Origin of the sequence: Prevotella sp. P4-67, assembly GCF_002251325.1 — a bacterium.
Taxonomy (GTDB): domain Bacteria; phylum Bacteroidota; class Bacteroidia; order Bacteroidales; family Bacteroidaceae; genus Prevotella.
This window is the reverse complement of record NZ_NPJL01000068.1, coordinates 57,672-115,342: the sequence shown is the minus strand read 5'-3', so window position 1 is coordinate 115,342 and position 57,671 is coordinate 57,672. Positions and strand designations below refer to the sequence as shown.

Genomic DNA, 57,671 nt, shown 5'->3' with positions numbered 1-57,671 from the left:
GACCTCCCAGTTGCTGCCGTCGTAGACCTGGATGCCACCAGGCAGATGCAGGTCCTGGCTCACGGTGTAGCCTCCCCCCACGGTGTAGAGACGGCCGTCATAGAAGCGCAGACAGCCGAAGTTGTTGTACTTGAGTCCGCCACGGTTCAGGTCTTTCACCATGTCGAGCAGCTTGCTGTCGGGCGTCTCCCAGATATCGCTGTAAGCCCGGGCGTAGGTCCAGTTGGCTGGGTCCATCATGTTGGTACCGAGTGCGGCGCGGTAGATGCCCTTACCGCGCTGGGCAGCATAGAGATAGCCGCCTTCTACATAGCTGTATGCCACGGGGGTATGCAGATTGTAGGTCTCGCTGACCTCGGCGTTCTTCACATTGACCTTGACGATGCCGAAACCGGTGGAGAGATAGGCGTAGACGCCGTCGATACATACGTGGTTGATGGTCTTGTCCTCGGTCATGGCCTTGCGGTAGTAGTCGGGCAGATTGGTGATGTCGTCGTTGTTGCGCCCGCTCATCAGGTCGATGTTCTGGTTGCTGTAGACGATGACCAGCCTTGCTGCCTGCTGGCACCAGGCGATATGGCTGATGGCGCAGTCGCTCAGTCCGTTGCACTTGTCAAAGGTGCGCACCTCGCCGTCGGCGGTATTGTAGGTGAAGAGATTGCCCGAGGCAAGCACATAGAGTCTCTTGCCGCCCTGCTCTATCCGGGTGATGTCGTGATAGGCCATATATGCCTTCCACAGACTGTTGTCGGCATGGGCGAAGACTGCCGCGATGGCAAGGAGCATGGTGAGGATATAGCGTTTCATAACCGAGAGTGTCGAGGGTGAGTTACTGTTTGAGATAATCGGCGAGTTTGGCCACGGCTCTGGCGCGGTGTGATATGCGGTTCTTGACCTCGTCGCCCAGGGCGGCAAAGCTCTCGTCGTAGCCTTCGGGGACGAAGATGGGGTCGTAGCCGAAACCGCTGCTGCCCTGCTTCTCCTTGGCGATGGTGCCGCGCACGATGCCTTCGAAGAGGGTGTAGTCGGCTATGTCGCTCTTGCGGGCCAGACAGATGACGGTGCGGAACTGCGCCCTGCGGTCGTCTTTGTCCTTGAGTCGGGCGAGCAGCTTCTGCATGTTGGCCTCTGAGTCGTGGTCGGTGCCGTCGGCATAGCGCGCCGAGTGTACGCCGGGTTCGCCGCCGAGGGCAGTGACCTCCAGACCGGTATCGTCGGCAAAGCAGTCGTAGTCGTAGTGCTCGGCTATGTAGCGTGCCTTCTGGATGGCGTTGCCCTCCAGGGTATTGGCGGTCTCGGGTATGTCTACGTGGCAGTCGATGTCCCGGAGCGACAGTACCTTGAACCTGTCGCCGAGGATGGCACGTATCTCGTCGAGCTTGTGTGAGTTGTTGGTGGCAAAGACTATCGCCCTGCCCTGCTGCTCCACCTCGGCAGCGCTGTGGGCGGTGTGTGATGATGGGTTCATATCATTCATTTTCTTGTTGCTGCTGTTGCAGTTCTTGCTCGTGTTCCTTATTCTTCTTGATCTTGACCTTGATGGGGTCAAAGCCCTCGCCATAGACACCGATGACGCTGCTCTGGCTGACGAAGGCGCGTGGGTCTATCATCTTGATGAGTCGGAAGATGAGCACACTCTCGCGCTTCTTGGCCAGGAGACAGATGACCTTCATCTCCTTGCCCGTATACCATCCGTGACCGTCGAGGATGGTCAGCGTGTGGTCGGTCTTGCGCGTGATGGCTTCGGCTATCTTCTTGTAGTCCTTGGAGAAAATCATAAACTGTACCGACTGGCGCTGTACGTTCATCACGTAGTCTATCATAGTACACTCGATGACCATCGTGCATAGACCGAAGACCACCATCTGGCATCGCTGTGGAAACTCACCAAAGGTATCGATGGCAAGACAGCTGCTGATGATGACGAGGTCGACCATGATGAGTCCCTTGCCGAGCGAGACATTGAAGTGCTTGTTGACTACAGCGGCAATGATGTCGGTGCCGCCGGTGCTGCCGTTGTTCAGGAAGACTATGGCAAGTGCCGTACCGGTGAGCATACAGCCGATGATGAGCGACATGAAATCGTTGCCTTCGCCCATGAGCTTGTAGAACGTGCCGTCGGGCTGTTCCACTACCTTCTGAGCCAGGTCGAGCATCACGGTTATCACCACCGTGGCATAGATGGTCTTGGTGAGAAACTTGATGCCCAGCTCCTTCAGTGCCGCCACGATGAGCAGGGCGTTGATGATGAAGAATGTCCACTGCACTGGGAACTTGGTGGCATAGAAGATGATGGCTCCGATACCCGCGATGCCTCCGGTCACGATTTGATAGGGAAGCAGGAATACGGTGAAACCGAAGGTGTAGAGCATGAGTCCGAGGGTGATGTTGAAGTAGTCCTTCGTCTCCTGCCAGATCATATTACGGTCGATTGTCATAGGAGTTATAGTTGCATTGTTGTTTACTGTTTGTCTCTAAGCAAAAGAAGTCGTCGTCTTGCACACGCCGGGTTGTGGTGTGTGCAAGCGGCAACTTCCTCTGATGTAGTATTCTTGGTGTGCGTTGCCGCCCGATTACTTCACGACGACATTCACAATCTTCTTGGGCACTACGATTACCTTCACCACCTGCTTGCCGTCGATATACTTCTGGCTCAGCTCGTCGGCGAGCACTGCCTGCTGTATGGCATCGTTGGTGGCATCGGCGGCAAACTTCTTCTGGAAGCGGGCCTTGCCGTTGAAGGAGATGGTGAGCTGCACCTCGCTCTCTACCAGGTATTGCTCGTTGCATACGGGCCACTGGGCGTCGCATACGCTGCCCTTCATGTTGAGCCGGCTCCACAGTTCTTCGGCGATATGGGGCGCGAAGGGAGCGATGAGCACGGTCAGGATGGTGAGCAGCTCGCGGTTGTAGCACTTCTGCTGTCCCAGCTCGTTGACGCAAATCATAAAGGCAGAGATGGCAGTGTTGTATGAGAAGTTTTCGATGTCGGCGGTCACCTTCTTGATGAGCTTGTGCACACTTTTAAGGCTCTCTTTCGAGGGCTCGTCGTCGTTGACGCGGAACTCGTCGGTGCGGGGGTCGAAGTAGAGGTTCCACAGCTTCTTGAGGAAGCGGTGGCAGCCGTCGATACCATTGGTATCCCAGGGCTTGCTCTGCTCTACAGGACCGAGGAACATCTCGTAGAGACGCAGTGTGTCGGCGCCGTACTGCTCGACGATCATGTCGGGGTTGACCACATTGAACATGGACTTCGACATCTTCTCTATGGCCCATCCGCAGACGTACTTGCCGTCTTCGAGCACAAACTCGGCGTTGGCAAACTCGGGGCGCCATGCCTTGAAGGCTTCGGTGTCGAGCACGTCGCCATGCACGATGTTGACATCGACGTGGATAGGTGTGACGTCATACTGGTCCTTCAGACCGAGCGACACAAAGCGCGGAGCGGCACTGTGGTCGTCGCTGTTGATGCGGTATACGAAGTTGGAGCGACCCTGTATCATACCCTGGTTGATGAGTTTCTGATAGGGCTCTTCCTTGCAGGTCACATTGTAGTCGTGCAGGAACTTGTTCCAGAAGCGCGAGTAGATGAGGTGGCCTGTGGCGTGCTCGGTACCACCCACATAGAGGTCCACATTCTGCCAGTAGTCGTTGGCTTCACGGCTTACCAGCTCGTGGTCGTTGTGGGGGTCCATGTAGCGCAGATAGTAGGCGCTCGAACCGGCAAATCCGGGCATGGTGTAGAGCTCGATGGGGAATACGGTCTTGCCGTCGATGAGCTCCTTGTCTACCACCTGGTTGTTCTGGGTGTCCCAAGCCCATTTTCTGGCGCGGCCCAATGGAGGCTCGCCGCTCTCGGTGGGCTCGTACTTGTCTATCTCGGGCAGCTCGATGGGCAGATACTGCTCGGGTATCATGTAGGGAATGTCGTCCTTATAGTACACGGGGAAGGGTTCGCCCCAGTAGCGCTGGCGAGAGAAGATGGCGTCGCGCAGACGGTAGTTGACCTTGACGCGGCCCAGACCCTTTTCGGTCACATAGCGCTTGGTGGCAGCGATGGCCTCCTTGACGGTGAGTCCGTTGAGCGAGAACTCGGTCTGCTTGCCCTCTACGGGCGAGTTGCACACGATGCCCTCCTTGGCGTCGTAGCTCTGCTCGCTCACGTCGGCACCCTCTATCAGCGGGATGATGGGCAGCGAGAAGTGCTTGGCAAAGGCGTAGTCGCGAGAGTCGTGGGCGGGAACTGCCATGATGGCGCCGGTGCCATAGCCCGCCAGCACATACTCAGAAACCCAGATGGGCAGAGCGTCGCCTGTCAATGGGTTGATGGCATACGAACCGGTAAACACGCCAGTGACCTTGCGGTCTGACATACGCTCCAGTTCGGTGCGCTTCTTCACATAGGCGAGATACTCCTCGACCTCGGCCTGCTGCTCGGGGGTGGTCACCTGGGCCACATATTCGCTCTCGGGAGCAAGCACCATAAAGGTGACGCCAAACATGGTGTCGGCACGGGTGGTGAAGATGGTGAAGCGTACATTGCTGTCCTTGACGCTGAACTGGACTTCGGTTCCTTCCGAACGGCCTATCCAGTTGCGCTGCGTTTCCTTCATCGAGTCGGTCCAGTCTACAGTCTCCAGACCGTCGAGCAGACGCTGGGCGTAGGCCGACACGCGCAGACACCACTGGCGCATCTTCTTCTGTACCACGGGATAGCCGCCGCGCACGCTCACACCCTCTACCACCTCGTCGTTGGCCAGCACGGTGCCCAGTCCGGCACACCAGTTGACCATAGTCTCGCCCAGGTAGGCTATGCGGTAGTTCATGAGCGTCTTCTGCTGCTCGTGCTCGTTCATGCTCTTCCAGTCGCGGGCAGAGAAGACAAGCTCTTCAGAGCAGGCCACATCCATGCCCAGTGTGCCGTTGTCCTCGAAGTGCTCGATGAGCTTGCTGATGGGCTGGGCCTTCTGCAGGGTGTTGGAGTAGTAAGAGTTGAACATCTTCTCAAAGGCCCACTGGGTCCAGTGGTAATATCCGGGGTCGCAGGTGCGCACCTCGCGGTCCCAGTCGAAGCAGAAACCTATCTTGTCGAGCTGCTGGCGGTAGCGGGCAATATTGTTGACGGTCGTGATGGCAGGATGCTGACCCGTCTGGATGGCATACTGCTCGGCGGGCAGACCGTAGGCGTCGTAGCCCATAGGGTTGAGCACGTTGAAGCCTTGCAGACGCTTGTAGCGGGCAAAGATGTCTGACGCGATATAGCCCAAGGGATGGCCCACGTGGAGTCCGGCGCCCGAGGGATAGGGGAACATGTTGAGCACATAGAACTTCTTGCGGTTCTCGTCCTCAGTTACCTTGTAGGTGTTCATCTCCACCCAGTTTTTCTGCCACTTCTGCTCTATTTCTCTGAAGTTATATTCCATGTCGTTATCCAGTTTGTGTTACTTGTTCAGTTTCCAGGTCACACCGTCTTTGGTGTCTTTGATTTCAAAACCGTCGGCGGCAAGCTCGTCGCGTATTTTGTCGCTCGTGGCCCAGTCCTTATCGGCCTTGGCCTTGGCGCGCAGCTCGAGCACCATGTCGACCACCTTGCCATAGGCTTCCTCGCGGGCATCGTTGTTCATACCCTTCTCGCTCTTCAGACCCAGCAGGTCGAAGGCAAACAGCTGCATCGTAGACGAGAGCTCGGCGAGGTCGTCGGCAGAGATGGTAGCCTTGTGGTCGATGAGGGTATTGATGACGTGGCAAGCCTCGAAGAGATAGCTTATCACGAGGGGAGTCATGAAGTCGTCGTTCATGGCGTCGTAGCACTTCTGGCGCAGCGCAGCCACAAACTTGTGGGTCTCGGCGTCGCTCTCCTTGCCAGCCTGGATGCGCTCCATATCGGTAATGCCGTTGATGAGTCGCTCCAGACCCTTCTCCGAAGCCTTCAGAGCCTCGTTGGAGAAGTCTACAGTGCCACGATAGTGGGCAGAGAGGATAAAGAAGCGGATGGTCATCGGCGAGTAGGCCTGGTCGAGCGAAGCGTGGTCGCCGGTGAAGAACTGCTCGAGGGTGATGAAGTTGCCGAGCGACTTGCCCATCTTCTGGCCATTGATGGTAATCATGTTGTTGTGCATCCAGTAGTGCACCATCTGGTCGCCCTGACTGGCCACAGCCTGGGCTATCTCACACTCGTGGTGGGGGAAGATGAGGTCCATGCCGCCACCGTGGATGTCGAAGTGGTCACCCAGATACTTGCGGCCCATGGCGGTACACTCGCAGTGCCAGCCGGGGAAACCGTCGCTCCAGGGACTGGGCCAGCGCATGATGTGCTCGGGCTGGGCCTTCTTCCACAGGGCAAAGTCCACCTGGTTGTGCTTCTCGTCGGTGCCGGCGAGGTCGCGCGAGTGGTTGATGACATCCTCCAGATTGCGGCCCGAAAGGATGCCGTATTTATGGTCTTTGTTGTATTTCTCTACATCGAAGTACACAGAGCCGTTGCTCACGTAGGCATAGCCGTTGTCAAGAATCTGCTGCACCAGCTGCTCCTGCTCGATGATATGGCCCGTGGCGTGGGGCTCGATCGAGGGAGGAAGCACGTTGAGCATATCCATAGCCTGGTGGTAGCGGTTGGTATAGTGCTGGGCTATCTCCATAGGCTCGAGCTGCTCCAGTCGGGCCTTCTTCTCTATCTTGTCGTCGCCCTCATCGGCGTCGTGCTCCAGATGGCCCACGTCGGTGATGTTGCGCACATAGCGCACCTTGTAGCCCAGATGCTTCAGGTATCTGAAGAGGATATCAAACGTGATGGCGGGGCGGGCGTGGCCCAGATGGGGGTCGCCATATACGGTGGGGCCGCACACATACATGCCCACGTTGGGGGCATGCAGAGGCTTGAAGGCCTCCTTCTTGCGCGTCAGCGTGTTATAAATCAATAATGTTTGTTCCATTTTAGCTAAAATATTGTTGACTGCAAAGTTACTGATAAATGCCGATAAATACGAATAAACTCCCCTTTAATTTAATAAGGTGTACCGCATAAGCGCAATTCCCCTACCCCACAGCCGCCCTCATAGCCATCCCGCTGCGCACACCATCCCTCACGCCTGCCGTGCCCACCACTCCGCTGCGCACCACATATCTCTCGCTGCGCATCCACATATCTCTCGTTGCGCATCCCCATCGTGCCCCTGTCGTGCCCATCCGCTCTGCTTGCCATACTCTTCATTCAACTTACTGTGCCAATCATCCAGCTGCGCACCTCTTTAATCTTGTTTCCGCGCTTTATTTTCACTAATTCAGGGCATGATATTATCATAGCGAACACAGATATCCATATTTCGCGTCCCGATTTCCCCACCAAGCTGCTCTCCACCTCTCCCGAAACAAGGGAAAAAACGAAAAAAGTGGCGATAACGTGCGAAAATGGTACTTTTCAGCTGCCTTTTCGCACACTATCGCCACTTTTTAGACCATTTCAGTCGTTGTCAAACAACTCGTTCATATCCAGTTTCACCGTCATTTGATCGCTGTAAGCTCCTTGCGTCATGCCAAACGTGGTTATCATAGTGGGTATAATCGACTTGTGGGTTTCGGTCTCTGCACGGAAAGTGTCGCGGCGGTGCATGATTCGCAGATATTCGTCCTTGTCCAGGGTGTATAGTGCCTCACTGTATTTGACTTCACACAGATTAATCATACTGTCGGACCTATCGATGATGATATCTATCTGTGCCGCATCTTTACTCTTCCTGCTGCGCCATGAGTAGTATTCGGTGGCAACGCTCGCGATGCCCAGTGCCCTCTTTATCTGTGGTATATGGGCTTTGCATATACGCTCATAGGCGAGCCCGTACCATGTATTCACTTCGGGCGTGCCCACATGCTGGCTCCAGTAGTGCTGGTTGGTGTGGCCTTTAGTCACAAAAGTATTGTAGAAGATGGTGTAGAAGTCTGTGAGCTGATAGAGGGCCGAGTTGGTGTTGATCTTCTTCTCTCTGACATTGTTTTTGGAAATGAAGTCACAGTACACCAGGTCGTTGAGCATATCCCCTAACCTTCCGTTGTTGCTTTGCTTCAGTTCTTTGGCCATCTGAGCGCGCGTCATGCCCTGCGGATGCTTGGCGAGGATATTGATGATTTCCACATAGGGTGTGCTGTTGCGAAACAACGAGGCAAAGAGGCGTCTGTATTCTTTGGCCAGCTCTGCATTCTCCCCGAAGAAGAGTCTGTCGATGCCTATTGCCGGACTCTCGTTCTTCTCAAAGAGGCTCATGTAGTAAGGCACACCGCCCACAGCCATGTAAGCCTGCATGATGCTCAGTCGCTGCCATGGAAATCCATTGGTATGGAAGTATTCTTCGGTTTCGGCGAGGGTAAAGGGATGCAAGGGTATCTCATGGGTAATCCGGTCGTGCAGGCCGCCATGATTGTCTATCACATTGCGCACCATCCACGACGTGGCGCTGCCACATATAATCAGCATAATCTCTGATTGCCAGTTGGCCCAACTGTTCCAGAAATGCCCGAGGGCATTTACAAAACCGGCTTTGGGCGTGTCGAGACACGGGAGTTCGTCGATAAATATCAGGCAGCGCCTTCCGGGCGTTATCTTCTCGGCAAGCAGCTGGCGCAGAGCCACAAAGGCATCCATCCAGTTGGTGTTCTTCCTTCCTTTATATCCATTCAACTTCATTGCAGCATGAAAAGCGGTCATCTGTTCGGCCTTGCTGCCTTCCAGCACGCCCGTCATGTCAAAGTCAAACTGTCCATTGAAGCGCTGACGGATAAGAAAAGTCTTTCCCACACGTCTTCTGCCATAGAGAGCCACAAACTCGGCTTTGCCCGAATGGTAGTATCTATCCAGCAGGGCAAGCTCCTTTTTTCTACCGATAATCTTGACTGTCGCCATATTACTCGTTTTAGGTTAAAACTATGTTTCTGACGGTGCTAAGTTACGTAAAAAAAACGGAAAAAGTGGCGATAGTGTGCGAAAATGGTACTTTTCAGCTGCCTTTTCGCACACTATCGCCACTTTTTTGCCATTTCCATCCTATTTTGGGCATATTCCCCACCCCCCTCCTTTAGCTTTGCGTTGAGCCGGGAAGCAGAGGGCTTGCGCCAGAGAAAGGTCGGGATAATTCGGGCTGACCATATCAACTCCGGGGGTGACAAAAGAGAAGAGGTGTATCTGCCTGATAGTTGCAGATACACCTCCAATATCGATGAGAGATGGCTCTTACTTCACAGTGACAAGATAGTAATTCTTCTTGCCGCGCTGTACGAGGAGGTACTTGCCGTCAATGACCTAATGAGGGAAAATCAATAATATTCAGCATCAAATCATAGCTGTCTCTCATACCATGATAATTAATGTAATTGCCACATATTTCTCCTAAAAAAGCCTCCAAAAATGTTATGTTTCTATCTAAAAGACAAGAAATCGTTGTTGGAAAGTTTTTTTCTCGACTTAATGCTTGCACAATTCATATTATCTTTCTATATTTGCAGTGCTAGAACCCGCCAAGCCTCTCAACGATGCTCAAATGTGCGGGTCGTTTTTTTTATTAACCATATGTCAAATACTATACCGTTCACCAAGGGCTATTCATCGCCACATGACCTCGTCTCGTTGCTGCAATCAAGAGGTCTTTCCATTTCCGACACATCGAAGGCGGAACATTACTTGGAGCATATCGGCTATTACCGTCTCTCTGCTTATATGTATCCATTGCTCAAGATGCCGAAAGAGCGTCATATATATAAACCCGATGCGACATTCAGCAAGGTAATGATGTTGTATCGATTTGATAAAAAGCTGCGTCTATTATTGTTTAATGATCTTGAGAAGATTGAAATTGCTGTGCGTAGTGCGATAGTCAACATCGGTAGTTCAATGACAGGTGCCCCCTTCTGGATAACAGATTCCGCTAACTTTGTCAGCTCCACAAAGTTTCAAAAGACAATAGATTTGATAGACCATGAGCTTCGCAAATCAAAAGAGGAATTCATTATCCATTTCAAGGAGACATATTCTGACCCATATCCACCAGCATGGATTGTTTCAGAAATACTTCCTTTCGGTATCATCACAAACATATACAGCAACATCAAGGATAAGAAGATAAAGAAAAGAATCTCTCAATCATTTGGGCTGCAAATAGCGCCATTTGAATCTTGGCTGACTATTGTGACACTGACAAGGAATGCATGTTGCCATCACTCGAGAGTTTGGAACAAGCACAATACTATCCGTCCAATGGTACCTAATAGGATGGTCTATCCTTGGATTACGCTTCAGACGGATTCGCTTCGCATCTACTATAATATATGTATCATTAAGTATTTCTTGGATGTCATATCTCCAAACAATGATATGCTTCAGAAGATGAAGACGTTATTTGCAGATTATCCAGAGGTAGATTTGAATGCACTTGGTTTCCCTCAAGGATGGGAAAATGAGCCACTCTGGAGATAACAATATTAGGATAAAGCCTGCTGTCTGTGATGTCTTCACCGTCAGTAGGCTTTACTTTTCATAGATTCGGCATTTACTCATCAAAAAAGCGTGGCTCGGAGACTCCGGACCACGCTTTGGGCTATCTATATTTATGTTCTTACTTCACAGTGACAAGATAGTAGTTCTTCTTGCCGCGCTGTACGAGGAGGTACTTGCCGTCGATGAGGTCGTCGGTGGTGATGACCTGGTCAAAGGCTGTGAGTTTCTCCTTGTTGAGCGATACGCCGCCACCCTGTACGAGCTTGCGCATCTCGCCCTTGCTGGCGAAAATCTTGACATCGTCGCGGGTGAAGAGCTCTACGGCGGGCTGACCCAACTGGTCCTTGGCGAGGGTGAAGTGGGGCACTCCGGCGAAGACATCGAGCAGTGTGGCCTCGTCGAGTTTCTGCAGGTTCTCCTTGGTGGCTTTGCCGAAGAGGATGTTGCTGGCCTCGATAGCCATCTGCAGGTCTTCCTCTGAGTGTACCATTACGGTAACCTCTTCTGCCAGACGACGCTGCAGCACGCGGCGGCCTGGGTCCTGACGGTGCTCGTCGATGAGCGCCTCGATGGTCTCGCGGTCGAGCGAGGTGAATATCTTGATGTACTTCTCGGCTTCCTCGTCGCCCACGTTGAGCCAGAACTGGTAGAAGGCGTAAGGCGTGGTGCGGTTGCGGTCGAGCCAGATGTTGCCGCTCTCGGTCTTGCCAAACTTCTTGCCGTCGGCCTTGGTGATAAGCGGACAGGTGAGGCAGTAGGCTTCGGCCTCAGAGCCCAGGGTGCGACGTATGAGTTCGGTACCTGTGGTCATGTTGCCCCACTGGTCGTTACCGCCGAGCTGGAGCTGCACTCCGTGTCTCTGGTAGAGGTAGAGGAAGTCGTAGCCCTGGAGCAGCTGGTAGGTGAACTCGGTGAATGAGAGTCCGTCGCGGGCCTCTCCGTTGAGTCGCTTCTGCACGCTGTCCTTGGCCATCATATAGTTTACGGTGATGTGCTTGCCCACCTCGCGTGCGAAGTCGAGGAAGGTGAAGTCCTTCATCCAGTCGTAGTTGTTGACCATCTCTGCCTTGTTGGGCTCGTTGCCGTCGAAGTCGAGGAATTTGGATACCTGGTTCTTGATGGCTTCCTGGTTGTGGTAGAGGGTGTCGGCGTCGAGCAGATTGCGCTCCTGGCTCTTGCCCGATGGGTCTCCAATCATACCCGTGGCACCTCCCACGAGCAGGTAAGGCTTGTGGCCGCAGCGCTGCAGGTGTCGCAGCATCATGATGCCACAGAGGTGGCCTATATGGAGTGAGTCGGCGGTGGGGTCGGTGCCCAGGTATGCCGATACCATCTGCTTCTGCAGAAACTCTTCGGTACCTGGCATTATCTGCGCCAGCATACCGCGCCATTTCAGTTCTTCTACAAAGTTTTTCATTCTGTTTATGTTTTTGTTCGTTGTTTCTGTCTTGGTCTCTAAGGCACGGGGTCGTAGCCCGAACCGCCCCAGGGATGGCATCTCAGTATGCGACGCACGGCGAGCCAGAGTCCGCGTATGGGCCCGTGCTTGACGATGGCTTGTCGCGCATATTCAGAGCATGTGGGGGTAAATCGGCATGATGCCGGAGTGAATGGGGTGATACATTTCTGGTAGAAAAGTATGGGTAAAAGCAAGAGCCATGTCAGCGCCTTTACCATCCAGCGGCCTATAGACTTGATGGCGTTCATAGACATTCGCTGATACGGGTCAGGAGTCTGACCATACGGTTTTCTACCTCAGAGGAGGGGTATTTCTCATTGGTGAGCCACACGAAGGCCATGGCTACGGATTCGTGGTCGTCGGTGAGGTTCTGGGTAATCATCGACTTGTGGCGTCGGAAAGCCTCGCGCACCTGTCTCTTCACCCTGTTGCGGTCTACGGCATGCTTGAAGTAGCGCTTGGGAACGCTCACGAGCATCGCGGCACGGGGCTGGTCGTCGACGATGGTGCGCTTCATAAACACAACTCTCAGCGGAAACGCCGTCATCGAACGTCCGTTTCCTGTAAAGAGCTCGTTTATCAGCTTCTTGCTGCATATACGCTCTTCCTTGGATAGCGTGAATCTTTCAGCAGCCGACATGGGTATGGTTGTGCTTATTTGCTGTTGCTGAGATATGCCTTGAGGGCGCTGGTCATTGACGGATGTTCCTTGCTGGGGGCTGCCAGATCGAGGCGCAGACCCTCATCGGTGATGGTCTTGGCGGTGGCAGGACCGAAGGCGGCTATCTTGATGTCGCCCTGCTCGAAGTCGGGGAAATTGCTCTTGAGCGCCTTGACGCCGGTAGGACTGAAGAACACCAGCATGTCAAAGTCAAACTTCTTCTTCTCCTCCTCGCTGAAGTCGTTGCTCACGGTGCGATACATCACACACTCCTGGTGGTGCAGCTTCTTCTCGTTGAGCATCTTCTCGACGTCGTCGTTGTGTACGTCGCTCATCGGCACGAGATACTTTTCGGTCTTGTGCTTTACCATGAGAGGGATGAGGTCCTTGATTTTACCAGTATTGGTGAAGAATACCTTGCGCTTGCGATACTGCACATATTTCTGTATGTACAGGGCTATAGTCTCGAGCACGCAGAAGTACTTCATGTCCTCGGGGATGGTGATGCGCATCTCCTTGGCCAGCTTGAAATAGTTGTCTATGGCATGGCGCGAGGTGAAGACCACAGCTGTATAATCGAGGAGGTTTATTTTCTGCTGACGAAACTCTTTTGCGGTTAATCCCTCAACCTTGAAGAATGGGCGAAAGACACACTCTACTCCATAGTCTTTCTCTATGTCGTAATAAGGGGATTTTTCACTGGATGGTTTTGGCTGTGAGATTAAAATTTTCTTCATTATTTTGTCCTAAAAATTTATTTTCAAATACCCGTTGATTATCGTCAGTCCTCCCCAAAGCATCAGTAGAGGTACTATTTCAAGGGCACAAAAGTACAAAATTATTTGGAAACTAAGGGAATTCTTACTGAAAAAAATGATAAACTGCTTGCAAAGAGTCAGTATTTTGGCAGATGCGATGGTCAAGCCTACATAAAAGAGCGTGAAATAGACGGGCATTTCAAAGAAAGTCTGCAGCATGACTACAGGGAATAACACCACGCCTTCGGTGGCTGCCACGAAGAGGTTGGACTTCTGAATCTGTAAATTTTCTTTACTGCCGAAGAACGTCCAGTTGACCACCCACGACAGGGCGGTTTTGACCAGAAAATAGGCCATGATTACTGCCACATAAATGGCTATCACCTGATAGGTTTCTATCATGAATGTTTCGCCTATTCGGGTGCGGGTGTAGAAGAAGAAGCTCAGTGCCAGCATCAGGCAGGTCTGTATCATCAGCGCCACCTGGAATCTTATCTCGCTGGAGGTCTCGGGGATGACGGTGGTGTTGTCGCTGTGATTGGTGTAGAAGAATTTCTTTACCTGGCGCATAAAGAAACCCTTGCTCTGGGTGAAGGCTACCATGATGAGTACGAATCCACCCAGGAGGATGCTCACGAAGAAGTCGTCGTTGGCGATGGTGTAGGGCACAGGCGTGCCTGCCACTCCCAGTCGGCCCCCCCGCAGCTCGGGATGAAAAAGGGAATCCTTCGCGAAGAAGGATTCCTTATAATATTGTGGCAGACTGAACTTCTTGTAGCTCTTCCCCGCAGGCCAGCCAGGCAGATGGAGCGTGTCGGGACACTGGCTCCATGTGATTTTGCATGGCTTGATGTTGGCCCTGATGGCAGAGTCCATCTGGGCGGGCGTAGCCGTGCGCGGCAGCCAGCTCAGCACCTCGGCGGGGGTGAGCTCGTGATGGGCCGCGGGCTGCTGTGTGGCAGCCGTGTCCATCGTGTGGGTCAGCGTATCAGTCTGCTGTTGCATCATTTCAGGTCGAACGCTTTACGGATGTTGTCCACGCTGTCGAGCTTTTCCCATGTGAAGAGCTCCACATCGATGGTACGTGTCTCGTGATAGTGGCTGGTGAAGGTCTTGGTCACCACCTCGTTCTTGCGACCCATGTGTCCGTAGGCTGCAGTCTCCAGATACATGGGCTGGCGCAGCTTGAACTTGCGCTCGATGGCCTTGGGGCGCAGGTCAAACATCTCCTTGATTTTGGCGGCTATCTCGCCGTCGCTCATAGCCACGTGGCTGCGTCCGTAGGTGTTTACATATACGCTCACGGGCTCTGCCACGCCGATGGCGTAAGCCAGCTGCACGAGCATCTCATCGGCCACTCCGGCAGCCACCATGTTCTTGGCGATGTAGCGGGCGGCATAGGCAGCCGAGCGGTCTACCTTGCTCGAGTCTTTGCCAGAGAATGCGCCACCGCCGTGGCCGCCCTTGCCACCATAGGTGTCGACGATAATCTTGCGGCCGGTAAGACCGGTGTCGCCGTGGGGACCGCCGATGACAAACTTGCCGGTGGGGTTGACGTAGTACTTGATGTCGTCGCCGAAGAGCGCCAGCACCTTCTCGCTGTGTATCTGGGCTTTGACGCGGGGCATGAGTATGTTGAGCACATCTTCCTTGATGCGGGCCAGCATGCGGTCGTCGTCATCGTCGAACTCGTCGTGCTGGGTGCTCACCACGATGGTATCGATGCGCTGGGGCACGTTGTCGTCGCTGTATTCCACGGTGACCTGACTCTTGGAGTCGGGGCGCAGATAGGTCATCTCCTTGCCTTCCTTGCGTATGTCGGCGAGAGTGGTCATGATGAGGTGGGCCAGGTCGAGCGAAACGGGCATGTAGTTTTCGGTCTCGTTGCAAGCGTAGCCGAACATCATGCCCTGGTCGCCGGCACCCTGGTTGTCTTCCTCCTCACGGCTCACGCCGCGGTTGATGTCGGCGCTCTGCTCGTGGATGGCGCTCAGTATGCCGCATGAGTTGCCGTCAAACTGGTATTCGGCTTTGGTGTAGCCGATATTCTTGATGGTCTTGCGGGCGATGGCCTGCAGGTCGATGTAAGCCTCAGAGGTCACCTCGCCCATGATGACCACCTGTCCGGTGGTCACAAAGGTCTCGATGGCGCAGTGTGCCTTGTCGTCGTAAGCCAGGAACTGGTCGAGCAAAGCGTCTGATATCTGGTCGGAAACCTTGTCGGGATGTCCTTCGGATACCGACTCAGATGAAAATAGATATGACATGTCTTTTTTCTTTGTATTTAGTTTATTCCTTAAAGTCGGCAGGGAGCATAACCACCTCGATGCGGTTGCCCTGCTTTACAAATTCCTTCATGAAGTTGCAGATGTCCTCGGGCTTGATGCTCTTGAGCACATCGGCATAGCGTGTGTGCCATTCCACACCATACTTGTTGTAGGTGTTGATGGTGTTCATCCAGTAGCCATTGGTCTTGACGGCGAGCTCAAACTGCTTGCCCATCTGCTCCTTGACCTTGTTCAGCTTCTCGGCGTCGCAGGTCTTGGTCAGAGCCTCTACCTCGCCCAGCAGGATGGTGCGGGCGGTGTCGGCCTTGGCGGGCTTCACGGGGCACTGAGCCATAATCTGTGCCAGGGTATAGCCGTCTTCTTCGTGGCTCTGTCCGCCGTAGGCACCTACAGAGTAGGCAGCGCTGGCTTCCTCGCGTATCTTCTCCAGATAAATCATGGAGAGCACCTGACCTACCACCTGGCTGTTGATGCTGTTTTCGAGTGTCCAGGGCATCTGGTCGTTGTACCACATGGTGACGTTCATGGCCTTGGGAGTCTCCATCTTGCGTGTGAAGTTGTTGACTACCTCGCCCTTGACCAGCTGGCCCAGACGGTGCCCCTTCTTGGCTTTCTTCTTAGAGGGCAGCGAGCCGAGATACTGGCACACCAGCTGGCGCAGAGCCGCCTCGTCGAAGTTGCCCACGAAGGTGAAGGTGAAGTTGCCTGTGTTGGCGGTCATCTCTTTGGCTATCTGCAGGATGCGGTCATAGTTCACGTGCTGCAGGTCGCTCTCCTTGACGGCGCGATGGCGTGGGTTGTGGCCATAGAGTGTGGCGGTGAGCGAGTCAGAGTATGCCGACATGGGGTCCGAGGCGCGGTTCTTGAGCGTCAGAGCCATGGTGGTCATCAGGTTCTGGTATGCGTCCTGGTCCTTGTTGATGTGGGTGAGATAGAGGTATGTGAGCTGCAGCATGGTCTCCACGTCCTGAGGTGTGGAGCTGCCGGTCACGTTGACCGAGGTCTGTCCCAGACTCAGGTCAGCATTGGCTATCTTGCCTGCCAGAGCCTTGTCGAGCTCGGTACTGCTGAAGTTGCCCAGTCCGCTCACGCCGATGACCTCGTCGAAGAGCTGCAGATTGGCCCAGTCGTCCATGCCGTAGAGCGAGCTGCCGCCTGCACATTCGCCGGTCATGCGTACCTCGTCCTTCTTGTAGTCGGTCTTCTTCAGCACCACCTTGATGCCGTTGCTCAGCGTGAGTTCCTTGAAGCCCAGAGTCTTGTTTTCGGTCTCTTTCTTTATCTTTCCTGCCTTGGGGAGCTTCTGGATGAGAGGCTCGTTCTTCACGTTGTCCACGTAGGCAGTCACTTCAGCCTTGCGGGCAGCCTCGACGGCGGCGAGCAGAGACTCCTGGGTGGGATAGGCAGCGCCTTCCTTCTCCACGTTGAAGTTCATGATGACCATATTGCTGTCGTTCATGGTGATATACTCCTTGAACATGGCGTTGATCATGTCTACGTTGAGTGTGGGCAGCACCTGCTTCATCACCGCATAGCTGAAGTCGATAGAGGGCAGACAGTCGTTGTTGAGGAAGTTGCCCAGTATCTGGTTGAAGAGTTGGGTGTTGGTGCGCTTGTCGCGGTTGGTATACTGCTTTTCGAGCATGCTCAGCGCGTCTTTGCGTGCGCGGTCAAACTCGGAGGCTGTAAATCCGAACTCTGCCACGCGTCGTGCCTCTACGAGAGCGGCTGTCAGAGCGGCTTCTGTCTGTCCCTCCTTGGGAATGATGCCAATGGTGAAGGCGTCCTTGGTCTTGGCAAAGATGTAGTTGCCATCGTTGCCCGAAGCGGCCACGTAGGGGCAGTCGGCCTTCTGCACCGCCTCGTTGTAGCGGGTTGCCAGCATGGCCTCTCCCAGAGCCTGGGCCTCGCGGCTTATCATGTACATGAGTGTAGAGCGCAGACTGTCGGGGGTGGCGTCGTGCTTGAACATCACCTGGACCACGTTGCTGTTCTGTTCCTTGTCCTTGTCTATCACTACGATTGGTTTCGCGTTGTCGGGCACGGGCTCCTCTGTCACCTTACCGGCTTCGGGGCTGGCCTGGATGCCGCTGAAGAGCTTCTTGATGAGCGCTTCGGTGTGGGCCACATCCACGTCGCCCACCACGATGATGCCCTGGTTCTCGGGGTTGTACCACTTCTCATAGTAGTCGCGCAGCTCCTGATACTTGAAATTGTCTATCACGCTCATCAGACCGATGGGCATGCGCTGGCCATACTTGCTGCCGGGATAGAGGGCAGGCAGGGCGCGCTCAAACATGCGCTGCGAAGCGCTCGAGCGCAGTCGCCACTCCTCGTGTATCACTCCGCGCTCCTTGTCTATCTCCTTGGGAGCCAGAGTCAGGGCGTTGGCCCAGTCGTAGAGTATCAGCATGCACGAGTCGAGTGCAGACTGGCGCGCGGTGGGCACGTTGTCGATGTTGTACACCGTCTGGTCAATGCTGGTATAGGCGTTGAGGTCGGCTCCGAATCTTACACCCAGAGTCTCCAGATAGCGTATCAGTCCATTGTCGGGGAAGTGCTCGGTGCCGTTGAAGCACATGTGCTCGAGAAAGTGGGCCAGACCGCGCTGGCTCTCGTTCTCCTGCAGCGAGCCTACCTTCTGGGCGATGTAGAAGTTGGCGCGATGTTCGGGCCATCCGTTGTGGCGGATGTAGTAAGTCAGACCGTTATCCAGCTTACCCATGCGTACTGCGGTATCCATAGGTACCGTCATGTTCATTTGGGCTTGCGCCATCACTACTGTCAAGAGTAGCAGCGCCAGCGTAAGAGACTTTTTCATCATAGTCGTGTTATTGTTATAATTACGTGTTATCTATATAAATAATGTGCAAAGTTACGTATTATTTCCGACACGAGGCTTATCCCGAGGTTAAAATCTCTTGTAAAAGAGAGAAATTAGCCTTTCCCGCCATCACTTCAGCCACTCTCGGGGCGCAGCTCGCCTGGCGCCCTACCCTCTCCACGACCGCTGCGATGACTTCCGGCGGTCGTGGAGAGCCATTAGCATCAGTGGGATGGACCTCGGCTGGCTCGTGCCTTCCGATACGTGGTCACGTGCCTTATGATACGCGGTCACGTAACTTACGATACGAGCCCTCGTGACTATTGATACGAGCCAGCAAGGGCGGTCACGGTGTGGCTGTAGCTGTCTTCCTGTGCGCTTGGGTTAGACTGTGGGCTGACGAGGATGGTCGGGGGATGGCGTATAAAAAAACATAAGTTTTTCCTTTGCATTGTCTTCGACTTGCACTACCTCTACGGCTGTCGCCGTGAAGGTAGGCGGCGGTTCGGAAATAAAAATAAAAGATTTTATTTTGTATTTCTCTCACCTTGCACTACCTTTGCAGCATGAAAGAAATGATGTGTGTATGTGTGGGAAGCTGCTTCGGCGGCTGTCTGCGTTATCTCGTGGGCCGATGGATGGAACTCTGGGTGCCGGCAGCGTCGTTTCCCTATGCCACATTGGCGGTCAATGTGGTGGGGTGCTTCCTGATAGGCGTGCTGGCGGCGATGGCCAATGTCGGCGGAATATCGCCTATGGCCAAGCTCCTGCTGGTGACGGGGTTCTGTGGAGCCTTCACCACCTTCTCTACATTCATGAACGACAACCTGCTGATGGCCCGCGACGGACAGATGCTGGCGGCGCTGCTCTACACCGTGCTGAGCATGGTGCTGGGCATGGCGGCGGTGGTGGCTGGCTATCAGGTGGTAAAATAATGAACTATAACGCGCCCCAGGGCGACAACAATCGACAGGTATGAACCAAATCTGCTGTATAGGACATATCACTCACGACCGTATCATCACTCCCCAGCGCACCATGGAGATGGCGGGAGGTACGGCACTTTACTTCTCATGGGCGCTCCACGCCATAGACCCTACATTCGACTTCAGTCTGGTCACCAAGGTGGGCGACGAGTCGATGGACGAGGTACGGAGGCTCCGCGAGGCTGGTGTCGATGTGACCCGATACGGCTGCCCCCACTCCGTGTTCTTCGAGAATGTCTACGGCTCCAACCTCGACGACCGCCGGCAGCGCGTGCTCGCCAAGGCAGAGCCATTCACCATCGACGAGCTGATGCACACCTCTGCCCGTGTCTATCATCTCGGCACGCTGCTTCCCGATGATTTCTCGCTCGACACCATTGCCTGGCTCCGCCAACGTGGCATCGTGTCTATCGACGTCCAGGGCTATCTGCGCCAGGTGGTGGGCGAGGACGTGGTGCCCATAGACTGGGACCAGAGCCGCTCGCTGCTTTCTCAGGTCGATGTGGTGAAGCTCAACGAGATGGAGATGCAGGTGGTGACGGGCATGACAGATGCCCACGAGGCGGCCCGCTACATCGCATCGATGGGCGTAAGCGAGGTGGTGCTCACCTTTGGCAGCATGGGCTCTATGATTTATGCCGGCGGCAGCTTCTACGATGTTCCGGCTTACGCTCCACGAGAGGTGGTCGATGTCACGGGCTGTGGCGACACCTACTCGGCGGGTTATCTCTATGGTCGCTCTATGGGCATGGATTATGGCGAGGCTGGCCGTCTGGCTGCCGCCATGTGCACACTCAAGATAGAGCGTGCCGGAGTCTTCACGGGCAGTCGTGAAGATGTAGACAGAATATTGCAGGGTTAGCCGCGCAACAGCCGTCCGATGATGCGGCTCACCTCATCGGCGGTGATTTTTTGGGTATGCTTGTTCTCTATTTTCATCAGTTCGTCGCCCAGTTGTGCGGCGAGCTCCAGGTCGTGTGTGCTCATGAGTATGGTCTTGCCCTCGTCGTGGGCGAGTCGGGCAAGAGTCTTCATTACGGCCACCTTGCTGGGATAATCGAGAAAGGCGGTAGGCTCGTCGAGCACGATGACGGGTGTATGCTGTGCCAGGGCTTTGGCTATCATCACCTTCTGGCGCTCGCCGTCGCTCAGTCTGCCCATGCGTCGGGTGGCGAGCGAGTCTATGCCTACTGTCTGCATTGCCTCGCTAACGAGGCGGCGGTCGTCGTCGCTCAGCCTGCCCCAGAACCCCGTGTAGGGGGCTCGGCCCATGCCCACCATCTCTGCGGCGGTGAGCGAAGAGGTGAGCGGACGGTCGGTGAGCACCACGCTCACGAGGCGTGCCACCTCGGCGGCGCTCATGGTGGTGATGTCGCTTCCGGAGATGGTCACCGTGCCCTCTATGGGTGGCTGGAAACCGCACAGCGTGCGCAGCAGGGTCGACTTGCCTGCACCATTGGGACCGAGCAGACATACCAAACGGCCACAGGGCAGCGAGAGACTGATGTCCTCGACTACTCTGTGGCCGCGATATCCTACGGTGAGACGGTTGGTCGTGATGGCTGTCATGGCGGGGGTCACTTCCGGTGGCGTATGTCGCGCTCGGCGTTTCTCGACTCTATCACCTTGGCGATGGTGATAAACCGATAATAGGCGTCGAGCGACGCATTGATGAAACCGGGCACGCCTTTGCATATCTGTCCTTTGAAGAAATAGGCCTTGACGAAGCGGAACAGGGGGTCAAAGACCAGCTTGAAGGCGCCATAGTGCTTGCCGCGCTTCTTCTCGACCTCGTTGTCGGTATACTCATTGGTCTTGTAGACTCGTGTGCGTATCGAGTCGTCGGCCAGATGTATCAACGCCAGTTCGCGGCGACGCCTCGGGATATATTCTATGCGGCCCTGGACGGTGGGGAATGTGTGTACATAAGGCGGCCAGACGGTTCCCTCGCGGATGAAGAAGCGCAACTGGTAGTCGGGATAGGCAAAGAGGCGGTGCATGAAGTATCCCTTTCGCGGTATATACAGTCCTTGCGGGCAGTCGGGTTGGCTGATGCGCTGGTAGAGATAGTCGCGCAACTCGGCGGTGATAATCTCGTCGGCATCGACGACCAGCACCCAAGGACATAGAGCTGACTGTATGGCAAAGGTTCGGGCTGGTTCGGCACTCTTATGGTCAGCTTTAGGGAATGTAACCACGCGTGCTCCCAGTCGCTCGGCTATGGCCACGGTGTCGTCGGTACTCTCCATGTCGCATACCAGCACCTCGTCAAATCCCTCGGCGGCTCGGATGACCTCTTCGAGCATGGCGGCGGCATTGTAGGTATTGATGACCACCGAAATCTTGTGTTCGTTATTCTCCATGACGTGCTATGTTATTTTCGGGTGATACGGCGCCACAGTTTCTGCAGCTTCTCCTTGACCGAGGGATGCCAGCTGTGGGCGCAGTAGTGTATGCAGTAAGATGCGGGGGTGACCTCGTGGCGGTTGCCGGCGAATATCTCTGAGCGGTAGATCATGATGTTGTCGCTGAGCTGCTGGTCGCGGTCGGCATAGATAAATCCGTATTTCTCGGCGACACGGGCATAGATCTGCGGCGACACCACGTCGGTGGCGAGGGTACCGTCGGGCTTGATGAATGGCTTGTCCTTATACCAGTCGAGCACATCCTTGATGAAGGGAGAGCCTGGCTCGGCGCCCATCACGGCTGCCTGTATCTGGATGCCCGATACAAATCCCTCCTTGATGCGCTTGCCCTCGCTGTCTATCATCGCCATCGCGCCATCGCGCTCTATCTGGATGGGGTGATACTCCAATGACGACATGAAAGAGTGGTTGAGCAGGTCGTCGAAGGGCTTCAGAACCAGCACATCGGAGTCAAGATAGATGCCACCCTCATGGTAGAGGGCGTACATGCGTATGTAGTCGGCGGCGAAGGCCCACTTGCGCTGGCGGATGGCCTCGCGCACATAGTCGGGAGCACCCTCGACATCAAAGTTCTGGGCGTTCCATAGCTTTATCTCGTAGTCGGGCATCACCCGACGCCATGTCTTCATGCACCGTTTAATCTTGGCTGGGTACGGGTCGCCGCTCATCCAGCAGAAATGTATCTTCTTAGGTATCATAGTAATACAGTATGTGTCTATATATAAACTTGGTAATTACAAAGTTAAGCCAAATAATCAATTCCCACAAGCATTTTGATGCTTATTTTCATGAGAGTTGTCTTTATTCTCATTCCAGATTTCTTCAGCCAGGTATTTGTCACTGCGGCAGTGCAAATCGGCAACTCCATCTTCAAGGAGCGACAGCATATCAGAGTCATAAAACATATCCATCGCCTCCTTCAGCGTGATGTCGTGCATCTCGCTTATCTCCTTGATGATTCGCGCATACTTCGCCTCAAGTATAGCATGAAAGGAATCGTCGTGTACGTTCATAATCGGATACTGCTTTTATAAGTAAGACATCTGTCAATAACTTCTTGGTTACTGATGCAAATCTGGTGATTGACTTTTTCAAAGACAAGTCGCTTCAGGGCTGTTTCTTTGGTAATGTCTCCAGCGAAGAACAGGTCTATGGTGCGGAACACCTTGTCGTTGGCAATTCCACCCATAATGATGTCATAGTTCTCGACATCTCTGCCGGTTCTGCATTGGGCTACAAAGTCAAGCCACTCCTCATTATATTTGGTAAAGGTCTTTACGCGATAAGCGAGGTAAGCCTCGTCCAACTCGTAGATGTTGAGCCAAGCCTCCTTGTTGCGCCGCAGGAAGCGCAGAGCGTATTTCTCGGCCTGCTCTCTGATGGTGGTCATGTAGAAGCCTTTCCCAAAATCCAGAAAAGCCCTTGAGTGAACCACATCCGGCCTGTCTACAATAACGCTTGACGCATGATATACTTCCATTAGCCAATTACTCCTTTTTCTTTCATATAGTCAATCAGGTCTTCGACAAGGTAATCTTTGCCGAAGGTATGGAGGACGTCGTAACTTGGAATGATGTAACCGCTCAATATGCCAGAAGACTTCAGTCGATGATAGACTTCTTTGGGGCATAGGTTCAGCTTGCGCGAGAGGTTACCTATGCAGTAAGTGATAAAGTCTACGGTGTCGATATTCATACTCTTGCTGTTTATTTCCAGTTCCAAAGTTAAGCCATTATTTTCTATTAGCCAAGCAATTTCCATGATTATTTCGCTGCTTATGTTGTATTTATTGTGTAACTTTGTTCCTATATTTATTAATAATGTATATACGAATAACGCATTTAGTCTTGGCGGCGCTGGTGATGATGGCCTGTGAGAGGCCAGCCAACCCGGCAGCCGACAGTGAATTCACCGACGAGCTGCGGCTTGCCACCACACCTGTCAAGAACCAGGGGGCGAGCAGCGTGTGCTGGATGTATGCCATGCTCTCGACCATTGAGACCGACCGGCTCAGCCAGGGCGACTCCGTCAATCTCTCTGTGGCGTTCCCGTTGCGCCGCTATATAGAGGAAGGGGCTGCCGAGGCCATGCTCGGTGGCAGGCGCCACGCCATCACGATGCGCGGCACAGCCTGTATGGCTCTGAGTCTGCTCGACACCTATGGCGCCGCGCCCTACGACAGCTATCCCGCCGAGGGAGTGAACTATGACGCCTTGGCACGTGGTGTCAACGCGATGGCACGCCGTTCACAGTCTCTCAGCCACTTGCGCCGGCAGGTGGGCGATATGCTCGACAGCCGTATGGGTGCTCTCCCCCAGCGTGTCTATATGCTCCATGCCCAATACAGCTTCGGCGAGTTTGCCCGAAGCGTATATGCACAAGACTACCAGGCTCTCACCAGCTTCACCCATCATCCCTTCGGACGCAGGGTGGTGCTCGAGCTGCCCGACAACCACCGCCGCGACAGCTTCCTCAATGTGCCCCTCGACACGCTGATGCACGCCATAGACCGGGCGCTCGACCAGGGCTACGCCGTGTGCTGGGAGGGCGACATCTCTGAGCCCGGTTTCTCCTTCAGCCGTGGTGTTGCCACCCTACCCCACTCTTCCCGCTACGACCAGCAGTTGCGACAGCGCTGGTTTGAGCGCCGACAGACCACCGACGACCACTGCATGTGCATCATAGGCCGTGCCCACGACCGCCAGGGCCGTCCCTACTACATCGCCAAGAACTCCTGGGGCACGGACAATCCGTTCGGAGGCATGATGTACATCTCCCGCGACTATATCAGAATGAAAACCATAGCAATAGTAATCAACAATGAAACTTGTCATATTCGACTTTGACGGCACCTTAGCCGACACCGAGGCACTCATCACCCAGACGATGATGAAGACCATTGAGGCCATGCACCTCGAGCCCCGCAGCCGCGAGGAGATAAGGGCCATGATAGGGCTGCCGCTCAAGGAAACCTTCACGCGGCTTATTCCTATGACCGACGCCACCGGAGATGCCTGCGCCCGACTCTACCAGGAGATATTCGCACGCGACAACCAGCCCGGAGTGGTCCAGCTCTTCCCCCACGTGAGGGAGACGCTGCAGAAGCTCTATGACGCCGGACTCACGCTGACCATCGCCACCTCGCGCCAGCGCTTCTCGCTCATGGTCTTCCTTAGAGATATGCAGATAGAGCATCTCTTCAGCCACATCGTCACCGTCAACGATGTGGAGCATGCCAAGCCCGCACCCGACATGGTCGTCCAGACTATGGAGCGCATGGGAGCGACGCCCGACGAGACCATGATGGTGGGCGACGCCGTCTACGACATACAGATGGGCGTCAACGCCGGAGTACACACCACCGCCGTGACCTACGGCAACGGTTCGCGCGAGGAGATGGAGGCGTGCGGTGCGCAGCATGTCATCGACGACTTCGCCGACCTGTATCAAGTAATCGTATAAATGTAGCAAGATATGAGAAAACTCTTAGTTATCGTAGCGCTGCTGTCGCTGACAGTGTGCGCAGAGGCGCAGAACGCGCGTCAGGAAATCAAGAAGAACCCCCGCGTATCGGCCAGTGGCTATCTGGCTTACCCCGGTCCGCAACGCCGGCTTACCCCCGCGCCCAAGGGATACAAGCCTTTCTATCTGAGTCATTATGGACGCCACGGTTCGCGTTACCTTATCGGTACTGCCGACTACGACCGTGCCTATCTTACCCTCATGCGCGCCGACAGCCTGGGCCAGCTTACTGCCAAGGGACGTGAGGTGCTCGACAAGGTGGCACGCATACGTCAGGAAGCCATGCACCGCGATGCCGAGCTCACCCAGCGCGGAGCCGAGCAGCACCGCCAGATAGCCCGAAGGATGTGGGAGAGATTTCCCGAAGTCTTTGAGGGCAAGACCAATGTAGACGCCAAGAGCACCGTGGTGATACGCTGCATCCTGTCGATGGAAAACGCACTGCAGGAACTCGTGAGACTCAATCCCCAGCTCAACATCACCCACGACGCCAGCCAGCACGACATGTACTACATGAACCAGGACGATAAGGTGCTCTACAAGCAGAAGATGGCGGGTGGCACCAAGGAGCTGCTCGACAGCTTCAAGCGCCGCCACCGTGACGACAGCCATATGCTGAGTCTGCTCTTCCGCGACCCCAACTGGCTCGGCAAGGCTAAAGCTGACAAACTGGCCGACCGACTCTTCAAGCTGGCAAGCAATGTACAGAGTACCGAGCTGCGCCACCAACTCTCGCTCTACGACATCTTCACCGACGAGGAACTCTACCAGCACTGGCTCTGCAACAATGCCTTCTGGTATCTCACCTATGGCCCCAGCACCATCAATGGCGGCAACCAGCCCTTCTCTCAGCGCAATCTGCTCCACAAGATTATATCCCAGGCCGACAGCTGCATAGCTCTGCCCCACCCCGGTGCCACACTGCGCTACGGCCACGACACGATGGTGATGCCGCTGGTATGTCTGCTCGACCTCAATGGCTACGGACGACCCGTGAGCGACATCGAGCAGCTGCCCGCAGTGGGATGGTGCGACTACCGCATATTCCCCATGGCATGCAATGTGCAGTGGATATTCTACCGACGCTCTGTAGACGACAAGGACGTGCTGGTCAAGATACTGCTCAATGAAGACGAGGCGCGCCTGCCTATCTCTACCGACTGCGCGCCTTATTACCACTGGAGAGATGTGCGCCGCTACTATCTCGACAAGCTCGCTTCCTACAAGCCGCAGCCACTCCAGAAGTAATCCCCGACCCCACCCCGATAACGCCAATCGCCGCTATGTCTCTGCTGACATGGCGGCGATTGCTGTCTATGGCTCCGTCCTACTGCGCCTTTGGCTCGGCGGTCCACGCCGTGGGACTTATGCCCGTCACCGTGCGGAACACCTTGGCAAAGTGTGAGTAGTCGGTGAAGCCGCATGCCAGCGCCACGCTCTTGAGTGGCATCTCGGGCTTGGCAGCCATGATGGTCTTGGCGCAGTTGATGCGCGTGATGCGTATGAGTGCCGCCGGCGACTGGTTGATGAGCCCCGTCACCTTGCGGTGCAGCTGTCGGGCGGTGATGTTGAGGTCGTCGGCCACCATGGTCACGGTGATGTCTTCGCCCTTGTTGATATGGGCCACTATGACCTGCTCCACGCGGGCGAGGAAGTGGTCTTCGATGGCGTCGTCGCTCACGGGAGCCTGGGTGATGGTCTGCGCATACTTGTCTCTGAGCATGATGCGCTGTTCGAGCAGCTTGGCCACGCGGGTGAGCAGCTCTTCGGTGTTGAAGGGCTTGACCAGATAGGCGTCGGCACCTGCCTTGATACCCTCGATGCGGTCTTGCTCGGTCACGCGGGCAGTCACCATGATGATGGGTATGTGGGCGGTGAGGTCGTTGGCGCGTATGGCGCGCGCGAGGGCCATGCCGTCCATGTTGGGCATCATCACGTCGGTGATTACGAGGTCGGGAATTATCTCTCCGGCGCGCTTGAGTGCCTCGACGCCGTCGCGCGCAGCCACCACTTCATAGAAGGGTTCGAGCTGGCTGCAGAGCAGGTCGGCCACATCGGCATTGTCTTCGGCCACCACGATGATGGGCTTGCCCGAGTTGCCTATCTCGGTCTCGGTCACCGGGTCGGCAGAGCGGTTCTGTATCGGCATGACGATGTGGAACGTGGTGCCCTTGCCCACCTGGCTCTCGGCGGTGATGGTACCGTTGAGGTGGGATATTATCTCTTGTGTCAGCGCCAGTCCTATGCCCGTTCCCTTGGCTTCGCCCGTGTCTCCGGTGGTGTAGAACGGCTCGAAGATATGGGCGAGCTTGTCGCTGCTGATGCCATGACCCGTGTCGCTCACGTCGATGTGCAGCCGGTCGCCGCGCTGATAGAGGTTGACGCTGATAGTGCCCCCGTTGGGTGTGAATTTCAGTGCATTCGACACCAGGTTGCTCATCACCTTGTTCACGTAATCGGGCACAAAGTCCATCTCGATGGCCTGGTCGTAATGATACTTGAGCGTCACGCCGCGGTTGGCGGCATAGTCTATATAGGTCTCGAGCAGCATGGCGACCTGGGCGCAGATATTGCCGTGCTGCCAGTTGGGCTCGCCGATTACCGACTTGACCTTGCTGATGTCCAGCAGTTGGGTGACGAGCGTGAGCAGGCGGTTGCCCTGCCGCTCTATGGTCGACGCCTTGTCGCTGACCGACTGTGGCACCTCCGTGTTTTCCCTGATTTTGCGGCTCAGTCCGAGTATCACCGTCAGAGGCGTCCGGAACTCATGGGTGATGTTGGTAAAGAAGTCTTCGCGCAGCCTGCTGGCCTCTCTCATCATCTCCATGCTGCGGTGGCGCATGCGCTGCACGTAGAGCAGTGCGCTGATGACCGCCAGGAGCAGTATCACCGTGAGTCCGAAGAGCCATGCGCTCTGCTGGCGTATGCGCTTCTCGGTCTGCAGTTCGTTCTGCGCCATGTCGACCATCTTCTGCTGTCGCGTGCGCTCGATGTTGATGCCGATATTGTGTATGCGGTCCAGCTTCTCGTTGTCCAGGATGCTGTCCTGATAGGCGGTGGCGATGAGATGGTGGTCGAGCGCCTCGTGGTAGCGGCCCTGGCGCTGCATGAGCTGGAAGTAGAGATGGTGTACCTCGACGATATGCTCCCACGAGTTGATTTGGCGAGCCGTGGCGTCGGCCCTGTCGAGCAGCGCCTGTGCCTTGGCGTCCTCGTGGGTGTGATAATAGACCGAAGCCAGTGCCAGACGCGGCTCGAGAGCGTGCCAGAGGTCTTTCAGGTCGGTCATCATGCGGTCTGACTGTTCGTATTCGCGCAGCGCGAGGTCGTACTGCTGGCGTCTCTCATAGATATTGCCGAAGTAGAGGTGGCAGAGAGCCATGCCCAGCAGATTGCTGTCCTTCTTGTTGTAGAACATGGACTGGCGGTAGTAGTCGAGAGCCTTCTCGTCATCGCCGCGGGCACTGTAGATGGAGCCCAGGTTGGCATAGTTGATGGCCTGGCCCGTGGCGCTGCCCAGCTGGTGCTCGCCCTCGAGCGCCTGGCGGAACACGCTGTCGGCGTCGTCGTAACTGTAGATAGAGAGGTAGATATTGCCCAGTCCGTTGAGCGCCTTCACGCGGTTCTTGCGCATCTGGTAGGTAGTGTCGGACGACTCGTCGCAGAGTGTGAGCGCCTGGTAGTGGTAGCTCTGCGCCACGTCGAGCATGCCCATGCGGCGGTAGTCGGTGGCAATGTTGTTGAGCGCCTGTATCCACTCGCTGCTGTCGCCCACAGCGCGGGCCATGTCGAGTCCGCGTATGTGGAGTCTGAGAGCCTCGTCGTAGCGGCTGGCGTCGCGCTCCTTCTTGCCCTGCTGGCGCAGCGTGGCAAGGCTGTCGCGTATACTTTGGGTCTCGCTCTCGCTCGGGCTGCCGTGTTGGCAGCAAGTCAGGATAAAGGCGAGTGCCGTGGCCCATAGCAGTCTGGTCAGAGTGTGTAGCATATAGGTCATGGAGTTATCAGATGACAGTATTCTCTTCCTTGCTGCAATATTCGGAAAAAATCGTGAAATGACCAAGCATTTCGTTAGATTTTTCGCAAATTGACACCGAAAAGGTGCAGATTTATTATAAATGTCCGATACATACCACTTATTGTCCGAAATATACCAGTGGTTTGGTTAATAATTGTCGACCTTTGCAGCAGAGTAATGACAGTGGTCATAGAGGTAATTGATAATCTCTTTCCTTATGTGGTTTCAACATCCGTAAATTTTTGCAGGCAATCGTGAGATAACCCTATACAAAATCCATCAGATGACGCAAAGGCCCTCTTTACCTTCGACCGAAGGTAAGGGGGGCTGATTTTTTTGCCCATCAAGGTTGGGGGAGTTGAGCTACCCTTTGCTCGCATGGGTCTACCCTTCTGTTCGCACCGAGCATCACCCCAACAGCATGGAAATTCCCCTTGCGCGCACCGAGGGTGCCTTGATAGAGCAAGAGCTACCCTTTGAGCGCACCGAGGGTGCCTTGATAGAGCAAGAACTACCCTTTGCGCGCACCGATGGTCACCCCAACAGCATGGAAATTCCCATTTGCTCGCACCGAGGGTGCCTTGATAGAGCATAGAGCTACCCTTTTGCTCGCACCGAGGGCGTCTTGGCTGGCTCGTAACATACGATACGTGAGCTCGTGCCTTATGGTACGCAGCCTCGTGACATAAGAAACGTGGTCACGTGACTTCCGTTACGAGCCGCCCGATGCCCTCTCTCCGCTTGCCTGGCGTCTCTCCGGCTGCAGCAGCTGCTCTGCCTACACGCTGAGCGTCACTCCCGCTTTGCGGGTCGACCTTCTCCGCTTGCCTGAGCATCTCTCCGGCTTTGCCGACCGACCCTTTCCTACACGCCGGGCGTCACTCCCACCCCACCCCGCCCGTTGCGGGCGCGCGTATATATAATAAGGTGTTGTCCGGCGAGGCACCCAGACGCAACAAGCCCCTGCATGCCGTGTCGGATGGATGCAGGGGCTTGTCTTATGTCTTGTTGCTTGAGTCTACAGTAGCTCTACCGGCGCTCTGCGGTCGCCACGATGCGCGCCACGATGGTTTCGGGCTCTATCTGCTTCATGCAGGGATAGTTGCCGTGTATGCAGGGCTTGTTGCCGTAGATGCTGCACGGACGGCAGTCCATGTCGAACTGCACGGCGTTGTCCTCGCTCTGCCTCCAGCCCATGAAGCCGGCGTAGGGATGGGTGGCGCCCCAAACGCTCACCACGGGGGTGGCTACGAGCGAAGCCAGGTGCATGTTGGCAGAGTCCATCGAAACCATCACATCGAGCATGCTCATCAGCGCGAGCTCCTGGCGGAGTCCCTTGACCACGGCCGATGCCACGGTGCAGCCGGGGGTCTGCTCGGCGATGTGGTTGAGCTGTTCGGTCTCCGTCTTTCCGCCTCCGAAGAGGAATATGCGGTAGTCGGGGTGCTGCTCGGTGAGCAGGGCGACCACCTGCTTCATCTGTCCCAGTGGATATACCTTGCCCTGATGGGCTGCAAAGGGCGCTATGCCTATCCAGCGCTGGTTCTCGGGCTTGTCGCCTACCCTCTCTGAACGGTCTGCCGCCGGCGCTTTGCCGTCGGGATAGATGGAGGTGAAGTCGGGCTTGATGGGATAGCCCAACTCGGCGAGCACATCGGCGTAGTTCTGGAATGATGTGGGCTGCTGCACGCGCTGTTTCCCCTCCTGCTGAGTGAGCAGACGCTTGCCGCGGCGGTGCTTGTCTATATGCGCCACGTGGAAACGCCCCATGCAGAAGCGCAGACGCAGATACTTGGTGCGCAAGACGTCGTGGAAATCGGCGACAGCGGTGAAGTGCTTGGCTACAAGTCGGCGGTAGAGGCCGTTGAGGCCATGCAGATTGTGCAGCTCTTCGGTCGAGGCTTCCATGAACCCGACATTGGGCGCGAGGTCGTCAAAGAAGGCGCGCGCGAAAGGTCGGCTCAGCACCGTGATGTGGGTGTGAGGGTACTGGGTGGCGAGCGAATAGACTATAGGCACGGTCATCGCCACGTCGCCCATCGCTGAGAGACGTATGATGAGTATGTGGTCGGTCTTCACTTCTTGCCGTAGAGTATCGGATTGGTTGATGGGTCGTTGTACATCTTCATCTGGCGATATACCTTCATATACTTGCGGCCGGCGGCGATGTCGTCGAGCAGCTGGTTGATGGCAGTGCCGAGGTCTACCTGCTGTTCGAGCAGCACGTTGAGCTTGGCCTGACACTTGGCGCGGTGCTCGGCGTCGGCGTCGGTACGCTCGGCCTGCTCGCGCATATGGTAAATTTTGAGGGCGAGGATGCTCAGACGGTCGATGGCCCATGCAGGGCTCTCGGTGTTGATGGTAGCGTCGGGGGCTATGGTCACGTCGGAGTACTGCTGACGGAAATAAGAGTCAATCTGCTCTACCAGGTCCGTGCGGTCCTGGTTGCTGCGGTCAATGCGGCGCTTCAGCTGCAGGGCTTCCATCGGGTCAATGTGGGGGTCACGGATAATGTCTTCCAGATGCCACTGTACTGTGTCTATCCAGCACTTCAGATAGAGCCGGTTGTCGATAGACTCGCGGTCGTAAGGGTTATTAATGGGTGTATCTACATCGTTCTTAATGTGGTAATCACTAATCGCTTGATTGAAGATGTGATTGCACTGCTCAGTAAATGATGCCATGTTTTTAGTTGTTTATGTTATTATACTTGTATCGTTGTTTAGGGGCGTAAACCTTAATTTTGCAAAGATAATGTAAAATGAAGACAGCGCCAAGCAAAACCCCGACTTTTTATATTTTTCCCCCGTTTTTGCCCAAGCCCCCACCTCAATGCTGGCGTCCATCACGCCATAAGTATCGCTATATATGCTTTATGTGTCAATGGATATCTGCCGTCTGTCCACCCATGATGCGCTGCCCGACAGCCCATCTACTATGTCCGTCTGCCTTTATATTCTATCCATGCACCTATATATTATTTCCACAGCCATATATATTCTATCCATGCACCTATATATTATTTCCATAGCCATATATATTTCATCCATGCACCTATATATTATTTCCACAGCCATAAATATTCCATCCATCCACCTATATAATATATATAAGGTGTAATAGTCTGCCGCCCAGGGTAAGGCCGGTTGGGGTAGGGGTGCTTCCGCCCCACGCGAAGGCCTTAGATATTGGTTATAAAGGGCTATGGCTTGGTAATGAAGATGAAAGTTGCCGTTTTGGAACTTGTCTGCGTTCTTCTGGAGGTCATCTCCCCGCGTTTTTAACAAATTCATTTTGCCCGATTTGTGTCATCAAAAGGTGGTTAATTATCAAAAGAATAGCCATTTTATTGCACAAACATAGGGGTAGTGTGCATGCGAATGTCGTTTTTATACGAAAAAATTTGCCAGAATGCTAAAAAATGTGTTCCTTTGCAGCCAGAATTTTTAATAATACGTATTTTTAACAATTTAAATTTTACAATTATGTCAGAAATTGAAAGCAAAGTTAAAGAGATTATCGTTGACAAACTCGGTGTTGAGGAAGAGAATGTAACTCCAGAAGCAAGCTTCACCAACGACCTGGGTGCCGACTCTCTGGATACCGTTGAGTTGATTATGGAATTTGAAAAGGAGTTCGGTATCAATATCCCCGACGACAAGGCTGAGACCATCCAGACTGTAGGCGACGCCATCAAGTACATCGAGGAGAACGCAAAATAAATGGAGCTTAAGAGAGTAGTAGTAACAGGTCTTGGTGCCGTTACCCCATTGGGCAACACCCCCGAAGAGACATGGGCTGCCATGCTCGAGGGTAAAAGCGGCGCCGCACCTATTACACAGTTTGACGCGTCTCTGTTCAAAACCCAGTTTGCTTGCGAGGTAAAGAACCTTAACGTCAATGATTGGATTGACCGCAAGGAGGCCCGCAAGCTCGACCGTTACACCCAGCTGGCACTTATCGCCGCCATGCAGGGTGTAAAGGACTGTGGTCTTGACCTTGAGACTGCCAACAAGAACCGCATCGGAGTAGTATTTGGTGTGGGTATCGGTGGTATCAAGACTTTTGAAGAAGAGGTGACTTACTATGGTAAGCACCCTGAGAATGGACCTAAGTTCAATCCTTTCTTCATCCCCAAGATGATAGCCGATATCGCATCAGGACATATCTCTATCCACTTCGGTTTCCACGGTCCCAACTACACCACAACATCAGCGTGCGCTTCTTCGACCAACGCGTTGGCTGATGCGTTCAACCTTATCCGTCTGGGTAAGGCCGATATGATAGTAAGCGGCGGCGCCGAGAGCGCCATCTGCGCTTGCGGTGTAGGCGGTTTCAACGCCATGAAGGCGCTGTCAACCCGCAACGACGACCCTGAGCACGCTTCGCGTCCGTTCAGCGCCAGCCGTGATGGATTTGTGATGGGCGAGGGCGCCGGCTGTCTCATACTCGAGGAGCTGGAGCATGCCAAGGCCCGTGGTGCCAAGATATATGCTGAGATGGTAGGCGAGGGCGAAAGCGCCGACGCATATCATATCACCGCATCGCACCCCGAGGGACTGGGCGCCAAGCTCGTTATGGAAGCCGCTCTTGAAGATGCGGGTCTGAAGCCCGAGGATATCGACTACATCAATGTACACGGTACATCGACCCACGTGGGAGATATCTCTGAAGCCAAAGCCATCAAGGAAGTGTTCGGCGATGCAGCCTTCAAGCTCAACATCTCATCGACCAAGTCGATGACGGGTCACTTGCTGGGTGCTGCCGGTGCTGTAGAGGCTATGGCATGTGTACTGAGTGTCATGAACGACATCGTGCCTCCTACCATCAATCACGAGGAGGGCGACGAAGATCCTGAACTCGATTATTCGCTGAACTTTACGTTCAACAAGGCACAGAAGCGTGAGGTACGTGCTGCTCTGAGCAATACGTTCGGATTTGGCGGCCACAACGCTTGTGTTATCTTCAAGAAATATGCTGAATAATTTAATTGACCGAATAAAGCTCTCTTTCCGCAAGGACAAGGAGCTTTATTCGTCTTTATACGCCATTCTCGGCTTTTATCCCCGCCACATCGACAACTACAAGATGGCGCTCATGCACAAGAGCATCATGCACCGCAACAGCAAGGGCAAGCCCGTCAACAACGAGCGGCTCGAGTTTCTCGGCGATGCCATTCTCGATGCCATTGTGGGCGACATCGTGTACCATCATTTCCCCGGCAAGCGCGAGGGATTTCTTACCAATACCCGTTCCAAACTCGTTCAGCGTGACACCCTCAACAAGCTGTCGCAAGAAATGGGCATCGATCAGCTCATCCTCTCCAACGGTCATAGTGCCTCGCACAACAGCTATCTGGGCGGCAACGCTTTTGAAGCACTCGTCGGTGCCATCTATCTCGACAAGGGTTACAAGGGATGTATGGACTTCATGCAACAGCGTATCCTCGGCAAGATGATTAACATCGACAAGCTGGCTTATAAAGAGGTGAACTTCAAGAGCAAGCTCCTCGAATGGAGTCAGAAGAACAGGGTCAACGTGAGTTTCGAACTGCTCAGCCAGAAGGTCGACAGCAACGGTAGCCCTATGTTTGACTACCGCGTGGTTATCGAGGGCGTCAACGGATGCAACGGCCAGGGCTACAGCAAGAAGGAGAGCCAGCAGCGAGCCTCCAAGCTCACGCTCGAGAAGCTGCGCCGTGAGCCTCAGTTTATCGACCAAATCTTTGCGGCCAAGACCAATCGCACCAAGATGGAAGAGGAGCCCGTAGAGACTGTGCCCGACACCGCCGAGAAGCAGGATTTCATCATCGCCGTCGAGTCGGCCCCCGCCGAGCCTCGTCAGCGAAAGTCCAGAAAGCCAACCGTTTCCAAGGATCGGCCCGCCAAGGAGGCTGCCGATGACTCCGACGAGTTTGACTTGAGCGACATCTCTGCGCGAGCCATGAGCCGCGAGGAGATAATAGCCGCCGCCGAAGCCGAAGCCTTCGGAGGAGAGTAGGGGAGTGCCCGCTCCACTTCTGCCATCAGTCACAGGGTGGACAACGATTACTTATAGAGGAGAGTTGATTACCATAAGGTTGAAATCAATTACTCACGAGGGGATGCTAATCTCCATGAGACAGTAGCCAGCCATCCCGATGCAGTAGCCAGTCATCTCGATGCTGTAGATTGACATCCCGAGACAGTAGCCGATTGCCAGAAAAAGGATGACAGCCACCCCCAGGCAGAAGCCAATGACAATAGCCCCAGGACAGACGATAATCGTCGCTGTCCTGGGGCTATTGGCGTAGATGGAGGTGACTCCCACGCCCAAAGTCCCTCATAAAAATGTAGCAATAGCCATAAAAGTCCCTCATAAAAGTGTGCCAAAACATCAAAAAGTCCCTCATAAAAGTGTGGTGATGCGCTCCAAAGTCCCTCATAAAAGTGCGAGCAGCCTCCAGACTATCCAGTCTCTCTTCATGATACTCACGGCACTTGTCCTGTTCACTTCCCCACGTTTATTTTATATTAAAAATGGTAAATAATTGTGCTATGTGAAAGAAATCGGTTAACTTTGTATGATTAATTGGCAATTACATACACATGAGTTTAACCCGTATAGCAAGCATGGCTTTTTTGCCGCGACAGAAGAGTCTTGAGAAGCATTTTACCACTCCTGACGAGCTGCAGGAACGTGTACTCAGATATCTTATCTCCAAGGGAAAGAATACCGAATATGGCGCCAGCCATCACTTCGATGAGATAAGAGCTTATACAGATTTTGCCGCCAATATTCCCGTCAATACTTACGAAGAGCTGAAAGGCGATATAGACCGTATGCGTCATGGTGAGAAGAACGTGCTGTGGCCCGGTACCGTCAAGTGGTATGCCAAGTCATCAGGAACCACCAACGACAAGAGCAAGTTCATCCCCGTCTCTGCCGACGGACTCAAGAATGTCCATTATCAGGGCGGTACCGACGTCGTGGCTATGTATCTCCAGAACAACCCCAACTCCCGCCTCTTCGACGGCAAGGGCCTGATACTCGGAGGCAGCCACTCACCCAACTACAATCTCAGCGGCTCGCTCGTGGGCGACCTCTCCGCCATACTGATTGAGAATATCAACCCCCTGGTCAACCTCGTGCGAGTGCCCCAGAAGAAGACGGCGCTGCTGTCCGACTTCGAGGTGAAGCGCGACCTCATCGCCCGCGAGACGATGCACAAGAACGTCACCAACCTTTCGGGCGTGCCCAGCTGGATGATGTCTGTGCTGGTGCGCGTGCTCGAGCTCACCGGCAAGCAGCACATCAACGAAGTCTGGCCCAACCTTGAGGTCTTTTTCCATGGCGGCATAGCCTTTACCCCTTACCGCAAGCAGTACGAGCAGATTATCACATCGCCCGGCATGCACTATATGGAGACCTACAACGCCAGTGAGGGATTTTTTGGCATCCAGAACGACCCCTCCGACCCATCGATGCTGCTCATGCTCGACTACGGAGTCTATTACGAGTTTATCCCCATGGACGAGTTTGGCACCGACCGCCCCACCGTCCTGCCATTGAGTGGGGTAGAGGTAGGCCGCAACTACGCCATGCTTATCTCCACCTCCTGCGGACTGTGGCGTTATCTCATCGGCGATACCGTCCAGTTTACCTCGACACGCCCTTACAAGTTTGTCATCACCGGCCGCACCAAGTATTTCATCAATGCCTTCGGCGAGGAGCTTATCATGGACAATGCCGAGAAGGGCCTCCAGTATGCCTGCGAGCAGACTGGCGCCCAGGTGAGCGAATATACCGCCGCCCCAGTCTATATGGACGCCCGTGCCAAGTGCCGCCACCAGTGGCTCATCGAGTTCAGCCGTCAGCCCGACAGCCTCGACCATTTCGCCCATGCCCTCGACGAGCGTCTGCAGCAGCTCAACAGCGACTATGAGGCCAAGCGCTTCCACGACATCACCCTCCAGCATCTCGAGGTCATCGAGGCGCGCCAGGGACTCTTCAACGACTGGCTCAAGGCCAAAGGCAAGCTGGGCGGACAGCACAAGGTGCCCCGTCTGAGCAACAGCCGCAAAAATCTCGACGAACTGCTCCAACTTAACGGTAACAACAAGTCAAACGACAATGATAAATAAGAGGTTTACGCCTGTCAGCCGCTGCGCCTTTGCCGCGGTTGTCGCCATAGTGCTTCTGACGGTCATGGCGGCGTGTGCCCGCATGGGCCAGCCCGACGGCGGATGGTACGACGAGACCCCGCCCCGCATACTCTCTGCCAGCCCCGCCGACAAGTCGGTCAATGTCAGCAGCAAGAAGATATACATCAACTTCGACGAGTATATCCAGATAGAGAACGCACAGGAGAAGGTCATCGTCTCGCCGCCCCAGATGGAGCAGCCCGACATCAAGAGCCAGGGCAAGCGCATCATGGTACAGCTCCGCGACACGCTCCAGCCCAATGTCACCTATACCGTAGACTTCTCTGATGCCATCACCGACATTACCGAGAACAATCCTCTGGGCAACTACACCTACAGCTTCTCCACCGGCGAGGCCATCGACACCATGGAGGTCGCTGGCTATGTGGTCGATGCCCAGAACCTCGAGCCCGTCAAGGGCATCCTCGTGGGCCTCTATGCCAATCTGGCCGACAGCGCCTTCACCACGCTGCCTATGGCGCGCGTGGCCCGCACCGACGCCACCGGACGCTTTGTCGTCAAGGGTGTAGCCCCCGGCAGCTACCGTGTTTACGCCCTCGAAGACGCCGACGGCAACTTCCTTTACAACCAGAAGAGCGAGAAGATGGCCTTCGACACCGCAGTTGTGGTGCCCACCTTCAAGCAGGACATCCGCCAGGATACCATCTGGCGCGACTCGCTCCACATCGACTCCATCATCCAGGTCGGCTACACCCATTTCCTCCCCGACGACCTGGTGCTCCGGGCCTTCACCACCACCCTTACCGACCGCTATCTGGTCAAGACCGACCGTACCCAGGCCGACCGTTTCACCCTCTTCTTCAGCTACGGCGACAGCCTGCTGCCCCGCGTGCGTGGCCTCAATTTCGACGCTACCCACTCGCTCATAACCGAGGCCAGCGAGCGCCGCGACACCGTCACCTACTGGCTACGCGACACGGCTCTCGTCAATCAGGACACCCTGCGCATGGAGCTCCAGTACCAGATGACCGACACCACCGGCGTGCTCACCCTCCAGACCGATACCCTCGAGCTGCTCGCCAAGACCCCCTATGCCCAGCGCATCAAGGACAAGCAGAAGAAGCGCGACGACTGGCAGAAGGTGCAGGACAAGGCCAAGAAGCGGGGCAAGCCCTATCTCGAGGTGATGCCCCCCGAGGCCCTCGAGGTCAAGTATGAAAGCGTATCGCAGACCGACCCCGACCGTAACATCCGCTTCACCCTCGCCGCGCCTGTAGCCCGCATCGATACCAGCCTCATCCATCTCTACGCCAAGGTCGACACCGCCTGGTATCAGTCGCGCTTCATGCTCAGAGAGGTTCAGGGCGAGCCCCGTACCTACGAGATAGTGGGCGAGTGGCGCCCCGACCGCGAGTACAGCCTCGAGGTCGACAGCATCGCCTTCACCGACATCTACGGGCGTGTCTCCACGTCCAAGAAGATAGGCTTCAAGGTCCATTCGCTCGACGACTACGGCTCGCTCTTCGTCAACATCGCAGGCATGGAGGGCCGCAGCGTCATCTGCCAGCTCCTCAACATGCAGGACGCTCCCGTCAAGGAGGTCACCACCACCACCGGCACCGCCGAGTTCTTCTATGTCAAGCCCGATACCTACTATCTGCGCATGATAGTCGATGCCAACGCCAACGGGCGCTGGGACACCGGCGACTACGCCACCCTCCAGCAGCCCGACGAGGTCTACTACTATCCCGAAGAGATAGTCTGCAAGGCCAAGTGGGACATCACCCAAGCCTGGAACCCCACTGCGCGCGAGCTCTATCGCCAGAAGCCCGCCAAGCTCATCAAGCAGCGCAGCGAGACCCGCCGCAAAATCGTAGGACGCAATGCCCAGCGTGCCAAGAATATGGGCATACCCTATAATCCCAATATGTGATAACGATATGAAAAAGTATAGAATCCTTATGGCATCACTGATGATGGTCATGGCTGTAGCAGCCCATGCCCAGTGTGCCTTCCACAACGACGCCTTCAAGTCGGGTGAGTTCCTCACCTACAACCTCTACTACAACTGGCAGTTTGTATGGGTCAAGGCCGGCAACGCCTCGATGTCTACCGTCCAGAGCCGCTACAACGGCCACCCCGCCTATCGTGCCAGCCTCACTACGCGTGGCAACAACCGTGTCGACCAGATGTTTGTGCTCCGCGACACGCTTCTCTGCTACAGTTCGCTCGACATGGAGCCCCTCTACTTCCGCAAGGGAGCCCGCGAGGGCAAGCGCTATGGCGTCGATGAGGTCTTCTACTCCTACCACGACGGAAAGGTCAAGCTGCGCCAGCACCAGCTCACCAGCAGTGGCGAGCACCTCTGGGCCCACCGCACCGTCTCTCACTGTGTCTACGACATGCTCAATATCTTCCTGCGTGCCCGCTCGTTCAATCCCGAGGGCTGGAAGTCTGGCCACGAGATAGATTTCCCCATTGCCGACGGCAAGAACATCAGCCCCGCGCGTCTGCGCTATTCGGGCAAGGTCAAAATCAAGGCCGACAACGGTGTCAAATACCGCTGCCTCAAGCTCTCTTACCTCGAGAAGGAAGACGGCAAGTACAAGCGCATCGTAGACTTCTATGTCTCCGATGACAAGAACCACATCCCCGTGCGCCTCGACATGTTTCTCAAGTTCGGTGCAGCCAAGGCGTTCCTCGTGAGTATGAAGGGACTGCGCAATCCGGTCACCTCAGTCGTAAGATAACCGCTATGGCAAAAGACGACAAGGGGCTCACCCCGATGATGAAGCAGTTCTTCTCCCTCAAGGCCAAGCACCCTGAGGCGCTGATGCTCTTCCGCTGCGGCGACTTCTACGAGACTTACTGCGAAGACGCCGTCACCGCCTCGCGCATACTGGGCATCACCCTCACGCGCCGCAACAACGGCGGCCAGTCTGGCAGCATGGAGATGGCGGGCTTCCCCCATCATGCCCTCGATACCTATCTGCCCAAACTCATCCGAGCCGGCAAGCGTGTGGCCATCTGCGACCAGCTCGAAGACCCCAAGAAGAAGCGCGAACAGCTCAAGGGAAAGAAGGGGCTCACCGAGATGGACAAGATGGTGAAGCGTGGCATCACCGAGCTCGTCACCCCAGGTGTGGCGATGGGCGACAACGTGCTCAACTATCGTGAAAACAACTTCCTGGCTGCAGTCCACTTCGGCAAGACATCATGTGGAGTCAGCTTTCTCGACATCTCTACCGGCGAGTTCCTTACCGGCGAGGGCAATTATGACTATGTAGAGAAGCTCTTGGGCAACTTCCAGCCCAAGGAGGTGCTCTACGACCGCGCCCGCAAGACCGACTTCGAGACCCGGTTTGGCAACCGCTACTGCGTCTTCGAGCTCGACGACTGGGTGTTTACCGAGCAGACTGCCCGGCAGAAGCTCCTGGGCCATTTTGCCACCAAGTCGCTCAAGGGATTTGGCGTAGACCATCTCCACAACGGCGTCATAGCCGCCGGAGCCATCATGCAGTATCTCGAGATTACCCAGCACACCCATATCGGCCACATCACCTCTCTGGCCCGCCTCGAGGAAGAGAAGTATGTGCGCCTCGACGGCTTCACCATACGCTCGCTCGAACTGCTCCAGCCCATGCAGGAAGACGGGCGTTCGCTGCTCGATGTCATCGACCGCACCGTCACCCCTATGGGCAGCCGCATGCTGCGACGCTGGCTGGTCTTCCCGCTCCGCAATATCGACCCCATACGCAAGCGGCTCGACATGGTCGACTGCTTCTTCCGTTCCCCCGACTTCCGCATGCTGGTCAATGACCAGCTCCATCGCATAGGCGACCTCGAGCGCATCGTCTCCAAGGTGGCAGTGGGCCGCGTGTCGCCCCGCGAGGTGGTCCAGCTCAAGCACGCCCTCGTGGCGATAGAGCCCATCAAGGACGCCTGCTCCCACTCCGACAATGTCACCCTGCAGCGCATCGGCGAGCAGCTCAATCTCTGCGAGAGCCTGCGACAGCGCATAGAGAGCGAGATACAGCCCGACCCGCCACAGCTCGTGGCCAAGGGCGACGTGATAGCCACTGGCTACAGCGCCGAGCTCGACGACCTGCGCAACATATCGCACAACGGCAAGGAGTATCTCATGCAGATTCAGGAGCGCGAGATTGAGCAGACGGGCATCACCTCGCTCAAGGTGGGCTACAACAATGTGTTCGGCTACTACCTCGAGGTGCGCAACACCTTCAAGGACCGCGTGCCTGCCGAGTGGGTGCGCAAGCAGACGCTGGCACAGGCTGAGCGCTACATTACCCAGGAGCTCAAGGAGTACGAAGAGAAGATTCTGGGCGCCGACGAGAAGATTCTCGCCCTCGAGCAGCAGCTCTTCGCCGAGCTCATCTCGGCCATGCAGGAGTTCATCCCCCAGATACAGATCAACGCCAACCTCATCGCCCAGCTCGACTGCCTCATGGGCTTTGCCAAGGTGGCCGAAGACAACCACTACGTGCGCCCGGTGGTCGACGACAGCCTGGAGCTCGACATACGCCAGGGCCGACACCCCGTGATTGAGCAGCAACTGCCCGTGGGCGAGCGCTTCGTGCCCAACGATATCTATCTCGACGACGACAAGCAGCAGATAATCATCATCACCGGACCCAATATGGCTGGAAAAAGCGCTCTGCTGCGTCAAACCGCCCTCATAGTACTGTTGGCCCAGGTGGGATGCTACGTGCCCGCAGAGAGCGCGAAAATAGGCTTGGTGGACAAAATTTTCACCCGAGTGGGTGCGTCAGACAATATTTCGCTCGGCGAGTCCACTTTTATGGTCGAAATGACCGAGGCTGCCAACATACTCAACAATGTCACCGAGCGCTCGCTGGTGCTCTTCGACGAACTGGGGCGTGGCACCTCTACCTACGACGGCATCAGCATAGCCTGGGCCATCGTCGAGTACCTCAACCAGAATGCCAAGGGACGCCCCCGCACGCTCTTTGCCACCCATTATCATGAGCTCAACGAGATGGAGCGCCAGCTCCCCGCCATACGCAACTACAATGTAAGCGTCAAGGAGGTCGGCGACAAGGTTATCTTCCTGCGCAAGCTCGTGCCCGGTGGCAGCGAGCACTCCTTCGGTATCCATGTGGCAGAGATAGCCGGCATGCCCAAGAGCATCGTGCGCCGCGCCAAGGTTATCCTCAAGCAGCTCGAAGCCGACGGGGCAAGCGTGGGCAACGCCGATGCCGCCGCCATCAAGCACATAGGCGACGACCGCGAGGGCATGCAGCTCAGCTTCTTCCAGCTCGACGACCCGGTGCTCTCGCAAATCCGCGACGAGATACTGGGGCTCGACATCAACAACCTTACGCCCGTCGAGGCGCTCAACAAGCTCAACGAAATCAAGAAGATACTCAAGGGCAAGTAGATTTGCCCCATCCAGAAAGGCAGTGCTTACAGGCGCTGCCTCTTTTCTGCCCCTCTCCCGATGGCTCGCTGTCTCCGCAGCTCTGCCCACCATCGCCCCATCCCTTCTCTCATTCTCCACTGCTCTGCCCGCCATCGCCACATTCCCTTCTCTCTATCTCCACAGCTCTGCTATCCATCTCGGTGGGCATGGGAATGGCCTCTGCTGCGCCCGAGGGCGTCTTGGCGCGGCTGGAGACCATGTCTGTCGGCTTCTGGTTAACTACCTTTTACGTTCCCGTTAACTCTATTTCACTTAATTGGTTTGGTGGTGTCGCTGTTAACCACTTACTTTACAAATGTCATCATCTTCATCGGGTTAGTCGTTACCGATGCCGAGACGGAGATGGACTCGGCTGGCTCGTGACGTATGATACGAGGCCACGTGCCTATTGATACGAGCACTCGTAACAAATGATACGAGAGCACGTGACGTAAGGCACGAGCCGCCAGCGGTGGTCAGCACGCGGGCCAAAGCCCTTACGCCGGCGCCGTCTGTCATGGCGCGCCCCGCAGACCATGAAGCGCGGGGCATGGAAGTCATTGGAAAGGTTATCCTAATATTCACCCTTAAAACTGAAACAACAATGAAAAAGTCGATTTTGTGTTTGCTGTTTGCCATTGCCGCTATGGCGTGGGCAAACGATGCTGCGGCGCAGCAGTGTAAGAAAAAGGTGACTCCCAGAGTGGAGTCGACTGTGCCCAAGGGCAAGATGCCCCCACGGTGGCTGCTCAACAAGGTGACGCCGGCGCAGTATGACACGCTTGTGGCGCTCAACCGCCTCTGCACGGTAGACTACTCGATGCTCAAGGGCTATAAGGTGACGCCACAGATGGTGGAGAAGGTGATGGGCCAGGCACGCAAATATATACGCGAGGCTATGGACCGCCACGATGGCGTGGTGCCTCGCGTGGGGTGGACGACCCTCGTCACGAAGACGCTCACTACGTGGAGCGACAAGACAGAAAAGGGCACCCGCACGGTGGAATATCTGGTAGGCTCGTCGGCCGACGGCTATGATGTCCATCTGCTGCTGCGTGCCACCCTGCAGCGCGACCGCCAGACGGGTGGTTACCGCTCTGTGGCTTACGAACTGGTGCCTTACAGCGTGCAGGGCATGCCTGTCGATGTCAAGAGTCCTCGCGTCTATGCTGGCGGAACCACTCCCGCCGCTCAGCTGGAGTGGGGCAAGGATGGCAAGTCTCCTTACTATGCCGTTAACGCCACTCTGGACTTTACCGACCCTCTCGGAGCCAAACACCGTGAGCAGATAAACGTAAGCGTCGCTCTCTGTCTTGGCAGATAGGCTGCTGCAACGAGCCACGGGGGCCCCACATCGGCAGCCTGCCCTTGCCGAGGCGCTCAACAAGCTCAACGAAATCAAGAAGATACTCAAGGGGAAGTAACTATCGGCTCCCCCATATACGCCAAAATCCCATACCTTGGAAGTAAGGTATGGGATTTTTGGCATATATTGCGCGGCCCGTCATCGCTGTATATGCGAGGCAGCCAGCCGCAATCCTGTCAGATTATTGGCCTGAGCGCAATAGTCACGGCCATTATACCATCTGAGACACCTGAAGTTTCCGCCACGTACTACATGCCTATGGTCGGGCTTATTGCTGACGCAGGGCGATGGATTAGGGCCCTGTGGATTAACTTGAGCCTTCTTGCTGTGCGATGTGTGCCATATATCACTGCATATCTCATCAACATTGCCCGTCATGTCGTACAGGCCCAGTACATTGGGAATGAGCTGACCCACAGCCTGAGGATGGCGTAGGTCGTCGCCCCACAAGGCAACCACTTTGGCAGATCCGTCAACCTGTTCGTGTCCGCTATAACGCTCTACAGGCTCGCCCCGACCACCTATACACGCATACTCCCACTCTGCCTCGGTGGGCAGACGGAACTGCTGACCGCTAAGGGCATTGAGCTTACTGATAAACAGCTTGATGTCGCTACAGCCTACATTAGTTACAGGCTGGTTAGCATCGTCTTGGTTCTCCGAAGGGTTCACGCCCATTATAGCTTGCCACAATGCCTGGGTTACTTCGTACTTACACAGATAGTAACTGTCTAACGTTACCTGGTGGGGAGCCATCTCCTTTGGCGGTATATAGTACTGACGTAGTTCGGGAAAGACAAAACCCATAGTAAAGGTACCTGCGGGTACCTGTACCATGTCGTTGACCAACTTAGCTATCAGCTCGCTGCGGGATGATGGCTGCGGGGATTTGTCCAGATGGATGCTGACAGACTTAGGCAACTGGCTTAGAGCCAGGCGGATGCCTGTTCTGGTAGGACGTCTGGTATTGTCCCCGATGTAGAAGCCTGTACGCTCGTAACTGCCCAGGTCAGTAATGTCGTAGAAACAGCCACGGTCCACGCGGTAGTCCTTCTGCGATTTAGCATCCAGATACTCTGCACCACCCTGATTTGCACAGAGTTCACTTACGTTGCCCGTCATGTCGTAGAGACCCAGGGCATTGGGCTTGAGCATACCTACCGCGTGCGCACGGAGGTCGCTGTTCCAGTAGATCCACCCTACCTCCTTGGCGTCATCGCTGCCACTGTACTTATAACGGCGCGGCGATTTGCCCTCATCGTAAGCCCACTGCCATTCCTCCTCGGTAGGCAAACGGAACTTGAGTCCAGTTATCTGGTTGAGGCGATAGATGAACAGCTGGGCCTCGTCCCAATAAAAACCCTCTACGGGCCGATTGCCCACAGTATGCTGCGAGGGATTGGAGCCCATCACGGCCTGCCACAACTGCTGCGTCACCTCGTACCGACACAGATAGTAACCGGCCACCGTGGCGCTATAGGCTGCCGGACAATGGCCGGTATAACCAGGATAGAAGTTGCGGTCGTACATAGTGAACGTTCCGCCAGGGATATACACCATGTCGGCTATCAGCTTCTCTATTACCTGGGTGGGAGTCATCTCCACTGGGGGCGGGTCTTCCCTCTTTGTCACCTGGTTCTTTACTTCAACAGGCTCCTTGGGCTCGGGCTTAGGTTCCACCTTTCGCTCTACCCGTTTCTTGGGCTTGGGGGCTGTCTTGGCTTTAGCCTTGGCGGTATGCTCAGTCTTGTCCTTTGGCTTCTTCACCTGAGTCTGCTGTCGGATAATGCCCTGCGCATCCATACTGATGGTCCATGCCAGTGCCAGCATGATGAGAATACATTGTTTCATACGTGTTTTAAGTTATAGTAATATAGATAGTCCAAACCGAAGGCCATAAGCCTGCTTAATGGCTGAGGTGCAGCCTATCTTATGCAAAGGTACATCTTTTTTGAATACCGACAGCCTTTTTTCCGTTTTTTCTGACATGGTGAGAGTCATTAGCTTCCATCACGATGAAAATGAAAATCGCCGCGGCTATCCTGGTAACAAGATAACCGCGGCGACGGGGTACTTATATCAGTGGGCTGATGGCTGCCGGCTTACTGCCGTGCCTTGCGCAGAGCGCGGCGCATGCACACGATGCCTATGATGATGAATGGCACAGAGAGCAGCTGGCCCATATTGAACAGCATGTCGTGCTCGAAAGCCTCTTGCACATCCTTGGTATACTCTATCACAAAGCGGAACGTGAAGATAAGCGTCAGACAGAGTCCGAAGAAGAAGCCCGTGCCTGCCCACTCTTTGTGCTTCTTGTAGAAATGCCATCCCACAAAGAAGAAGAGGAAGTAGGCGATGGCCTCATAGAGCTGTCCGGGGTGGCGGGGCATCTGGTCTACGCGCTCAAAGATGAACGCCCAGGGCACATCGGTAACCTTGCCGACTATCTCTGAGTTCATCAGGTTGCCCAGGCGTATGAAGCAGGCGGTGATGGGGGTGGCTATGGCTATGTCGTCGAGCACCTGCCACAGGTTCATGTGGGTGCGACGGTAGTAGCACCACAGCGCCAGCATCAGTCCCAGCGTGCCTCCGTGGGAAGCCAGTCCCTCGTAGCCCGTGAAGATGACGGTGCCGCCGGTGAGGCTGTAGAGCATGCCGCCATGGGCGAGGGGAGCGCCATCGACAAACTTGATGGGCAGCAACATCTCTATCACGTGCTGCCAAGAGGAAAGGAAATAGTGGGGTTCGTAGAAGATACAGTGACCAAGACGAGCTCCCATGATGATACCCACAAAGCAATAGAGGAAGAGTGGGTCAAAATACTCGTCCTTGACGCGCTGGTCGTGGTAGAGCCATCTCACGAGGAAGTAGGCGAGGGCCAGTCCGGTAAGCCAGCACAGTCCGTACCAGCGCACATCAAACGGCCCGAGATGCAGCGCTGTCGTATCGGGGTTCCAGAGGATAAAGTTGAGCAGACTTGTCATAGCTTGATGCGTTATACGTTGAACCGGAAGTGCATGATGTCGCCGTCCTGGACCACATACTCCTTGCCCTCGATGCCCAGCTTGCCGGCTTCGCGTACGGCAGCCTCAGAGCCATACTGGATGTAGTCGTCGTACTTGATGACCTCGGCACGGATGAATCCCTTTTCAAAGTCGGTGTGTATCACGCCGGCACACTGGGGTGCCTTCCAACCCTTGTGATAGGTCCATGCCTTGACCTCCATCTCTCCGGCGGTGATGAATGTCTCGAGGTTGAGCAGACTGTAGGCCTTCTTGATGAGACGGTTTACGCCGCTCTCCTCCAGTCCCAGCTCGTCGAGAAACATCTTCTTGTCGTCATAGGTCTCGAGCGACGCGATGTCTTCCTCGGTCTTGGCGGCTATCACCATGGCCTCGGCGCCCTCTGAAGCGGCTATCTCTTCTATCTGGCGTGAGTACTGGTTGCCCTCCTTGGCGCTGGCCTCGTCTACGTTGCACACATAGAGCACGGGCTTGGTGGTAAGCAGAAACAGGTCGTGGGCGGCCTGCTGCTCCTCCTTGCTCTCAAAGGTCACCGAGCGGGCGTTGCGGCCCTGCTCCAGCGCCTCCTTGTAGGCTTCGAGCACGGTCACCAGCACCTTGGCGTCCTTGTTGTTGCCTATGGCTGCTATCTTCTGGTTCTTGGCGAGCTGGGCCTCGATGGTGTCGAGGTCTTTGAGCTGCAGCTCGGTGTCGATAATCTCCTTGTCCTGCACGGGATTGACGGGAGCACCGCCCTCGCGCACCACATTGTCGTCGTCGAAACAGCGGATGACATGGATGATGGCGTCGCACTCACGGATGTTGCCCAAAAACTTGTTGCCCAGTCCCTCGCCCTTGGAGGCACCCTTCACCAGACCGGCTATATCTACAATCTCGCAGGTGGCGGGCACAATGCGGCCGGGGTGTACTATCTCTGCCAGACGGGTGAGTCGGTCGTCGGGGACGGTGATGACACCTAAGTTAGGTTCTATCGTACAGAAAGGGAAGTTGGCTGCCTGTGCCTTGGCACTGGACAGGCAATTGAACAGCGTAGATTTTCCCACATTAGGAAGACCTACGATACCACATTTTAATGACATATCTTATTATAAACGTTTATTTCCAGAGTACAAAGGTAGTGCAAACCGAAGAGATTACAAAATAAATTTATTTATTTTTAATCTTGAGGTGCCGCCTACCTTCACGGCGTAGCCGTAGTGGTAGTGCAAACCGCAGACAATGCAAAGAAAAAACGCATGTTTTTTCGTTTCGCATTGTTGAGGTGCAGCCTATGCTCTAAAGTGTAAGCTGAAATATGGGTAGGTTTGCTATGCGAGGCCAATGGGGTGACTTCTGCTACCCCATCAGTAATCCCACAGCGCGCGGCGGTCTTCAGCGTATCAGTCATATACATATACCCACTTTCCATTGCGCAGCACCCATCTTCCATTTTTCGTGTGCTGGTATTTGCCGATGATGGTCGACAGGAGGAAAGCTATCAGCGGCGAGGCGAGGGCCATGGCCATCATAATCCACAGCGAAACCTGGACCACCGTGGCCAATGCCACTACAAAGGTGTGGATGGCGACCAGCGTGACGAGGGTCATGACGACACCATAGAGGCGTAGGCGCAACCCATTGATAAGCACGGGGATGCCATAGCATACCAATAGGGCGGGCCAGATGCTGCCCGTGAAGTGGGCAGACACCAACATGGCGGGCCACTGCAGTATATAGCCTATCACGAGTGGCCATATCAGCAGCGGGGCTTTGATAAAAGTAGTCACACACAAGAGATACATGAGCGCCAAGGCCATAAACAGCGCCACGGGGATGATGCCGATGATGGCATTTTCCATGCCTACATAGTCGGGGTTGCACCACCACAGCGCATCCCAGTCTATCATCAGCGCCATATAGATGACTATGCCCCCGGCGGCGAAGAAGGGCAGCGCCGAAAGCACCAGAAAGCGGGTGCGGAGGGTCATCCATACCGCCAGGAACATGAGCAGCAATGCCATGAAGGGCAGCCATCGGCTGTAGAGCATCCGCGTGGAGGCCGAGTGGACGTCCAAGCGGGGCATAGCCAGCCAGGAGGTGAGCTGTAGGCGCGGGCGGAAGTTGTCGGAAGCAAATCTGTCGGTCGCCGAGGGCGGGTTTTCGTCAACGAACTTCAGCCAGCGGGCCTCCACAAGGTATCTCCTGCCGTCGTAATGGATGATGCCTTTAATCTGTCTTACATCTACAGAGTCGCCCACGTCTCCAAGATGGGAGGCGGTGCGGCCATCGGGGCTGGTAACCGTGCGCCCTACGACATCGACGAGGGTGCCGTTGGCGATGTAAAGCACTGTGCGTGAGCCGTCGTACTCGGTGGGCTTTTCGACTGGGGTGGCTTTGATTTCGGGGCCGACGAGGCAGTCGACCTCATACTTCTGCGCCATGACGAGGGTAGTCAGACTCAGGAAGAAGAGCAGTGACAGAATTCTGAAGGCTTTCATATCTACTGGGTTTAGGATTGGGAGAGTGAGGGTGTGGGTCAGGCTGTGGGGCTCTATGCGGGAGAGTGTGCCGGGGTGGCGTACTTTACCCGCGTCTTATGGTGATAGGAATGTAGAAATAGGCACGGTTGTTGGTAAACTGGGTATAACCTATCTGTTGGGCAATGCGGTAGTAGGGGTCGTGGTCCAGCAGATTGTCGGGGTCATCATCGTACTCTACGCGGGTGATGACGGGGCGGCTGTTGCTCACCTGGCAGTAGAGGCGCAGCTGGTGCAGCTGGTCATCGCCATAGATGGCTCGGCTGGCGATGCTTATCTCGTAGCATTCAGTATAATTCTTCTTTCCTGCGTTGGCGTCGAAGTCGTCTATAAGCAGACTTATTGTGGTTCCAACCTTCCAGTTGATGTAGCCCTGTAGGTTGGCGTCACCCTTATTGCCGTTGCCTTGGGTCGGGTTGTAGTGGCTCATGTCCTGGACCAGGTTCAGCGCGGGGTGGCTTACCCTGAAATTGGAGTAGGGCAGGGTGGGGTTGCCCTTGTCTATGAAGTCGGCAGTCTTGCCGTCGCTCTTCCGTCTGCACAGGATGCTGATGCGGTTGTCGCAGAAGTAGTCCTGTGCGGTCTTATAGCCCTTGCTGTAGTCGGCAAACGCGTTGGCATCGAGCAGATTGTTGCCCTCTGGGGTGACGAAGTCGAGATAAATGCGTTGGGTAAAGATGTTGGCAGATGAGTCATTGTCATCCTTGTCGCACGAGGCGCACATGGCAAGCGTGGCGATACATGCCACCAAGACCAAGATATTCTTCCTGAGTTTCATATTGATGTGGGTATTAATAATGTACTGTTTGCAAATGTAGCGCATATTCATTAATCTTCCAAGGAAAAACGAAATTATTGTTGTAGCTTGGTCTACAAAAGTATTCAGCCAAGCCTATGGTCGCGCAAGAAGTGGCGCGTCTCAGCCTATGTATCCTCGGCTGCATTTCCAGCCCTCAGAGGCTGCCGTACTGCTGGTTACGACCAGGCAGAATGTTACCAATATGCGCAGCCGAATGATGCCGAAGGTCTTCGGCGAAGAGGGCAGTGCCGCCGACTTCGGTTTGCGTATCGCGGAGATATAATAGGAGGCATCGGATGGCCAAAAGGCTTCAGCAAGGGAACGGGCAGTCTCTTGCTGAAGCCTTTTGGCATTGTGTAGGGAGGAAGGGTGGAGTGGGGGCGACTCGCTCTGGCGTTCTGACCGTGGCAGCGGGTCGCTCAAGCAGCCTCTCAGGCCTCGCTATTGCAGGGATAATCGTCGTCATCGGCTACATGTCTCAGCCATTCATCGTATTGGGGCAGCCAGATTTCCTCAATCTTAACCTTGTGGTGGTCGAGGAAGCCCTGTCTGTAACCTCTGATTACTGTCTGGAGCAGGTCGTCGCAACCAAGCATAAGCCCCTTGTAGGCATACTCGTAAGCGAAGCTCTCGTCGCAGCCAGCGGGCGCGGTGGAGTCGTCCAGTATCATGCGGGTAAGGGCTGCATAACCGTGCGGACTGCGCAGACGGGCGGCGCGCCCATACCAGAGCCAAGCCTGCTGATAGTCTTGGGCGAAACCATAGAGCCCTTTCTCGTAGTAGAAGCCGAGGTAATAGGGGCATACACTGTCGCCAAGGCACCATCCTGCCTGGAGGTCGTCGCTGAGACAGGCGCTGAGTTCGCGCTGGGCGTCGGGGTCGAGGGCATCGTAGGTGGCGTCGTCGGTGAGCATGGTGTACATGAGGTAGCAGTCGCGAGCATCGACAGCCCTGCCTTTCTGCATGATTTCGGCGAAGCCATCACGGTCGACGACGATGCCGTCGCGGTCGCAGCAGTCGGTGACAGCCCACCAGAAGAAGGCTGCGCTGCCACCATGTTCGGTGGCCAGTTCATAGTTGGTCACGGCGTTGCCGATGCGGCCCAATTCCCTGTCGGCGTTGCCCATGAGCATATAGTATTCGGGGTCATGAAAGTCCTGCTGATGGACATGGTTTTCGGCGAGTTCATAGCCTTTTAGCGCATCGCGTGGGCTGCCGTTGGTGCCATAGATGATGTCGCGGATGTGCTGCTGCATGGCTTTCTCGCTGTGGTTGTCCAATGCCTTCTGCATCAGGTCATTGTAGGCATCGTAGTCGCACTCTCCCAGGTCGCCGTCCTTGTGCATGTAGGCGAGTTGGGCATAGGCGTCGCCGATACCGTGGCTGGCAGCGAGCTTGTAGAAATCGTGCTTGATGCTGTCGGAGTCGTTGTCGTATTGGAGCACATCGTGCAGCCTGGCATAGGCGTACATCATGTATGGATTGCCCTGCCAGGCCATCATCTCGATTTTCTTCACATCATCGAAGAGCAGCGGCACGTTGTTGTTCTGGCGGAGCAGCAGCAGGAAGAGCATCTGCGCTTCGCTGTCGTAGGCCACGGTTTCTGCGGTGGTCCAGAATGCTTCCTGCACCCTGAACTCCCTGAAAAGTTGTCTGGTTAGGGCTGTCATACACATTAATATTCAAGTTGTTTGGCGTATCTCTGTCGCCGTGGCGGCGGTGGCGTCAATGGGCTTCGAGCCAGTTGGCGCCCCAGCCTGCATCGGCGGTAAGCGGGATGCTGAGTCGGCAGGCGTTTTCCATCTCCTCGATGACGATACGCTCTACCTGCTCGCGCTCCTCGGGATAGACGCTGAAGTTGAGTTCATCGTGTACCTGCAGTATCATCCTCGAGCGCAGTCCTTCGGCGGCGAACCGCTTGAATATGTGTATCATTGCCACCTTGATGATGTCGGCCTCCGAGCCCTGGATGGGCGCGTTGATGGCGTTGCGTTCGGCGAAGCCTCTCACGGTGGCGTTGCGCGATGCTATATCGGGCAGATAGCGTCGGCGGTGGTAGATGGTCTCGGCGTAGCCCTTCTCGCGGCAGGTGGCGATGGCCTCGTCCATGTATGCCTTGACGCGTGGGAAGGTGGCGAAATAGTCGTCGATGAGCTGGCGCGCCTCGGAGTTGCTGATATTCATACGCTGCGCCAGTCCGTAGGTGCTGATGCCATAGATGATGCCGAAGTTGGCTTGCTTGGCTTTCTTGCGCTGCTCGGGCGTGACCTCTTCGACCGGCACGTGCCATATCTTGGCGGCTGTGGCGGCATGGATGTCGATGCCGCTGCGGAAGGCGTCGAGCATGTGTTCGTCCTGCGAGAGATGGGCCATGATGCGGAGCTCTATCTGCGAGTAGTCGGCAGAGAAGAAGAGGCATCCCGGCTCGGGCACGAAGCTCTTGCGTATCTCCTTGCCGTCGTCGTCGCGGATGGGGATATTCTGCAGGTTGGGGTCAGACGAACTGAGGCGCCCCGTGGCGGTGATGGCCTGGTTGAAGCAGGTGTGGATGTGGCTCGTGCGGGGGTTGATGAGTCGGGGAAGTGCCTCGACATAGGTGCCGAGCAACTTCTTCAACCCTCTGTAACTCAGTATGTCGTCGACGATGGGCGCGCGGCTGCGCAACTGGGTCAGCACCTCTTCCGAGGTGACATACTGGCCCGTCTTGGTCTTCTTTGGCTTGTCTACAATCTTCATCTTGCCAAAGAGAATATCTCCCACCTGCTTGGGACTGGATATATTGAATGTCTCGCCAGCCTCGGCATATATCTTCTGTTCGTATTCGGCGAGTCGGCGGTTGAAGTTCTTGCCTGTCTCTGCCAGTGCGGCGGTGTCCAAGCATACTCCGGTGAGCTCCATCTCGGCCAGTACGGGCACCAGTGGCATCTCGATGTCGTAGAAGAGGCGTTCGCCGTCGACCTCCTTGAGCTTCTGCTCGAGCACGTTCTTCAGTCTGAGCGTCACGTCGGCATCTTCGGCAGCATACTCATATACTTCCTGGGGCTGGAGGTCACGCATAGACCGCTGACCTTTACCTCGGGGTCCGATGAGTTGGTCGATGTGTATCGTCTGGTAGCCCAGCAGCGTCTCGGCCATGTAGTCCATGTTGTGGTGAAGCTCGGGCTGCACGATGTAGTGGGCGAGCATGGTGTCGAACATGGGTCCGCGCACTTCTATCCCATAACGACGCAACACCTCGTAGTCGTACTTGATGTTCTGTCCTACCTTCATGATGTGCTCGTCTTCGTATAGCGGACGAAAAATGTCGACCATGCGCTGCGCCGCTTCCCTCTCTGCGGGCACGGCGACATAGACGGCCTTGAATTCTTCGACCGCGAAGCTCAGACCGACCAATTCGGCGTCGATGGCGTTGGTCGATGTCGTTTCTGTATCAAAACTCAAGATTTCTTTTGTCAAGAAATAATCACGTATTTTTCGTGCTTCTTCTTCTGATTCAATAAGTTGGTAATCGTGGGGGGTCTCTTTGAGGCCCAAAATACTCGCATTTTTTGGCTCGCCTTGGCTCTCGGCCGCAAATTCGCCAAACAAATCGAGCTGCAAATCGTCGTTTTTCGGCGTATTTTTAACTTTTTTAATAATTTTGTCGGTCAGGGCTCTGAACTCGAGTTCCTGGAAGATTTTCTCGAGTCGCTCCTCGTCGGGCGAGGTCATCTTCATTTTTTCCAAATCGAGCGCTATGGGCACGTCGGTCCTTATGGTCGCCAGGAACAGGCTCATGCGTATGTCGTCGACGGCACCTTCAACTTTCTCTCTCAACTTGCCTTTGATCTCGTCGGTATGTGCGAGCATGTTGTCGATACTCCCAAATTGTGTGATGAGTTTCGCGGCAGTCTTCTCGCCCACTCCCGGACATCCCGGGAAGTTGTCGGCCGAGTCGCCCATAAGCGCCAGCAGGTCGATGACCTGTGCGGTGGTCGCTATACCATACTTCTGCGTCACCTCGCTTTCGCCCAGCGTGTCGTAACCGCCACCATGACGGGGTCGGTAGATATAGACATTGCCCCCCACGAGCTGTCCGTAGTCCTTGTCGGGGGTGAGCATGTAGGTCTCGATGCCCTCGCGTCCGGCAGCGGTGGCAAGGGTGCCTATCACATCGTCGGCCTCGAAGCCGTCGGCCTGGAGCACGGGTATATGGTAAGCCTTGAGAATGTCCTTGATGATGGGCACGCTCGCCCGGATGTCCTCGGGCGTCTCCTCGCGCTGTGCCTTGTAGGCGGGAAAAGCCTCGTGACGGAAGGTCTTGCCGTGGTCGAAAGCCACAGCCATGTATGTGGGCTGCTCCTTGGTTATCACCTCGTTGAGGGTATTGACGAACCCCATTATAGCCGATGTATTGAGTCCCTTGGAGTTGATGCGTGGGTTTTTGAGGAATGCGTAGTACGACCTATATATAAGCGCATAGGCGTCCAATAGAAAGAGTCTGTCCATAGTTCTAATTGCTTTAGGTGTGTAAAATTACGAAAATAAATTAGATAATGACAGAAAATATCTGTAATTTTGCAACAAAATACTCATAGTCATGGATTATCAAACAGTTATCAAGGCGCCGATATCTGCAGAATTGGCCGATTTCATCGAGATGTTCAACCGCTCGCTCGACCACGAGGATGGCATGCTGGCGCAAGCCCTGAACCATATCCGCCAGCGCGGCGGCAAGCGCATGCGACCCATTCTCATCCTGCTGATAGCCAAAAGTTTCGGTGCCGTGACCGAGGTAACCCAGCATGCAGCCATAGGTCTGGAGTTGCTGCACACGGCGTCGCTGGTGCACGACGATGTGGTCGATGAAAGCGCCGAAAGACGCGGCCAGGCTTCTGTCAACGCCATCTATGACAACAAGGTGAGTGTGCTTGTGGGCGACTACATTCTCTCTACCGCTCTGCTCCATGTCTCTTACACTCATCGTGAGCGCATTATCCGTTATCTGGCGCAGTTGGGGCGTACACTCTCAGACGGTGAAATCCTGCAGCTTTCCAACATATCCAACCGTGACATCTCGGAGGACGTCTACTATAATATAATAAAAGGTAAGACCGCTGCACTCTTCGAGGCGTGTGCCTCCATTGGTGCGCTGGCGTCGGGAGCCACCGACGAGGAGATTGAGGCTGCTGCCCGCTTCGGCCAGAACCTCGGTATAGTCTTCCAGATACGCGACGACATCTTCGACTATTACGACAGCGCGGACATAGGCAAACCCACCGGCAACGACATGGCCGAAGGCAAACTCACGCTGCCCGCCATCTACGCTGTGAACCACGATGCGCCCGCCGAAATCAGAGAGCTGGCTTACAAGGTGAAAGACCGCAGCATCAGTACCGATGAAATCGGCAAACTTGTGGCCTATACCAAGGCCAATGGCGGTATAGAATATGCCGAGCGCCGCATGTGGGAGTTTCACGATGAAGCCTGCCACTTCATCGATACCTATATCCATCAGGACGATATACGCCAGGCACTTAGAGCTTATCTCGACTACGTCATCAAGCGCAACAAATAATCCCCAATTCATCGCGATTTTCCCCTCGTCAGTGCATCATATAGCCATCCACGTGCAATATGATGCACTGATTGTTTTCGGCCGTATTTCGGGGCGTGAAACCGTGGTTGCGGGGCGTGATAAAAGTAATGCAAACCATGAAAACACCGTTTCGCACCATGCACTCAGCGTTTCGCACCATGAAATTATCGCCAACGTGACCTCCGCCGAGTTGTCGGGATGGTAGAAATGACTCTGGATGAACGGGGAACGCGCGCGGAGGCGGATACGAAAAGGGCGATGCAGACTGCGCGGTCTGCATCGCCCTTAGGCGTTATGCCATCCCTTGTGGGGAAGGCTGTGGAGTTAGAAGTATTTTACCTCTTTGCCCTCGATTGTGCTGATAAGCAGGTTGGTAAGACGGCTGGTGCCCAAGCGGAACCACTTGTTGGTGAGCCACTTCTCGCCCAGCACCTCCTTGACGATGGTGTAGTAGGTCACAGCGTCCATCACGGTATTGATACCGCCTGCGGGCTTCAAGCCAATCTGGATGCCGGTCTCGTCGTAGTACTCCTTGATGGCCTGGCACATCACGTAGACAGCCTCGGGAGTGGCAGAAACCTTCTCCTTGCCGGTAGAAGTCTTGATATAGTCGGCACCGGCATACATGGCGATGATAGAGGCACGCTTCACGTCGGCCATTGATGGCAGATCGCCTGTCTCGAGGATTACCTTGAGTGGCACTTCGCCGCAAATATCCTTGATTTCGCTGATTTCATCGGCTACAGTCTCATAGTCGCCCGACAGATACTTGCCCACCGACTGCACGATGTCAATCTCGGTGGCGCCATCCTTGACTGCGAGTGCAGTCTCGGCAATCTTGACCTCGATGAAGGTCTGAGAAGAGGGGAAAGAGGCACACACGTTGGTTATCTCTACACCGTCTACCTCCAGGCTCTCGCTCACCAGTTTGGCGAAGCAGGGATAGGTGCATACGGCAGCCACGTGGGGCAGTTCCTTGTAGTCCTTGGCAAAGTTGTTAACACGCTCTACCATAGCCAGAATCTCTTCTTCGGTGTCGGTGGTACGGAGCGAGGTCAGCTCGATGCTGCCCAGAAGGAAGCGGTGAACCTCGTCGGTATTGTTCTCAGCTGCTTTTTCTACGATTTTCTTTACTTCTTCGGCAACTTCAGCATCGGTGATGTTGAGGTTGTACTTGTTCAGCGCCTGCTGATACTTGTCAACGTTCTTAATGTCTGTCATATTGTTTGGGTTATTAATGATTGTCATAAAGTTACAGTTTGCTGTTGTTGATATGGCGCGTGGCGTCGCGGCGGGTCTTCTTTTCAAAGCTCTTTTCGAGCTCGGCGGTGAGGTCTATGCCCGTCTGGTTGGCGAGGCAGATGAGCACCCACAGCACATCGGCCA

At 55.2% G+C, this 57,671-nt stretch carries 52 protein-coding genes (2 of these 52 cut by a window edge); 18 read left to right on the top strand and 34 right to left on the bottom strand.

Annotation, left to right across the window (positions count from 1 at the left end):
• From CIK92_RS12345 to CIK92_RS12320, 6 genes are all read right to left on the bottom strand, one after another.
• Positions 1-807, bottom strand: partial view of a two-component regulator propeller domain-containing protein gene (locus CIK92_RS12345; RefSeq protein ID WP_094389266.1) — the start only. It extends 1,185 nt beyond the left edge of the window; the window shows 807 of its 1,992 coding nt (coding positions 1-807); the start codon lies at positions 805-807; its stop codon lies beyond the left edge, outside the window.
• Between the two features lie 22 nt (positions 808-829).
• On the bottom strand, positions 830-1,468 hold the full coding sequence (locus tag CIK92_RS12340; RefSeq protein WP_254046092.1) for a non-canonical purine NTP diphosphatase: 639 nt from the start codon (positions 1,466-1,468) through the stop codon (positions 830-832).
• A 1-nt stretch (position 1,469) separates the two neighbouring features.
• Positions 1,470-2,438, bottom strand: coding sequence for a YitT family protein (locus tag CIK92_RS12335; protein ID WP_022310926.1), 969 nt, complete (start codon positions 2,436-2,438; stop codon positions 1,470-1,472).
• Positions 2,439-2,573: 135 nt separating this feature from the next.
• Entirely contained in the window at positions 2,574-5,423 is a 2,850-nt protein-coding gene (leuS, locus tag CIK92_RS12330) for a leucine--tRNA ligase (RefSeq protein ID WP_094389265.1), read from the bottom strand.
• An 18-nt stretch (positions 5,424-5,441) separates the two neighbouring features.
• Positions 5,442-6,932, bottom strand: a complete 1,491-nt coding sequence (gene cysS / locus CIK92_RS12325; protein ID WP_094389264.1) for a cysteine--tRNA ligase — start codon at positions 6,930-6,932, stop codon at positions 5,442-5,444.
• 527 nt (positions 6,933-7,459) lie between these two features.
• Complete coding sequence (locus CIK92_RS12320) at positions 7,460-8,893, bottom strand: ATP-binding protein (RefSeq protein WP_094389263.1); 1,434 nt, start codon at positions 8,891-8,893, stop codon at positions 7,460-7,462.
• Positions 8,894-9,556: 663 nt separating this feature from the next.
• On the opposite strand from CIK92_RS12320, the gene CIK92_RS12310 reads away from it, so the two are divergent.
• Positions 9,557-10,459: an Abi family protein gene (locus CIK92_RS12310; RefSeq protein WP_094389282.1), complete on the top strand. Its 903-nt coding sequence runs from the start codon at positions 9,557-9,559 to the stop codon at positions 10,457-10,459.
• Positions 10,460-10,598: 139 nt separating this feature from the next.
• Here the strand turns inward: CIK92_RS12310 and tyrS are convergent, their stop codons facing one another.
• Genes tyrS through CIK92_RS12275 form a run of 7 tightly spaced genes read right to left on the bottom strand, consistent with a single transcriptional unit; the run spans position 10,599 to position 18,470 of the window.
• Positions 10,599-11,897, bottom strand: coding sequence for a tyrosine--tRNA ligase (gene tyrS, locus CIK92_RS12305; protein WP_094389261.1), 1,299 nt, complete (start codon positions 11,895-11,897; stop codon positions 10,599-10,601).
• A 38-nt stretch (positions 11,898-11,935) separates the two neighbouring features.
• Entirely contained in the window at positions 11,936-12,187 is a 252-nt protein-coding gene (gene yidD / locus CIK92_RS12300) for a membrane protein insertion efficiency factor YidD (protein WP_094387549.1), read from the bottom strand.
• On the bottom strand, positions 12,184-12,579 hold the full coding sequence (locus CIK92_RS12295) for a ribonuclease P protein component (RefSeq protein ID WP_094387550.1): 396 nt from the start codon (positions 12,577-12,579) through the stop codon (positions 12,184-12,186). Before CIK92_RS12295 ends, yidD begins: the two co-directional genes overlap by 4 nt.
• A 14-nt stretch (positions 12,580-12,593) precedes the next feature.
• Positions 12,594-13,340 carry a uroporphyrinogen-III synthase gene (locus tag CIK92_RS12290; protein WP_094387551.1) on the bottom strand — a complete coding sequence of 249 codons (747 nt, stop codon included), beginning with the start codon at positions 13,338-13,340 and terminating at the stop codon, positions 12,594-12,596.
• Positions 13,341-13,346: 6 nt separating this feature from the next.
• Complete coding sequence (locus CIK92_RS12285; RefSeq protein WP_022310935.1) at positions 13,347-14,366, bottom strand: DUF4271 domain-containing protein; 1,020 nt, start codon at positions 14,364-14,366, stop codon at positions 13,347-13,349.
• A complete protein-coding gene (gene metK / locus CIK92_RS12280; RefSeq protein ID WP_094389260.1) occupies positions 14,363-15,625 on the bottom strand; it encodes a methionine adenosyltransferase in 1,263 nt (420 codons plus the stop codon). The genes CIK92_RS12285 and metK overlap by 4 nt, the downstream gene beginning before the upstream one ends.
• A gap of 22 nt (positions 15,626-15,647) precedes the next feature.
• Complete coding sequence (locus CIK92_RS12275) at positions 15,648-18,470, bottom strand: pitrilysin family protein (protein WP_094389259.1); 2,823 nt, start codon at positions 18,468-18,470, stop codon at positions 15,648-15,650.
• A 41-nt stretch (positions 18,471-18,511) separates the two neighbouring features.
• Between CIK92_RS12275 and CIK92_RS13525 the strand changes: the two genes are divergently transcribed.
• The 3 genes from CIK92_RS13525 (at position 18,512) to CIK92_RS12265 (ending at position 20,318) form a co-directional block, all read left to right on the top strand.
• The gene (locus CIK92_RS13525; protein ID WP_144289429.1) at positions 18,512-18,790 is read left to right on the top strand and encodes a hypothetical protein; all 279 of its coding nucleotides are present in this window, start codon (positions 18,512-18,514) and stop codon (positions 18,788-18,790) included.
• 255 nt (positions 18,791-19,045) lie between these two features.
• On the top strand, positions 19,046-19,405 hold the full coding sequence (gene crcB / locus CIK92_RS12270; protein WP_254046091.1) for a fluoride efflux transporter CrcB: 360 nt from the start codon (positions 19,046-19,048) through the stop codon (positions 19,403-19,405).
• 40 nt (positions 19,406-19,445) lie between these two features.
• Positions 19,446-20,318, top strand: a complete 873-nt coding sequence (locus CIK92_RS12265) for a PfkB family carbohydrate kinase (RefSeq protein ID WP_094389258.1) — start codon at positions 19,446-19,448, stop codon at positions 20,316-20,318.
• Here the strand turns inward: CIK92_RS12265 and CIK92_RS12260 are convergent.
• From CIK92_RS12260 to CIK92_RS12235, 6 genes are read right to left on the bottom strand one after another with little or no spacing between them, the layout of a single operon-like run.
• Positions 20,315-21,025 (bottom strand): ABC transporter ATP-binding protein, encoded by a 711-nt coding sequence (locus CIK92_RS12260; protein WP_094389280.1) that lies wholly within the window; start codon positions 21,023-21,025, stop codon positions 20,315-20,317. The genes CIK92_RS12265 and CIK92_RS12260 overlap by 4 nt on opposite strands.
• Positions 21,026-21,033: 8 nt before the next feature.
• Positions 21,034-21,819, bottom strand: a complete 786-nt coding sequence (locus CIK92_RS12255; protein WP_094389257.1) for a glycosyltransferase family 2 protein — start codon at positions 21,817-21,819, stop codon at positions 21,034-21,036.
• Between the two features lie 11 nt (positions 21,820-21,830).
• Positions 21,831-22,580 (bottom strand): glycosyltransferase family 32 protein, encoded by a 750-nt coding sequence (locus CIK92_RS12250; protein ID WP_022310942.1) that lies wholly within the window; start codon positions 22,578-22,580, stop codon positions 21,831-21,833.
• Positions 22,581-22,637: 57 nt separating this feature from the next.
• Entirely contained in the window at positions 22,638-22,895 is a 258-nt protein-coding gene (locus CIK92_RS12245; RefSeq protein ID WP_094389256.1) for a DUF3791 domain-containing protein, read from the bottom strand.
• Entirely contained in the window at positions 22,892-23,362 is a 471-nt protein-coding gene (locus CIK92_RS12240; RefSeq protein ID WP_094387558.1) for a DUF3990 domain-containing protein, read from the bottom strand. The genes CIK92_RS12245 and CIK92_RS12240 overlap by 4 nt, the downstream gene beginning before the upstream one ends.
• A complete protein-coding gene (locus tag CIK92_RS12235) occupies positions 23,362-23,604 on the bottom strand; it encodes a DUF3791 domain-containing protein (RefSeq protein ID WP_254046090.1) in 243 nt (80 codons plus the stop codon). The genes CIK92_RS12240 and CIK92_RS12235 overlap by 1 nt, the downstream gene beginning before the upstream one ends.
• 98 nt (positions 23,605-23,702) lie before the next feature.
• Here CIK92_RS12235 and CIK92_RS12230 point away from each other — a divergent pair, with 98 nt between their 5' ends.
• Genes CIK92_RS12230 through CIK92_RS12220 form a run of 3 tightly spaced genes read left to right on the top strand, consistent with a single transcriptional unit; the run spans position 23,703 to position 26,652 of the window.
• Complete coding sequence (locus CIK92_RS12230; RefSeq protein ID WP_254046089.1) at positions 23,703-24,728, top strand: C1 family peptidase; 1,026 nt, start codon at positions 23,703-23,705, stop codon at positions 24,726-24,728.
• Positions 24,703-25,344 carry an HAD family hydrolase gene (locus CIK92_RS12225; protein WP_094389255.1) on the top strand — a complete coding sequence of 214 codons (642 nt, stop codon included), beginning with the start codon at positions 24,703-24,705 and terminating at the stop codon, positions 25,342-25,344. The genes CIK92_RS12230 and CIK92_RS12225 overlap by 26 nt, the downstream gene beginning before the upstream one ends.
• A 12-nt stretch (positions 25,345-25,356) precedes the next feature.
• Entirely contained in the window at positions 25,357-26,652 is a 1,296-nt protein-coding gene (locus CIK92_RS12220; RefSeq protein ID WP_094389254.1) for a histidine-type phosphatase, read from the top strand.
• Between the two features lie 79 nt (positions 26,653-26,731).
• Here the strand turns inward: CIK92_RS12220 and CIK92_RS12215 are convergent, their stop codons facing one another.
• The gene (locus tag CIK92_RS12215) at positions 26,732-29,389 is read right to left on the bottom strand and encodes an ATP-binding protein (protein ID WP_158214795.1); all 2,658 of its coding nucleotides are present in this window, start codon (positions 29,387-29,389) and stop codon (positions 26,732-26,734) included.
• A 451-nt stretch (positions 29,390-29,840) separates the two neighbouring features.
• Between CIK92_RS12215 and CIK92_RS13850 the strand changes: the two genes are divergently transcribed.
• The gene (locus CIK92_RS13850) at positions 29,841-30,014 is read left to right on the top strand and encodes a hypothetical protein (protein ID WP_158214794.1); all 174 of its coding nucleotides are present in this window, start codon (positions 29,841-29,843) and stop codon (positions 30,012-30,014) included.
• 434 nt (positions 30,015-30,448) lie between these two features.
• Here the strand turns inward: CIK92_RS13850 and CIK92_RS12205 are convergent, their stop codons facing one another.
• The 3 genes from CIK92_RS12205 to CIK92_RS12195 all read right to left on the bottom strand — a co-directional run bounded on the left by CIK92_RS12205 (position 30,449) and on the right by CIK92_RS12195 (position 32,712).
• Positions 30,449-31,498: a glycosyltransferase family 9 protein gene (locus CIK92_RS12205; protein WP_022310952.1), complete on the bottom strand. Its 1,050-nt coding sequence runs from the start codon at positions 31,496-31,498 to the stop codon at positions 30,449-30,451.
• Positions 31,495-32,103, bottom strand: a complete 609-nt coding sequence (locus CIK92_RS12200; protein ID WP_022310953.1) for a DUF4254 domain-containing protein — start codon at positions 32,101-32,103, stop codon at positions 31,495-31,497. Before CIK92_RS12200 ends, CIK92_RS12205 begins: the two co-directional genes overlap by 4 nt.
• Positions 32,104-32,370: 267 nt before the next feature.
• Positions 32,371-32,712, bottom strand: coding sequence for a hypothetical protein (locus tag CIK92_RS12195; protein ID WP_094387563.1), 342 nt, complete (start codon positions 32,710-32,712; stop codon positions 32,371-32,373).
• A 192-nt stretch (positions 32,713-32,904) separates the two neighbouring features.
• Between CIK92_RS12195 and CIK92_RS12190 the strand changes: the two genes are divergently transcribed.
• The 3 genes from CIK92_RS12190 to rnc are packed head-to-tail and all read left to right on the top strand — an operon-like array spanning position 32,905 to position 35,419.
• A complete protein-coding gene (locus CIK92_RS12190) occupies positions 32,905-33,141 on the top strand; it encodes an acyl carrier protein (RefSeq protein WP_022310954.1) in 237 nt (78 codons plus the stop codon).
• Entirely contained in the window at positions 33,142-34,404 is a 1,263-nt protein-coding gene (fabF, locus tag CIK92_RS12185) for a beta-ketoacyl-ACP synthase II (RefSeq protein ID WP_094389251.1), read from the top strand.
• Positions 34,394-35,419 carry a ribonuclease III gene (rnc, locus tag CIK92_RS12180; RefSeq protein WP_094389250.1) on the top strand — a complete coding sequence of 342 codons (1,026 nt, stop codon included), beginning with the start codon at positions 34,394-34,396 and terminating at the stop codon, positions 35,417-35,419. The genes fabF and rnc overlap by 11 nt, the downstream gene beginning before the upstream one ends.
• Positions 35,420-35,512: 93 nt before the next feature.
• On the opposite strand, the gene CIK92_RS12175 is transcribed toward rnc, so the two are convergent.
• Positions 35,513-35,734: a hypothetical protein gene (locus CIK92_RS12175; RefSeq protein ID WP_094389249.1), complete on the bottom strand. Its 222-nt coding sequence runs from the start codon at positions 35,732-35,734 to the stop codon at positions 35,513-35,515.
• A 272-nt stretch (positions 35,735-36,006) separates the two neighbouring features.
• Between CIK92_RS12175 and CIK92_RS12170 the strand changes: the two genes are divergently transcribed.
• The 4 genes from CIK92_RS12170 to mutS are packed head-to-tail and all read left to right on the top strand — an operon-like array spanning position 36,007 to position 42,982.
• Complete coding sequence (locus CIK92_RS12170; RefSeq protein ID WP_094389248.1) at positions 36,007-37,542, top strand: GH3 auxin-responsive promoter family protein; 1,536 nt, start codon at positions 36,007-36,009, stop codon at positions 37,540-37,542.
• The gene (locus CIK92_RS12165) at positions 37,532-39,496 is read left to right on the top strand and encodes an Ig-like domain-containing protein (RefSeq protein ID WP_094389247.1); all 1,965 of its coding nucleotides are present in this window, start codon (positions 37,532-37,534) and stop codon (positions 39,494-39,496) included. Before CIK92_RS12170 ends, CIK92_RS12165 begins: the two co-directional genes overlap by 11 nt.
• Before the next feature lie 7 nt (positions 39,497-39,503).
• Entirely contained in the window at positions 39,504-40,313 is an 810-nt protein-coding gene (locus tag CIK92_RS12160) for a DUF3108 domain-containing protein (RefSeq protein WP_094389246.1), read from the top strand.
• 5 nt (positions 40,314-40,318) lie between these two features.
• Positions 40,319-42,982 (top strand): DNA mismatch repair protein MutS, encoded by a 2,664-nt coding sequence (mutS, locus tag CIK92_RS12155; protein ID WP_094389245.1) that lies wholly within the window; start codon positions 40,319-40,321, stop codon positions 42,980-42,982.
• A gap of 109 nt (positions 42,983-43,091) precedes the next feature.
• On the opposite strand, the gene CIK92_RS14220 is transcribed toward mutS, so the two are convergent.
• A complete protein-coding gene (locus CIK92_RS14220; protein ID WP_256387339.1) occupies positions 43,092-43,223 on the bottom strand; it encodes a hypothetical protein in 132 nt (43 codons plus the stop codon).
• A 384-nt stretch (positions 43,224-43,607) separates the two neighbouring features.
• Here CIK92_RS14220 and CIK92_RS12150 point away from each other — a divergent pair, with 384 nt between their 5' ends.
• On the top strand, positions 43,608-44,327 hold the full coding sequence (locus CIK92_RS12150; RefSeq protein ID WP_144289427.1) for a hypothetical protein: 720 nt from the start codon (positions 43,608-43,610) through the stop codon (positions 44,325-44,327).
• Between the two features lie 180 nt (positions 44,328-44,507).
• Here CIK92_RS12150 and CIK92_RS12145 read toward each other — a convergent pair whose 3' ends face one another.
• From CIK92_RS12145 to CIK92_RS12125, 5 genes are all read right to left on the bottom strand, one after another.
• Complete coding sequence (locus tag CIK92_RS12145; protein ID WP_094389243.1) at positions 44,508-46,220, bottom strand: SUMF1/EgtB/PvdO family nonheme iron enzyme; 1,713 nt, start codon at positions 46,218-46,220, stop codon at positions 44,508-44,510.
• 251 nt (positions 46,221-46,471) lie between these two features.
• Complete coding sequence (gene lgt / locus CIK92_RS12140) at positions 46,472-47,353, bottom strand: prolipoprotein diacylglyceryl transferase (RefSeq protein ID WP_094389242.1); 882 nt, start codon at positions 47,351-47,353, stop codon at positions 46,472-46,474.
• 11 nt (positions 47,354-47,364) lie between these two features.
• Positions 47,365-48,471 (bottom strand): redox-regulated ATPase YchF, encoded by a 1,107-nt coding sequence (gene ychF, locus CIK92_RS12135; RefSeq protein WP_022311234.1) that lies wholly within the window; start codon positions 48,469-48,471, stop codon positions 47,365-47,367.
• A gap of 300 nt (positions 48,472-48,771) precedes the next feature.
• On the bottom strand, positions 48,772-49,869 hold the full coding sequence (locus CIK92_RS12130) for a hypothetical protein (protein ID WP_094389241.1): 1,098 nt from the start codon (positions 49,867-49,869) through the stop codon (positions 48,772-48,774).
• An 85-nt stretch (positions 49,870-49,954) separates the two neighbouring features.
• A complete protein-coding gene (locus tag CIK92_RS12125) occupies positions 49,955-50,686 on the bottom strand; it encodes a hypothetical protein (RefSeq protein WP_144289426.1) in 732 nt (243 codons plus the stop codon).
• 148 nt (positions 50,687-50,834) lie between these two features.
• Between CIK92_RS12125 and CIK92_RS13845 the strand changes: the two genes are divergently transcribed.
• Entirely contained in the window at positions 50,835-50,990 is a 156-nt protein-coding gene (locus tag CIK92_RS13845; protein ID WP_158214793.1) for a hypothetical protein, read from the top strand.
• A 148-nt stretch (positions 50,991-51,138) separates the two neighbouring features.
• Here the strand turns inward: CIK92_RS13845 and CIK92_RS12120 are convergent, their stop codons facing one another.
• Positions 51,139-52,377 carry a sel1 repeat family protein gene (locus CIK92_RS12120; protein ID WP_144289424.1) on the bottom strand — a complete coding sequence of 413 codons (1,239 nt, stop codon included), beginning with the start codon at positions 52,375-52,377 and terminating at the stop codon, positions 51,139-51,141.
• A gap of 55 nt (positions 52,378-52,432) precedes the next feature.
• Entirely contained in the window at positions 52,433-55,195 is a 2,763-nt protein-coding gene (gene polA / locus CIK92_RS12115; protein ID WP_094389238.1) for a DNA polymerase I, read from the bottom strand.
• A 91-nt stretch (positions 55,196-55,286) separates the two neighbouring features.
• Here polA and CIK92_RS12110 point away from each other — a divergent pair, with 91 nt between their 5' ends.
• Entirely contained in the window at positions 55,287-56,264 is a 978-nt protein-coding gene (locus tag CIK92_RS12110) for a polyprenyl synthetase family protein (protein ID WP_022311229.1), read from the top strand.
• Positions 56,265-56,609: 345 nt separating this feature from the next.
• On the opposite strand, the gene deoC is transcribed toward CIK92_RS12110, so the two are convergent.
• Positions 56,610-57,506, bottom strand: coding sequence for a deoxyribose-phosphate aldolase (gene deoC / locus CIK92_RS12105; RefSeq protein ID WP_094466232.1), 897 nt, complete (start codon positions 57,504-57,506; stop codon positions 56,610-56,612).
• 31 nt (positions 57,507-57,537) lie between these two features.
• On the bottom strand, positions 57,538-57,671 hold the 3' portion of the coding sequence (locus CIK92_RS12100) for a nucleotide pyrophosphohydrolase (protein WP_022311227.1). It continues 187 nt past the right edge of the window; the window shows 134 of its 321 coding nt (coding positions 188-321); its start codon lies beyond the right edge, outside the window — the gene reads right to left on this strand; its stop codon occupies positions 57,538-57,540.

Bases quoted from the DNA above. Each gene is read 5' to 3' on its own strand.
- CIK92_RS12340 (WP_254046092.1), bottom strand. From the start codon at position 1,468: ATGAACCCATCATCACACACCGCCCACAGCGCTGCCGAGGTGGAGCAG.
- CIK92_RS12335 (WP_022310926.1), bottom strand. From the start codon at position 2,438: ATGACAATCGACCGTAATATGATCTGGCAGGAGACGAAGGACTACTTC.
- leuS (WP_094389265.1), bottom strand. From the start codon at position 5,423: ATGGAATATAACTTCAGAGAAATAGAGCAGAAGTGGCAGAAAAACTGG.
- cysS (WP_094389264.1), bottom strand. From the start codon at position 6,932: ATGGAACAAACATTATTGATTTATAACACGCTGACGCGCAAGAAGGAG.
- CIK92_RS12320 (WP_094389263.1), bottom strand. From the start codon at position 8,893: ATGGCGACAGTCAAGATTATCGGTAGAAAAAAGGAGCTTGCCCTGCTG.
- CIK92_RS12310 (WP_094389282.1), top strand. From the start codon at position 9,557: ATGTCAAATACTATACCGTTCACCAAGGGCTATTCATCGCCACATGAC.
- tyrS (WP_094389261.1), bottom strand. From the start codon at position 11,897: ATGAAAAACTTTGTAGAAGAACTGAAATGGCGCGGTATGCTGGCGCAG.
- yidD (WP_094387549.1), bottom strand. From the start codon at position 12,187: ATGAACGCCATCAAGTCTATAGGCCGCTGGATGGTAAAGGCGCTGACA.
- CIK92_RS12295 (WP_094387550.1), bottom strand. From the start codon at position 12,579: ATGTCGGCTGCTGAAAGATTCACGCTATCCAAGGAAGAGCGTATATGC.
- CIK92_RS12285 (WP_022310935.1), bottom strand. From the start codon at position 14,366: ATGATGCAACAGCAGACTGATACGCTGACCCACACGATGGACACGGCT.
- metK (WP_094389260.1), bottom strand. From the start codon at position 15,625: ATGTCATATCTATTTTCATCTGAGTCGGTATCCGAAGGACATCCCGAC.
- CIK92_RS12275 (WP_094389259.1), bottom strand. From the start codon at position 18,470: ATGATGAAAAAGTCTCTTACGCTGGCGCTGCTACTCTTGACAGTAGTG.
- CIK92_RS13525 (WP_144289429.1), top strand. From the start codon at position 18,512: ATGTGCAAAGTTACGTATTATTTCCGACACGAGGCTTATCCCGAGGTT.
- crcB (WP_254046091.1), top strand. From the start codon at position 19,046: ATGATGTGTGTATGTGTGGGAAGCTGCTTCGGCGGCTGTCTGCGTTAT.
- CIK92_RS12265 (WP_094389258.1), top strand. From the start codon at position 19,446: ATGAACCAAATCTGCTGTATAGGACATATCACTCACGACCGTATCATC.
- CIK92_RS12260 (WP_094389280.1), bottom strand. From the start codon at position 21,025: ATGACAGCCATCACGACCAACCGTCTCACCGTAGGATATCGCGGCCAC.
- CIK92_RS12255 (WP_094389257.1), bottom strand. From the start codon at position 21,819: ATGGAGAATAACGAACACAAGATTTCGGTGGTCATCAATACCTACAAT.
- CIK92_RS12250 (WP_022310942.1), bottom strand. From the start codon at position 22,580: ATGATACCTAAGAAGATACATTTCTGCTGGATGAGCGGCGACCCGTAC.
- CIK92_RS12245 (WP_094389256.1), bottom strand. From the start codon at position 22,895: ATGAACGTACACGACGATTCCTTTCATGCTATACTTGAGGCGAAGTAT.
- CIK92_RS12240 (WP_094387558.1), bottom strand. From the start codon at position 23,362: ATGGAAGTATATCATGCGTCAAGCGTTATTGTAGACAGGCCGGATGTG.
- CIK92_RS12230 (WP_254046089.1), top strand. From the start codon at position 23,703: ATGTATATACGAATAACGCATTTAGTCTTGGCGGCGCTGGTGATGATG.
- CIK92_RS12225 (WP_094389255.1), top strand. From the start codon at position 24,703: ATGAAACTTGTCATATTCGACTTTGACGGCACCTTAGCCGACACCGAG.
- CIK92_RS12220 (WP_094389254.1), top strand. From the start codon at position 25,357: ATGAGAAAACTCTTAGTTATCGTAGCGCTGCTGTCGCTGACAGTGTGC.
- CIK92_RS12215 (WP_158214795.1), bottom strand. From the start codon at position 29,389: ATGCTACACACTCTGACCAGACTGCTATGGGCCACGGCACTCGCCTTT.
- CIK92_RS13850 (WP_158214794.1), top strand. From the start codon at position 29,841: ATGGAAATTCCCCTTGCGCGCACCGAGGGTGCCTTGATAGAGCAAGAG.
- CIK92_RS12200 (WP_022310953.1), bottom strand. From the start codon at position 32,103: ATGGCATCATTTACTGAGCAGTGCAATCACATCTTCAATCAAGCGATT.
- CIK92_RS12195 (WP_094387563.1), bottom strand. From the start codon at position 32,712: ATGAATTTGTTAAAAACGCGGGGAGATGACCTCCAGAAGAACGCAGAC.
- CIK92_RS12190 (WP_022310954.1), top strand. From the start codon at position 32,905: ATGTCAGAAATTGAAAGCAAAGTTAAAGAGATTATCGTTGACAAACTC.
- fabF (WP_094389251.1), top strand. From the start codon at position 33,142: ATGGAGCTTAAGAGAGTAGTAGTAACAGGTCTTGGTGCCGTTACCCCA.
- rnc (WP_094389250.1), top strand. From the start codon at position 34,394: ATGCTGAATAATTTAATTGACCGAATAAAGCTCTCTTTCCGCAAGGAC.
- CIK92_RS12170 (WP_094389248.1), top strand. From the start codon at position 36,007: ATGAGTTTAACCCGTATAGCAAGCATGGCTTTTTTGCCGCGACAGAAG.
- CIK92_RS12165 (WP_094389247.1), top strand. From the start codon at position 37,532: ATGATAAATAAGAGGTTTACGCCTGTCAGCCGCTGCGCCTTTGCCGCG.
- CIK92_RS12160 (WP_094389246.1), top strand. From the start codon at position 39,504: ATGAAAAAGTATAGAATCCTTATGGCATCACTGATGATGGTCATGGCT.
- mutS (WP_094389245.1), top strand. From the start codon at position 40,319: ATGGCAAAAGACGACAAGGGGCTCACCCCGATGATGAAGCAGTTCTTC.
- CIK92_RS14220 (WP_256387339.1), bottom strand. From the start codon at position 43,223: ATGGTCTCCAGCCGCGCCAAGACGCCCTCGGGCGCAGCAGAGGCCATT.
- CIK92_RS12150 (WP_144289427.1), top strand. From the start codon at position 43,608: ATGAAAAAGTCGATTTTGTGTTTGCTGTTTGCCATTGCCGCTATGGCG.
- CIK92_RS12145 (WP_094389243.1), bottom strand. From the start codon at position 46,220: ATGAAACAATGTATTCTCATCATGCTGGCACTGGCATGGACCATCAGT.
- lgt (WP_094389242.1), bottom strand. From the start codon at position 47,353: ATGACAAGTCTGCTCAACTTTATCCTCTGGAACCCCGATACGACAGCG.
- ychF (WP_022311234.1), bottom strand. From the start codon at position 48,471: ATGTCATTAAAATGTGGTATCGTAGGTCTTCCTAATGTGGGAAAATCT.
- CIK92_RS12130 (WP_094389241.1), bottom strand. From the start codon at position 49,869: ATGAAAGCCTTCAGAATTCTGTCACTGCTCTTCTTCCTGAGTCTGACT.
- CIK92_RS12125 (WP_144289426.1), bottom strand. From the start codon at position 50,686: ATGAAACTCAGGAAGAATATCTTGGTCTTGGTGGCATGTATCGCCACG.
- CIK92_RS13845 (WP_158214793.1), top strand. From the start codon at position 50,835: ATGTATCCTCGGCTGCATTTCCAGCCCTCAGAGGCTGCCGTACTGCTG.
- CIK92_RS12120 (WP_144289424.1), bottom strand. From the start codon at position 52,377: ATGACAGCCCTAACCAGACAACTTTTCAGGGAGTTCAGGGTGCAGGAA.
- polA (WP_094389238.1), bottom strand. From the start codon at position 55,195: ATGGACAGACTCTTTCTATTGGACGCCTATGCGCTTATATATAGGTCG.
- CIK92_RS12110 (WP_022311229.1), top strand. From the start codon at position 55,287: ATGGATTATCAAACAGTTATCAAGGCGCCGATATCTGCAGAATTGGCC.
- deoC (WP_094466232.1), bottom strand. From the start codon at position 57,506: ATGACAGACATTAAGAACGTTGACAAGTATCAGCAGGCGCTGAACAAG.